The 45,999-nt window shown below is 65.5% G+C and carries 50 protein-coding genes (1 of these 50 cut by a window edge); 27 read left to right on the top strand and 23 right to left on the bottom strand.

The features are described 5' to 3' along the window. Positions 1 to 88 precede the first annotated feature (88 nt). Positions 89 to 493, top strand: coding sequence for a MerR family transcriptional regulator (locus tag ACZY1G_RS16650; RefSeq protein ID WP_463823021.1), 405 nt, complete (start codon positions 89 to 91; stop codon positions 491 to 493). Here ACZY1G_RS16650 and ACZY1G_RS16645 read toward each other — a convergent pair. Continuing rightward, on the bottom strand, positions 477 to 1,124 hold the full coding sequence (locus ACZY1G_RS16645) for a class I SAM-dependent DNA methyltransferase (RefSeq protein ID WP_463822996.1): 648 nt from the start codon (positions 1,122 to 1,124) through the stop codon (positions 477 to 479). The genes ACZY1G_RS16650 and ACZY1G_RS16645 overlap by 17 nt on opposite strands. A 694-nt stretch (positions 1,125 to 1,818) precedes the next feature. Here ACZY1G_RS16645 and ACZY1G_RS16640 point away from each other — a divergent pair. Both ACZY1G_RS16640 and ACZY1G_RS16635 read left to right on the top strand, forming a co-directional pair. Further along, positions 1,819 to 3,117, top strand: a complete 1,299-nt coding sequence (locus ACZY1G_RS16640) for a sensor domain-containing phosphodiesterase (protein ID WP_463822995.1) — start codon at positions 1,819 to 1,821, stop codon at positions 3,115 to 3,117. 132 nt (positions 3,118 to 3,249) lie between these two features. After that, on the top strand, positions 3,250 to 4,410 hold the full coding sequence (locus tag ACZY1G_RS16635) for a sensor domain-containing diguanylate cyclase (protein WP_463822994.1): 1,161 nt from the start codon (positions 3,250 to 3,252) through the stop codon (positions 4,408 to 4,410). Here the strand turns inward: ACZY1G_RS16635 and ACZY1G_RS16630 are convergent. Then, positions 4,399 to 6,099: a phytoene desaturase family protein gene (locus tag ACZY1G_RS16630; RefSeq protein WP_463822993.1), complete on the bottom strand. Its 1,701-nt coding sequence runs from the start codon at positions 6,097 to 6,099 to the stop codon at positions 4,399 to 4,401. The two genes, ACZY1G_RS16635 and ACZY1G_RS16630, sit on opposite strands and share 12 nt — an antisense overlap. Positions 6,100 to 6,225: 126 nt before the next feature. Here ACZY1G_RS16630 and ACZY1G_RS16625 point away from each other — a divergent pair, with 126 nt between their 5' ends. Continuing rightward, on the top strand, positions 6,226 to 6,831 hold the full coding sequence (locus ACZY1G_RS16625) for a TetR/AcrR family transcriptional regulator (RefSeq protein ID WP_463812930.1): 606 nt from the start codon (positions 6,226 to 6,228) through the stop codon (positions 6,829 to 6,831). Between the two features lie 115 nt (positions 6,832 to 6,946). Next, positions 6,947 to 8,230, top strand: coding sequence for a spinster family MFS transporter (locus tag ACZY1G_RS16620; protein ID WP_463812929.1), 1,284 nt, complete (start codon positions 6,947 to 6,949; stop codon positions 8,228 to 8,230). A 54-nt stretch (positions 8,231 to 8,284) separates the two neighbouring features. Here ACZY1G_RS16620 and ACZY1G_RS16615 read toward each other — a convergent pair whose 3' ends face one another. Genes ACZY1G_RS16615 through ACZY1G_RS16605 form a run of 3 tightly spaced genes read right to left on the bottom strand, consistent with a single transcriptional unit; the run spans position 8,285 to position 12,698 of the window. Continuing rightward, positions 8,285 to 9,691, bottom strand: coding sequence for an amidase (locus ACZY1G_RS16615; RefSeq protein WP_463822992.1), 1,407 nt, complete (start codon positions 9,689 to 9,691; stop codon positions 8,285 to 8,287). A 51-nt stretch (positions 9,692 to 9,742) separates the two neighbouring features. Continuing rightward, positions 9,743 to 11,263: a CoA-acylating methylmalonate-semialdehyde dehydrogenase gene (locus ACZY1G_RS16610; protein WP_463822991.1), complete on the bottom strand. Its 1,521-nt coding sequence runs from the start codon at positions 11,261 to 11,263 to the stop codon at positions 9,743 to 9,745. 40 nt (positions 11,264 to 11,303) lie between these two features. Then, complete coding sequence (locus ACZY1G_RS16605; protein ID WP_463822990.1) at positions 11,304 to 12,698, bottom strand: MFS transporter; 1,395 nt, start codon at positions 12,696 to 12,698, stop codon at positions 11,304 to 11,306. Positions 12,699 to 13,034: 336 nt separating this feature from the next. On the opposite strand from ACZY1G_RS16605, the gene ACZY1G_RS16600 reads away from it, so the two are divergent. Both ACZY1G_RS16600 and ACZY1G_RS16595 read left to right on the top strand, forming a co-directional pair. Then, positions 13,035 to 13,919, top strand: a complete 885-nt coding sequence (locus tag ACZY1G_RS16600) for an NAD(P)-dependent oxidoreductase (RefSeq protein WP_463822989.1) — start codon at positions 13,035 to 13,037, stop codon at positions 13,917 to 13,919. A 48-nt stretch (positions 13,920 to 13,967) separates the two neighbouring features. Next, positions 13,968 to 14,264, top strand: coding sequence for a YciI family protein (locus ACZY1G_RS16595; RefSeq protein WP_463822988.1), 297 nt, complete (start codon positions 13,968 to 13,970; stop codon positions 14,262 to 14,264). A gap of 12 nt (positions 14,265 to 14,276) precedes the next feature. Here the strand turns inward: ACZY1G_RS16595 and ACZY1G_RS16590 are convergent, their stop codons facing one another. The 4 genes from ACZY1G_RS16590 to ACZY1G_RS16575 form a co-directional block, all read right to left on the bottom strand. Beyond that, positions 14,277 to 15,188 (bottom strand): LysR family transcriptional regulator, encoded by a 912-nt coding sequence (locus ACZY1G_RS16590; protein ID WP_463812922.1) that lies wholly within the window; start codon positions 15,186 to 15,188, stop codon positions 14,277 to 14,279. A gap of 156 nt (positions 15,189 to 15,344) precedes the next feature. Continuing rightward, positions 15,345 to 15,896, bottom strand: coding sequence for a YaeQ family protein (locus ACZY1G_RS16585; RefSeq protein ID WP_463822987.1), 552 nt, complete (start codon positions 15,894 to 15,896; stop codon positions 15,345 to 15,347). 46 nt (positions 15,897 to 15,942) lie between these two features. Further along, positions 15,943 to 16,782, bottom strand: a complete 840-nt coding sequence (locus tag ACZY1G_RS16580; protein ID WP_463822986.1) for an SDR family NAD(P)-dependent oxidoreductase — start codon at positions 16,780 to 16,782, stop codon at positions 15,943 to 15,945. Beyond that, a complete protein-coding gene (locus ACZY1G_RS16575) occupies positions 16,779 to 17,117 on the bottom strand; it encodes a nuclear transport factor 2 family protein (protein WP_463822985.1) in 339 nt (112 codons plus the stop codon). The genes ACZY1G_RS16580 and ACZY1G_RS16575 overlap by 4 nt, the downstream gene beginning before the upstream one ends. A 138-nt stretch (positions 17,118 to 17,255) precedes the next feature. On the opposite strand from ACZY1G_RS16575, the gene ACZY1G_RS16570 reads away from it, so the two are divergent. Then, positions 17,256 to 18,125 (top strand): TIGR03620 family F420-dependent LLM class oxidoreductase, encoded by an 870-nt coding sequence (locus tag ACZY1G_RS16570; protein ID WP_463822984.1) that lies wholly within the window; start codon positions 17,256 to 17,258, stop codon positions 18,123 to 18,125. A gap of 7 nt (positions 18,126 to 18,132) precedes the next feature. On the opposite strand, the gene ACZY1G_RS16565 is transcribed toward ACZY1G_RS16570, so the two are convergent. Further along, the gene (locus ACZY1G_RS16565; RefSeq protein WP_463822983.1) at positions 18,133 to 18,528 is read right to left on the bottom strand and encodes a MerR family transcriptional regulator; all 396 of its coding nucleotides are present in this window, start codon (positions 18,526 to 18,528) and stop codon (positions 18,133 to 18,135) included. A gap of 73 nt (positions 18,529 to 18,601) precedes the next feature. Here ACZY1G_RS16565 and ACZY1G_RS16560 point away from each other — a divergent pair, with 73 nt between their 5' ends. The 4 genes from ACZY1G_RS16560 (at position 18,602) to ACZY1G_RS16545 (ending at position 22,455) form a co-directional block, all read left to right on the top strand. Beyond that, positions 18,602 to 19,393 carry an alpha/beta fold hydrolase gene (locus ACZY1G_RS16560; protein ID WP_463822982.1) on the top strand — a complete coding sequence of 264 codons (792 nt, stop codon included), beginning with the start codon at positions 18,602 to 18,604 and terminating at the stop codon, positions 19,391 to 19,393. Continuing rightward, positions 19,390 to 20,553, top strand: coding sequence for an MFS transporter (locus ACZY1G_RS16555; RefSeq protein WP_463822981.1), 1,164 nt, complete (start codon positions 19,390 to 19,392; stop codon positions 20,551 to 20,553). Before ACZY1G_RS16560 ends, ACZY1G_RS16555 begins: the two co-directional genes overlap by 4 nt. Before the next feature lie 119 nt (positions 20,554 to 20,672). Next, complete coding sequence (locus tag ACZY1G_RS16550) at positions 20,673 to 21,485, top strand: MerR family transcriptional regulator (RefSeq protein ID WP_463812914.1); 813 nt, start codon at positions 20,673 to 20,675, stop codon at positions 21,483 to 21,485. Positions 21,486 to 21,624: 139 nt separating this feature from the next. Beyond that, positions 21,625 to 22,455 (top strand): acyl-CoA thioesterase domain-containing protein, encoded by an 831-nt coding sequence (locus ACZY1G_RS16545; RefSeq protein WP_463822980.1) that lies wholly within the window; start codon positions 21,625 to 21,627, stop codon positions 22,453 to 22,455. Between the two features lie 13 nt (positions 22,456 to 22,468). Here the strand turns inward: ACZY1G_RS16545 and ACZY1G_RS16540 are convergent, their stop codons facing one another. The 3 genes from ACZY1G_RS16540 to ACZY1G_RS16530 form a co-directional block, all read right to left on the bottom strand. Further along, entirely contained in the window at positions 22,469 to 23,599 is a 1,131-nt protein-coding gene (locus tag ACZY1G_RS16540) for an ElyC/SanA/YdcF family protein (protein ID WP_463822979.1), read from the bottom strand. 100 nt (positions 23,600 to 23,699) lie between these two features. Further along, entirely contained in the window at positions 23,700 to 24,209 is a 510-nt protein-coding gene (locus ACZY1G_RS16535; protein ID WP_463812911.1) for a cupin domain-containing protein, read from the bottom strand. 45 nt (positions 24,210 to 24,254) lie between these two features. Then, positions 24,255 to 24,965 carry an FMN-dependent NADH-azoreductase gene (locus tag ACZY1G_RS16530; RefSeq protein WP_463822978.1) on the bottom strand — a complete coding sequence of 237 codons (711 nt, stop codon included), beginning with the start codon at positions 24,963 to 24,965 and terminating at the stop codon, positions 24,255 to 24,257. Positions 24,966 to 24,984: 19 nt separating this feature from the next. On the opposite strand from ACZY1G_RS16530, the gene ACZY1G_RS16525 reads away from it, so the two are divergent. Further along, on the top strand, positions 24,985 to 25,473 hold the full coding sequence (locus ACZY1G_RS16525; RefSeq protein WP_463812909.1) for a MarR family winged helix-turn-helix transcriptional regulator: 489 nt from the start codon (positions 24,985 to 24,987) through the stop codon (positions 25,471 to 25,473). Positions 25,474 to 25,503: 30 nt separating this feature from the next. On the opposite strand, the gene ACZY1G_RS16520 is transcribed toward ACZY1G_RS16525, so the two are convergent. Next, the gene (locus ACZY1G_RS16520; protein ID WP_463822977.1) at positions 25,504 to 25,788 is read right to left on the bottom strand and encodes a hypothetical protein; all 285 of its coding nucleotides are present in this window, start codon (positions 25,786 to 25,788) and stop codon (positions 25,504 to 25,506) included. A gap of 189 nt (positions 25,789 to 25,977) precedes the next feature. Here ACZY1G_RS16520 and ACZY1G_RS16515 point away from each other — a divergent pair, with 189 nt between their 5' ends. From ACZY1G_RS16515 to hchA, 3 genes are all read left to right on the top strand, one after another. Continuing rightward, positions 25,978 to 26,295: an ArsR/SmtB family transcription factor gene (locus ACZY1G_RS16515; protein WP_463812907.1), complete on the top strand. Its 318-nt coding sequence runs from the start codon at positions 25,978 to 25,980 to the stop codon at positions 26,293 to 26,295. Next, a complete protein-coding gene (locus ACZY1G_RS16510; protein ID WP_463812906.1) occupies positions 26,276 to 26,662 on the top strand; it encodes a VOC family protein in 387 nt (128 codons plus the stop codon). Before ACZY1G_RS16515 ends, ACZY1G_RS16510 begins: the two co-directional genes overlap by 20 nt. Positions 26,663 to 26,733: 71 nt before the next feature. Further along, positions 26,734 to 27,615, top strand: a complete 882-nt coding sequence (gene hchA / locus ACZY1G_RS16505; RefSeq protein WP_463822976.1) for a glyoxalase III HchA — start codon at positions 26,734 to 26,736, stop codon at positions 27,613 to 27,615. Between the two features lie 192 nt (positions 27,616 to 27,807). On the opposite strand, the gene ACZY1G_RS16500 is transcribed toward hchA, so the two are convergent. Continuing rightward, positions 27,808 to 28,749: an AraC family transcriptional regulator gene (locus ACZY1G_RS16500; RefSeq protein WP_463822975.1), complete on the bottom strand. Its 942-nt coding sequence runs from the start codon at positions 28,747 to 28,749 to the stop codon at positions 27,808 to 27,810. Positions 28,750 to 28,831: 82 nt separating this feature from the next. On the opposite strand from ACZY1G_RS16500, the gene ACZY1G_RS16495 reads away from it, so the two are divergent. After that, complete coding sequence (locus tag ACZY1G_RS16495; RefSeq protein ID WP_463822974.1) at positions 28,832 to 29,668, top strand: NAD(P)H-binding protein; 837 nt, start codon at positions 28,832 to 28,834, stop codon at positions 29,666 to 29,668. Further along, the gene (locus tag ACZY1G_RS16490; protein ID WP_463822973.1) at positions 29,665 to 30,081 is read left to right on the top strand and encodes a pyridoxamine 5'-phosphate oxidase family protein; all 417 of its coding nucleotides are present in this window, start codon (positions 29,665 to 29,667) and stop codon (positions 30,079 to 30,081) included. Before ACZY1G_RS16495 ends, ACZY1G_RS16490 begins: the two co-directional genes overlap by 4 nt. A gap of 7 nt (positions 30,082 to 30,088) precedes the next feature. Here ACZY1G_RS16490 and ACZY1G_RS16485 read toward each other — a convergent pair whose 3' ends face one another. From ACZY1G_RS16485 to ACZY1G_RS16475, 3 genes are all read right to left on the bottom strand, one after another. Next, the gene (locus ACZY1G_RS16485; protein ID WP_463812900.1) at positions 30,089 to 31,075 is read right to left on the bottom strand and encodes an NAD(P)H-dependent flavin oxidoreductase; all 987 of its coding nucleotides are present in this window, start codon (positions 31,073 to 31,075) and stop codon (positions 30,089 to 30,091) included. Between the two features lie 7 nt (positions 31,076 to 31,082). After that, a complete protein-coding gene (locus ACZY1G_RS16480; RefSeq protein WP_463812899.1) occupies positions 31,083 to 31,691 on the bottom strand; it encodes a PadR family transcriptional regulator in 609 nt (202 codons plus the stop codon). Between the two features lie 198 nt (positions 31,692 to 31,889). After that, positions 31,890 to 32,507, bottom strand: coding sequence for a TetR/AcrR family transcriptional regulator (locus ACZY1G_RS16475; RefSeq protein ID WP_463822972.1), 618 nt, complete (start codon positions 32,505 to 32,507; stop codon positions 31,890 to 31,892). 63 nt (positions 32,508 to 32,570) lie between these two features. On the opposite strand from ACZY1G_RS16475, the gene ACZY1G_RS16470 reads away from it, so the two are divergent. The 6 genes from ACZY1G_RS16470 (at position 32,571) to ACZY1G_RS16445 (ending at position 39,592) form a co-directional block, all read left to right on the top strand. Then, positions 32,571 to 34,760: a molybdopterin-containing oxidoreductase family protein gene (locus ACZY1G_RS16470; protein ID WP_463822971.1), complete on the top strand. Its 2,190-nt coding sequence runs from the start codon at positions 32,571 to 32,573 to the stop codon at positions 34,758 to 34,760. A 4-nt stretch (positions 34,761 to 34,764) separates the two neighbouring features. Continuing rightward, on the top strand, positions 34,765 to 36,384 hold the full coding sequence (locus ACZY1G_RS16465) for an FAD-dependent oxidoreductase (protein WP_463812896.1): 1,620 nt from the start codon (positions 34,765 to 34,767) through the stop codon (positions 36,382 to 36,384). After that, positions 36,381 to 37,148, top strand: a complete 768-nt coding sequence (locus ACZY1G_RS16460) for an acetoacetate decarboxylase family protein (protein WP_463822970.1) — start codon at positions 36,381 to 36,383, stop codon at positions 37,146 to 37,148. Before ACZY1G_RS16465 ends, ACZY1G_RS16460 begins: the two co-directional genes overlap by 4 nt. Before the next feature lie 50 nt (positions 37,149 to 37,198). After that, positions 37,199 to 37,621 (top strand): NAD(+)--rifampin ADP-ribosyltransferase, encoded by a 423-nt coding sequence (gene arr, locus ACZY1G_RS16455; RefSeq protein WP_463812894.1) that lies wholly within the window; start codon positions 37,199 to 37,201, stop codon positions 37,619 to 37,621. A gap of 46 nt (positions 37,622 to 37,667) precedes the next feature. Beyond that, positions 37,668 to 38,411, top strand: a complete 744-nt coding sequence (locus tag ACZY1G_RS16450) for a hypothetical protein (RefSeq protein WP_463822969.1) — start codon at positions 37,668 to 37,670, stop codon at positions 38,409 to 38,411. An 86-nt stretch (positions 38,412 to 38,497) separates the two neighbouring features. Continuing rightward, positions 38,498 to 39,592, top strand: a complete 1,095-nt coding sequence (locus tag ACZY1G_RS16445; protein ID WP_463823020.1) for a coiled-coil domain-containing protein — start codon at positions 38,498 to 38,500, stop codon at positions 39,590 to 39,592. A gap of 10 nt (positions 39,593 to 39,602) precedes the next feature. Here ACZY1G_RS16445 and ACZY1G_RS16440 read toward each other — a convergent pair whose 3' ends face one another. Next, positions 39,603 to 40,220 (bottom strand): CIA30 family protein, encoded by a 618-nt coding sequence (locus tag ACZY1G_RS16440; RefSeq protein WP_463822968.1) that lies wholly within the window; start codon positions 40,218 to 40,220, stop codon positions 39,603 to 39,605. Between the two features lies 1 nt (position 40,221). Then, entirely contained in the window at positions 40,222 to 40,692 is a 471-nt protein-coding gene (locus ACZY1G_RS16435; protein ID WP_463812891.1) for a DUF4174 domain-containing protein, read from the bottom strand. A 264-nt stretch (positions 40,693 to 40,956) separates the two neighbouring features. Between ACZY1G_RS16435 and ACZY1G_RS16430 the strand changes: the two genes are divergently transcribed. After that, positions 40,957 to 41,394: a MarR family winged helix-turn-helix transcriptional regulator gene (locus ACZY1G_RS16430; RefSeq protein WP_463822967.1), complete on the top strand. Its 438-nt coding sequence runs from the start codon at positions 40,957 to 40,959 to the stop codon at positions 41,392 to 41,394. 106 nt (positions 41,395 to 41,500) lie between these two features. After that, positions 41,501 to 41,845 carry a DoxX family protein gene (locus ACZY1G_RS16425; RefSeq protein ID WP_463814786.1) on the top strand — a complete coding sequence of 115 codons (345 nt, stop codon included), beginning with the start codon at positions 41,501 to 41,503 and terminating at the stop codon, positions 41,843 to 41,845. On the opposite strand, the gene ACZY1G_RS16420 is transcribed toward ACZY1G_RS16425, so the two are convergent. Together ACZY1G_RS16420 and ACZY1G_RS16415 are read right to left on the bottom strand one after the other, a co-directional pair. Further along, the gene (locus tag ACZY1G_RS16420; RefSeq protein WP_463822966.1) at positions 41,820 to 43,994 is read right to left on the bottom strand and encodes a glycoside hydrolase family 3 C-terminal domain-containing protein; all 2,175 of its coding nucleotides are present in this window, start codon (positions 43,992 to 43,994) and stop codon (positions 41,820 to 41,822) included. The genes ACZY1G_RS16425 and ACZY1G_RS16420 overlap by 26 nt on opposite strands. Positions 43,995 to 44,034: 40 nt before the next feature. After that, a complete protein-coding gene (locus ACZY1G_RS16415) occupies positions 44,035 to 44,688 on the bottom strand; it encodes a TetR/AcrR family transcriptional regulator (RefSeq protein ID WP_463822965.1) in 654 nt (217 codons plus the stop codon). A gap of 164 nt (positions 44,689 to 44,852) precedes the next feature. On the opposite strand from ACZY1G_RS16415, the gene ACZY1G_RS16410 reads away from it, so the two are divergent. Next, entirely contained in the window at positions 44,853 to 45,503 is a 651-nt protein-coding gene (locus ACZY1G_RS16410) for a TetR/AcrR family transcriptional regulator (RefSeq protein WP_463822964.1), read from the top strand. Between the two features lie 75 nt (positions 45,504 to 45,578). Here ACZY1G_RS16410 and ACZY1G_RS16405 read toward each other — a convergent pair whose 3' ends face one another. Then, positions 45,579 to 45,999, bottom strand: partial view of a methyltransferase gene (locus ACZY1G_RS16405; RefSeq protein WP_463822963.1) — the final stretch only. The gene runs 671 nt beyond the window's last position; only the last 421 of its 1,092 coding nucleotides appear in the window; its start codon lies beyond the right edge, outside the window; it ends in the stop codon at positions 45,579 to 45,581.

Here is a 45,999-nt window from a genome sequence, read left to right as displayed (position 1 = left end):
TGCTCCACACACCAGTCGCAACCGCGGCCTGAAATTCACACCCCCGCGAGTCAACTGAACCCGGGGCAGTCCCGACGTTTCAGTGAGCATGTATTCGATCGGTGAGGCCGCCGAGGCGCTCGGGCTCAGCGTGCACACCTTGCGGTTCTACGAAAGCGAGGGGTTGCTCCTCGGACCTGTCGACCGTACGGCGGGCGGGCGACGGCGATACAGCTCGGTGGATATCGATTGGCTGCGGATCTGCACCCGTCTGCGCGAGTCGCAGATGCCTCTGGCCGAACTCAAGCGATTTGCCGGTCTGGTTCGATCGGGACCCGGTAACGAGTCAGAGCGGCTTGCTCTGCTGAACGGTCACCGGGCCCGCGTCAACGGCCAGATCGAAACACTGGAACAGGCCCGGGACCTCATCACGTGGAAAGTGACCGTCTACGAGAACAAACTCCGCGCCGGAGACGCCGATGGCCTCTGGGATCACATCATCCCCACGCGATAGGCGACATCTCTCGAGGTGACCGCATTCGCGCAAGCCAGATGGTGCGCTGCCCGCACGAAGGATCTGACGCGACGTGGGCGATGACCTCGAACCCGTTCTCATCGAGCAGCGCGCGATATTCGATTGGGTCGAGACTGGCGTGGTACAAGGGTTCGCCACGATAGCTGCCGATCTGCTCGCCGGCCCCAGGGCCACTGTTGAACAACAACACCGAACCGGCTGCTGCGTGTCGCGAAAAGATCGGGAACATGCGTCGCTGGTGACGCGCAGACAGGTGAAACAGGCTGTCCCAAGCAATGATTCCATCGAAACGACGGTCCATCGCAAGCGTGCGCATGTCGGACACCTCCCACTGGTGCTCCGGAAAGCGCGCCCTACTCTTCGCGATCATTGCGCCCGACCCGTCGATCCCGTAGAGCTGGCATCCCCGTTCGATCAGGTACGCGGCGATGGGCATCGCTGTTCCGCATCCCACATCGAGTACAGCTCGGCCCTGATCAGGCAGGGACGCCACGAACTGATCGAGCCATGCGCGTTCGGTCAGCTGGTCACCGCGATCGCGCACCCAGCTTTCCGCATGACGGTCATACAACGTGATGACGCGATCCGCATCAGGATGCTCGTGAGCCACAGTCCCAGTATCGCTGTGCCACCCACCTGCAGACGGACAACCAACGCGTCAGCGACGGTCAGGTGAATCACACACGGCGCACGCACTTTTGATTACTCCTGGTCACTGTGGATGTGATATCGGGACTAGTCCGACGATGACGCTGTGTGGGCGGTCGGTTCGCCCCAAACGCGCATTGGCCGGTGCGCACGCGATCTCGGAACGCAGCGCAGGATCATGATTCGGAGATCGGCGAGCGTCCACAGCACTGCCGATCGGCATGTAAACGTCTGGACAGCAACGCAATAGACAAGACGTGACTGGCGGAGGCCGTCGCAGGGCCATTCATTCTCGAATCTCGAAATTAGAATATGACAAAATTCTTACTCGTTTGCTGGCGGCCTGACTATTTGACACATCAAATGGCACCGTACTTGTAGGCGGATTTCCGCGGGGGCTCGGGTTGAATCAGCAGCCTCCACCCTGGGGGAGTCGTGGGGGCAGGATTGGGGCGATCCACCGGCAGTCGCGGTTCCCGTCATTGCGCGGACCGCGCCCGCTGGTGGACGGCCCCTCCTCGTGGGGGTCTGGGCACTCCGTTGCCGACATACATGGACGTAGAAGGCACAGCCAGCGTGTGGCCAAGACTTGGGGGCAGCCTCTGTGTGCCCCTCGACAGTTGGTGCACAGTAGACAGCGGTGAGGAGTTGACGACATGCGGCGGCTGATCGAGAGCCTGACAGATTCGCTGGACACGGTGTCACTCGTGCGGCGGGCGGCCGAGCAGATGTGCCTCCACACCCCCGTCGCGTCTGGTGCGTCGATCGTGCTGTGTGATCCGGAGTGCGCCGGCAACCTCGTCTTCGTCGCCGCCCACGGCTCAACGGCCAGCTTGCTCGGTCACAAGCTTGCGCGCGAGGGATCGTTCGTGGACGTGGCGATGCAGTCGCGCGAACCGCTGATCGTCGACGACGTCTCCGCCGACCCCCGGGTGCCGAGGACCAGTCGGGCCCTCGCAGAGGGTCTTGATGTGCGGTCGTGGATCGTGATCCCGCTGCGCCACAACGATCTAGTTGTCGGAGCCATGTCGGTGGTCGCGTCGACACCGTCGGCCTTCGACGACGCTGCGGCGGCCGCGATCATCTCGCTGAGTAGTTTCGTCGCGGCGCTGATGAGTTCGCAAAAGCAGCTCACCGACCTCTTTACGACGCTGCCATTCCGAGAGGAAGCGAAGCTGCCCGCCCCCTCGGCCACCGCAACGTTCGTGGCGAGTCTGCTCTATCCCGACTCGATCGAGGCCGAAGCCACACACCAGGAACTCGACCGGCTCTTCGCCCCCGGTGCGTTGCTGCCGGTCTTCCAGCCGATCGTCGATCTGTGTACTGGTCGTACCGTCGGCTACGAGGGCCTGAGCCGTTTCCCCCATGCGTCAGAACGCAACGTCGAGGAGTGGTTCGGTGTGGCGCAGCGCGCGGGGCGGGGTGTCGAGCTCGAGATCCACGCTGTTGATGAGATCCTCACTGCCAGCGTGCAATTGCCCGCCGATCTGCCCATCGCGGTCAATCTCAGCCCACGCGCCGCGGCAGATCCTCGCGCCCGCGCCCTCCTGCTCTCTGCAGGGCGACCGGTCTGCGTCGAACTCACCGAACACGACCGCTTCCCTGACGACCTGTTGGACGCGCTGACACCGTTGCGTCACCACGGACTCGACATCGCCGTCGACGACGTTGGAGCGGGGTATGCGACGCTGCTGCAGATCCTGCGGCTCAAGCCTGACATCATCAAGATCGACGCCGAGTTCACCGCGGGCGTGCAGACAGATCCGGCGCGACGGGTGCTCACCGCGGCCATCGTCGAGTTGTCTGCGGAGGTCGGCGCTGTCACCGTGGCGGAAGCGATCGAAACCGAGGATCAGCTGCGGGCCCTCCGCGATCTCGGAGTGGCGCGAGGCCAGGGGTACTACCTGGGTCGGCCGCGGCCCGCGGCTCGGCCGCAGTCGTTCGCATCCACCTAGGCGTCACGACAGCCGGGGTTCCGCCGGGGCAACTAGTGCAATGGCTACCGGGGTTGCGATGCGATCATCACACCGCCTTCGGCGGAGATTCCGCCAGACCGAGCCGTCCGCCGCGATAGGATTTGGCCTCGCGTGAAGACGCGCGGTGAGGGCATCGCCGGTGTCGCTCGACAAACATGGGGGGCGAACATGTCGGACAACGGATTTCCGATTCCTGCGAATGAAGACCAGCGCCTACGAGTTCTCGCCGACTACAACATCATGGACTCTCTGCCAGAGCAGGCATATGACGACTTCGCGAAACTCGCTTCGGCAATCTGCGGGACGCCGATCGCGCTCATCACGTTGCTGGATGACCACCGTCAGTGGTTCAAGTCGGATGTGGGCCTCGGTGTCAGTGAAACCCCGCGATCACAAGCGTTCTGTGCGCACGCCATCATGGATCCCGGCGAGGTGATGACGGTCGAGGATGCCACCTTGGATCAACGCTTTGCCGCGAACCCACTGGTGACCGGCGACCCCCGTATCCGCTTTTATGCGGGCGCACCGCTCGTGGCACCGACGGGTGAGGCGTTGGGCACGATCTGCGTGATCGACCGTGAGCCGCGCAGTCTCAGCGAGATCCAGCGGGAGGCGCTCCGAATTCTCTCTCGCGAGATCATCGTGCAGCTCGAGCTCCGCCGAAGCATCGCGACCCTCGAGCAGGCCGTTCTGGACCAAGAGAAGTACGTCGAACTCCTGCAGGAGTATCAACGTGATATCGAAAAGGTGAGGGTGCACCTGGAATCGCAATCGGTCACCGACGTGCTGACGGGCGTGAAGAATCGGCGTTCTTTTGATCTCACACTCGACGAGGAGTTCATCCGTGCGCAATCGAGACGTACGACGTTGTCGTTGCTCATGATCGACGTCGACCAATTCAAGTCCTTCAACGACGAGTTCGGGCATCCTGCTGGCGACGAGGTGCTCCGGTCCGTCGCGCAACTTCTGCAATCAGAAATGCGGGAGAGCGATTCCCTGTTTCGTTACGGCGGCGAAGAATTCGCAGTCATTCTGCCTGAGACCACCTGCAAGGGCGCCTTCGTGCTCGCCGAAAGGTTTCGGCGCGCAGTGCAGAGGGCACCGTGGCCGAGGCGCGGGATCTCGATCAGCGCCGGTGTGGCCGCGATCGACGCGAGCACCGTCTCGCCGCGGGACCTTCTGCAATTCGCCGACCAAGCGCTCTACAGCGCCAAGCAGACCGGCCGCAACCGGGTGACGATGGCCCCGAGTGGGGGGTCGTCAGGCGTGTAGTGCCCGCGTGGTGCTGAACGGGTCGAAGTCGTCCGCCCACGTAGGAAGCGCGGAAGATCCGGCGAGTTGGCCGCCGCTACGGATGAAGGGAACAAGGTCGCGGCCGATGATGCTGCCCGCGGCGTTGACGCCGCTGAGCATGGCTCCGACAGTGCCCGGACCCCATGCAGTGCTGGTACCCACGGTGTACAGGCCCGGGATCGGCGTGACGGCCCTGGGACGCATCGGCCCGGTCTGGGAGAGGCGCAGTTGCAGTCCGAACGGGGCTCCTGCGGTGTTGTTCACGAAACGCGTTTGCGTTGCCGGTGTCCCGAGCTCGCTGAGTCTCACCTTCGAGGATGAGCCAGGAAAAGCCTGCTCCATACGGTCCAGCATGCCGTCGATGATGATCTTCTTGATCTCGAGGTAGCCGTCGTCGCGGCTGTAGTGACCGCCGGCGATGTCATACCCATCGAATCCCCACAGCCGGGGATCTGATGGCGTGACGGTCTGGACCTCGATGGTGGCATGCCCTTCGGGAGCGGCGCGGTGATTGCTCGGGTCCCGTCGCGACGAGGACTGGACGAACATCGGCTGGCGGGCCGCCATGTCGCGCGCCCACTCGGAACCGACGTCGAACCCGTTGCCGTTGAGAGTGTTCTTTCCAAAGGCTGCCATGTGGGCGAAGGACTTCGCGGGTCCCCAGTCAGGGATCGTGAAGTAGTTGCTGTTGGGGCTTTCCGAGAGGTCCATCTCCACGCCGAAGAATCCGTTGATCAAGGGCTGCGACATCTTCCAGCCCGCCACTCGCCGGCGAAACAGCCAGGGGAGCTTGTCCAGGCCGATCAGTTCGGTGTAGGTCTTGATGATGTCGGCGTCAGACACCACGGACGCGGACGACAGCACCTGTCCGTCGGACAGACGGACGCCCTGCACACGTCCGTCGTGGAGCAGGATCTCCGAGACTTCGCTGCTGGTACGGATCGATCCGCCGTAGGCGGTGATCACGGCCGCGAATCCGGCAGCCAGAATCTGTCCACCACCACGGGGGTAGTAGGAGCCGGTGCCGATGTAATCCTGGAAGAACGCGGCCATCGCGGCCGTGGGCAGCACGGTGGGGCTACACGCGACGGCGCCGGATTGCACTGACAGTGCGTACGCCATCCGAGGTGACAGCCCGAGAGCGGCCAAGGTCGCGGCGTAGGGAAGCGCCATGAACGGCGCGCCGCGCCCGGCGCGGGCCGCCCAGCGTGCCATCCCCCCGGCGGTTGCCATGTCGTTGCGATCGTGGGCCTCCCCGATCCGCCGCATGAGGTCATGGAAGCGGCGAACCGCCTTGCGCTCATCGGGAAAGGCATCGAGCAGCTCGGCCTCATAGGCGTCCCACCCCACGGGAGTGGCGAGTTCGAAGCCAGGCGCAATGATGCGGTCGAAGCCACCCTGGTCCATCGGCAGCCACGTGATCCGGTCATCGATGCCGATTCCGTGCATCATCGCGGTGACGATGCCATCGGGTCCGCAGTGGCTGACGTAATGCACGCCGCAGTCGAACTCCCATTGACCGCGTCGGCCGAAGACGTGCGAGGACCCGCCCAGGGTGGTGTAGCGCTCGAGTAGCAGCGTCTTGCGCCCTGCTGCGGCGAGGTACGCGGCCGCGGACAGGCCACCAAGTCCGGAACCCACCACGATCGCATCCCACCGCTCGCCCATCAGTCCCGCTCCTCACCACCGCTCGACAAAGCGGTATACCGATCGATGTAATCAGTGGCGGCCAACGTAGTACATCGATCGGTATACTTGCAAGGCAAGATCAGAATTGCAGGTGGAGGGTGACGCATGAGTGCGCGAGACAAATTGGTGCTGAGCACAATTGACCTCGTCCGCCGTCACGGGGTGGCGGGAACAGGTATCGCGGCGATTCTGGAGCACGGTCATGTCTCCCGCAGGTCGATCTACCTCAACTTCCCCGAGGGCAAGTCAGAGCTCGTCCAGGAAGCAACACGGGTGGCCGGAAGCTTCATCGATCACCAGATCGCAACCGCTCTGGAACTGCCCACCCCCCAGGACTCACTCACAGCGTTCGTCGCGTCGTGGAAAGAAGTCGTGGCGCGAAGCGATTTCGCGGCAGGTTGCCCCATCGCCGCTGCCGGTGTGGCCCGCTCCACGGAACCCGGGATCGCCGATATCGCTGGGCAGACGTTCGACCGTTGGCGAGATGCGATCGCCGCATCGCTCCGTCACCACGGAGTCGACGAGGCCACCGCACCGGCCCTGGCGAACGTCGTCCTGGCTGCCGTCGAGGGAGCCGTGGTCATGGCCGTTGCGCAGCGATCCCTGCGTCCGCTCGACGATGTCCGCGATCAACTGATCGTCCTCGTCGGGCATCATCTCGACGCTTCGGTCGATGAGCCGCGGCGCCGGAAGTCGACGCGTCGCAACTAACCGGAGAGGCGTAGGGGCCAGTGTACGAACAGGGTTGACCACCAGGCGTCATCCCAGACGGCGTGCATCTCAGTGCGTCTGCCAAGCTGCTCGGTAGCGATCACCGAGGAGAACGATGTCGACGCCACAGGATCTCGAGCCGCCCACCGAGGCCGCGCACTCGCCGACACGCGCCTGGACCGCGGTCGTGGTGCTCGCACTCGTCGGCACCCTGAACTACGTCGACCGGTTCTTGCCCGGCGTCCTGGCCGAGCCGATCAAGCAGGACCTCGCGTTGTCCGACACCGCCATCGGTGTCATCAACGGGTTCGGGTTCCTCATCGTCTACGCCGTGGTGGGCATCCTGATCGCGCGTATCGCCGATCGCGGCGCGTTCGGCGTAGTGATCGCGGGTTGCCTGACGTTGTGGGGTTCGATGACCATGCTCGGTGGTGCTGTTCAGTCCGGCTTCCAACTCGCGCTCACCCGTGTCGGCGTGGCCGTCGGCGAGGCGGGCAGCACACCGGCAGCGCATGCCTACGTGGCGCGGAACTTCGGCCCGGACAAGCGGTCGGCACCGCTGGCGGTCACCACGATGGCGATCCCGCTGGCCAGTGCAGCCAGCCTGCTCGGTGGCGGGCTGCTCGCCGAAAGCTTGGGCTGGCGCGCTGCTTTCGTGACCATGGGTGCTATCAGCGTGCTTCTCGCCCCGGTGGTGCTGTGGGTTGTCGGGGTCCGGCAGAGCCTGCCGACTCCGCCACCGCGCCAGGACGATGTGTCGCTGAACTGGTGGGATCTCCTGCGCAAGCGAAGCTTTCTGGCGATGGTGGCCGGTACCGCGCTGGTGTCCGCGGCGGGCTACTCCCTGACCACCTTCGCGCCTGCTTTCCTGATGCGGACCCGGGGGATGTCGCTGGGCGAGGTCGGCGTCGAATACGGCCTCGTCACCGGGCTTCTCGGTATTCTGGGACTGCTCATCGTGGGTCGGATCGCCGATCGGTTGGCGTCCCGCGACCCGCGTTGGTTGCTCTGGATCGTGGTCATCCTGATCGCAGCGCTGTTGCCGGCGTCTGTGCTGGCCTTTGTCGTCGAGAACCGTTCATGGTGCGTCTGGTTCCTGGCACTGTCCTATGTCATCGGTATCGCCTACCTGGCGCCGTCCATCGCGGCGATCCAGCGTCTGGTCCTTCCCGAGCATCGCGCGACGGCCTCAGCCGTGTTTTTGTTCTTCAACGCGACGCTCGGTGCGGTCGGCCCGTTCCTGACCGGTGTTGTCAGCGACTCGCTGGCCGGTGCGTTGGGCGCGCAGTCACTGGGTCGTGCCCTGCTGATCCTGGTCCCGACCCTGCAGCTGGTGGCGATCGGATGTTACGCGGTGGCCGCGCGTCAGTATCGGCGCGACGTCATCGCGGAAGGCTGACGGGCAGTTTCGGTCAGGAGCGTCCATTCTTCCGATGAGGTGGAACGGTTTTCGTCACAGAGCGGGGTGAAGGTCTCGTACAGGACTCACGCCTTCCAGCATCGCGGCGATGTGAAGGACCGTGGATTCCGCGTGCCAGTTGCCGGCGATCTGCACCCCGATGGGGAGACCGTCGCTGCTGGTGCCGAAACGCATCGACAGCGCCGGTAGGCCGGTGATGTTGAACTGGACCGTGAACGTCTGGATGTGTGTGGCCTCGACGGTTTTGCCATCGACGACGAACTCGGTCAGGCCGTGCCGGTGTGCAGGGATGGGGAGCACCGGTAGCAGCAACGCGTCGTAGCGGGTGAAGAATTCGGCGTAGGCGTCGCGGAGCCGCTCCACACCCTGCTCTGCGGCGATGTAGTCCGCGATCGAGGTGTCCGGGGTGCCGAGCATCGACGTGGACATCGTGAACATGTCGTCCTCTCGGCCCCGCGTGGCGTCTGCCATCGCCGGCTTGAGCTCCATCACGTGCTGCAGGTTGAACAGAGCCAGCGGATTGTCGCGTTCGAGGGCGGGTATCGCCACCTCTTCGACGTGAGCGCCAGTATCCGACAGGGCGCGAGCCGCCTCGCGGACGGTTGTCGCGACTTCCGGATCGACCGGTCCGAGACCGGAGTCGACCAGCCAGCCGACCCGCAGCGGGCGGCCGGGATCCTCTCCGAGACCACTGTCGAAGCCCCTGGGCATCGTCGAGAAGCCATCTGCGCCATCGGGTCCGGCGAGCAACGTGTAGGTCAGGGCGACGTCGCGGACCGTTCGAGCCATGGGCCCCACATGCCAGTCCCGGCGTGGAACACGGGGCCAGACACCGGTCATGGGAATCCGCCCGTGGGTGGGTTTGAGTGCGACGATTCCGGTCTGAGCCGCCGGCCCGCGGACGGAGATCGCCAGGTCGGTACCCAAACCGACGGGGCTCATACCGGCCGCGATGGCCGCCGATTCGCCACCGCTGGACCCACCGGGTGTGCGCTCGACATTCCACGGGTTGTTCGTGCGGCCGGTGAGCAGGTTGTTGCTCTCTGTCGAGTAGGAGAACTCCGGCAAGTTGGTCTTGGCCAACAGAATTGCACCAGCATTCTTCATCCGGGCCACACTGGTGGCGTCGGTGGTGGGCATTCGCCCAGCGAATATCGGTGACCCGCGCTGGGTGAGTACGTCTGCAGTGTCGATGGAGTCCTTCACGGTGAAGGGCACCCCGTGCAATGGGCCAATGTCTCTGCCCGCGTTCAGGTCCGCATCGGCTGCGCGGGCGGCGTCGAGGGCGCTGTCGGCGAGCGTCACGATTGCGTTGATCGTCGGGTTCGTGGACTCGATCCTCGCCAGGTGCGCGCTTACCAGTTCGACCGATGACAACGCCCCGGTGCGAATGAGCTCCGCCATTCTTGTTGCGTCGCTGTAGATCAGTTCGTCGTTCATGTCTTCTTCCGCGTTGTTGGTACGTTGTTCAGTGATTTGTAGTACTGCGTGTCACGTCATGGTGGGGATGACGAATTCGGCGCCGTCTTTGATGCCCGAGGGCCAGCGCTCGGTGACGGTTTTGACCTTGGTGTAGAACTGGATCGAGGCGGGGCCGTGCTGGTTGAGGTCGCCGAAGCCGGAGCGCTTCCAGCCGCCGAAGGTGTGGTAGGCCACCGGGACCGGGATGGGCACGTTGACCCCGACCATGCCGACCTGCACGCGGGAGACGAAGTCGCGGGCGGCGTCGCCGTCGCGGGTGAAGATCGCGACACCGTTGCCGTACTCGTGGGTGCTCGGAAGGCTCAGTGCCTCTTCGTAATCGTGGGCGCGCACGATGCACAGCACGGGGCCGAAGATCTCGTCGGTGTAGATGCTCATGTCGGTGGTGACGTGGTCGAACAGCGTGGGGCCGATGAAGTAGCCGCCTTCGAGGCTGTGGTCGTCGAAGGACAGTTCGTCGGTGGCGCGTTCGCGGCCGTCGACCACCAGGTCGGCGCCGGCCTCCACACCCGCGGCGATGTAGCTCTTCACCCGCTCGAGGGCGGCGGCGGTGACCAGCGGGCCGTAGTCGGCTTTCGGGTCGAGGCTGTGCCCGACGCGCAGCTGGTTGACTCTTTCCACGAGCCGGTTTCGCAGCCGGTTCGCGGTCTCTTCGCCGACGGGGACGGCGACGCTGATCGCCATGCACCGCTCCCCGGCGCTGCCGTATCCGGCGCCGATGAGTGCGTCGACGGCCTGGTCGAGATCGGCGTCGGGCATCACGATCATGTGGTTCTTGGCGCCGCCGAAGCACTGGGAACGTTTCCCGGTGGCGGCGGCGGTGGAGTAGATGTACTGCGCGATGTCGGAGGACCCGACGAAGCCGACGGCGGCGATGTCGGGGTGGTGCAGGATCGCGTCGACGGCTTCCTTGTCGCCCTGGACGACCTGGAACACCCCGGCGGGCAGACCGGCCTCGAGGAACAGTTCGGCCAGCCGCAGGGGGACTGAGGGGTCGCGCTCGGAGGGTTTGAGGATGAACGCGTTCCCGCATGCCAGGGCGGGACCGGCTTTCCACAGCGGGATCATCGCGGGGAAGTTGAACGGGGTGATGCCGGCGACGACGCCCAGGGGTTGGCGGATGGAGTAGACGTCGATGCCGCCGCCGGCGCCTTCGGTGAACTCACCTTTGAGTAGATGGGGGATGCCGATGGCGAACTCGATGACCTCGATGCCGCGCTGGATGTCGCCTTTGGAGTCGGCGACGGTCTTGCCGTGCTCGAGGGACAGCAGTTCGGCGAGTTCGTCGGTGTGGGCGTTGACCAGCTCGATGAACTTCATCATCACCCGCGCTCGGCGTTGCGGGTTCCACGCCGCCCATTCCTTCTGCGCTTCGACTGCCGAGGCGACCGCGGTGTCGACATCAGCTGTGGAGGCGAGTAGCACCTGGGCTTGGACCTCGCCGGTGCTGGGATTCATCACATCCGCGGTCCGTGTGGACGCGAGCTCGCTGCGCTTACCGTCGATGAAATGGGGGATACGCGTGATCATGAGAATACCTTCCGTCTGAGTGTGGTTGTGGGACTGACGTTCACGCCGGGGTCCCGGTAGGGGCGACAGGCGCCGGTACGTCCGCAGGTGGGACGTCACCCACGGCTCGGTCGATGTCGAAGTAGTCGACCCCGCGAGTCTCACGAGCGGCGATCAACGCGCAGGCCGTCACCGCCATCACGATGAGGAGATAGACGGTGATGGGCGTCGACGTGCTGTATGCAGCCAGTAGAGACCCGGCGATGATCGGCGCGGCGGCGCCGGCGAAGATCGATGTCACCTGTGCGCTGATCGAGATTCCGGTGTATCGCATCCGCGTGGGGAACATCTCGGTGAAGTACGCCGCTTGCGGCCCGTACATCAGACCCTGCGCCACGAGACCCATGATGAGCGCCCCGAGAATCGTCCGAGTGTCTCCGGTGTCGTACATGGGGAACACGGCGACGGCCCACACGGTAGCGAGCGCGACCCCGGCGCCGATCACGGGTTTACGTCCGAGCCGATCCGACAGGTAGCCGCAGATCGGCACGGTGACGAGGTGGATCACGTGTGCCAACAGCATGACCACCAGGACGTCGGAGGTGTCCACGCCGACTACGACCTTGAGGTAGGTGAGCGTGAACGAGGCCGCCATGTAATAGGTGGTGTTCTCGCCGAGCCGCATCCCCATGGCCGTGAGGAGCTCGCGAGGGCGTTCCCGCAACACATCTCGCAGAGGGGATCGCCGCGTCTCGGCGCGCGTCGCCTTGGCTATCGCCTCCTTGAACACCGGTGCATCATCGATGCTGCGCCGAATGAAGTAGCCGACCAGCACCAGGGCAGCCGACGCGAGGAAGGCGACGCGCCACCCCCACGCCAGAAACTGCTCAGAACTCGTCGTCGCTGCCAGTAGCGCCATCATCGCCGTCGCCAGGATATTGCCGGCGGGAACCGCGGCTTGAGGAAAACTCGCCCACAGACCGCGGCGGTCGGCGCCGCCGTGTTCGCTCACCAGCAGCACCGCACCACCCCATTCGCCGCCGAGCGCGAACCCTTGAATGAACCGGCACAGCACCAACAGGGCTGGCGCCCAGACGCCGACTTGGTCGTATGTCGGCAGCAGACCGATTGTCACCGTGCACAATCCGATGATCAGCAGGCTCCATTGCAACAGTTTCTTGCGACCGATGGTGTCCCCGAAGTGACCGAAGACGACTCCGCCGACGGGGCGGGCGAGAAACCCGACCGCGTATGTGCCGAACGCGGCGATGATGCCGAGGAGTTCGGAGCCGGCGTTGGGGAAGAACACGTGACCGAAGACGAGCGCCGCTGCCGTGCCGTAGATGAAGAAGTCGTACCACTCGATGACGGTGCCGGCCGTCGAGGCAGCAATGACTTTGGCGGCGGGCCTACCCTTCGACTGTCCTATCTCAATGGTGTTGTCTCGGTGGGTCATCGCTACCTCCAGCGGAGTGGTCCGGTGCCGTACGCACAGCACGGCAGAGTCTCGGTGTCAGTTGTGCGACTGGTGACGGTCGCTCACTGGAAGGCAGTCCGCCTCGCGGGCCGTGCCTCGAATCACATTCGATACCCAGACGCACCTGCAAACAAGCAACAACCTGACAACTGGCACGTGCACGAATGCAAAGCGCCGGCCCACCGCGAGTCGGGCAGATCTGCAACACGGTGTTGCGCTGTTGACTGTTGAGTCCGTGCTGTCGGCTGGTGACCATGGACGGGAGAGAGTCGTCGACACCGGAGCGACCGGTGTCCATGTGCAAGGGAGTGGATGATGAGCAGGATCGCGTGGATTGGCCTGGGCCACATGGGTGTTCCGATGTCCAAGAACATGGTCGACGCGGGCCACACCGTCCTTGGTGTCGACATTGCAGAGCGGGCGCGCGATGCAGCGCGCAGGAACGGCGTGACGGTGGTTCCCACCGTCGCCGAAGCGGTGCGTGACGCCGACGCTGTGTTCACGATGGTGCAGAACGGCGCAGTCGTGACCGACGTGATGAGAGGCCCCGAGGGTGCGTTTGCGCATATGTCAGCGGGCTCGGTTGTCGTCGATTGCTCGACAACGGGAATCGAGACAGCGCGGACTCTGGCCACGGAGGCGAGGCAGCACGGCGTCGGGTTCGTGGACGCGCCGGTGTCGGGTGGGGTGGAGGGGGCGGTGGATGGCAGTCTCACGCTGATGCTGGGGGGTGACAGCGAGCACGTCGCACTTGTCGAGCCTCTGCTGAAGTCGTTGGGCACATACATAGTTCACGTCGGCGCCAGTGGCGACGGGCAGGCGATGAAGGTCGTGAACAACGCGATGATGGCGGTGGGAATGGCCGCCGCGTGTGAAGTGTCGGTACTAGCAGAGCGATTGAACCTCGACCCCCGGGTCTACTTCAACGTCGTCAAGGAGTCGTCGGGTGACAGCTGGGTGTTCCGCAACTGGTTCCCGCTGCCGGGTGTGGTCGACACGTCGGCCAGTTCACACCAGTACGAGCCGGGTTTCATGATCGACCTGATCCATAAAGACCTGTACCTCGCGAATGCGACCGCGGCCGAGTTCGGCCTCCGGTTGGAGACCGCGGCCGCAGCCCAGAAGCTGTTCGCCGGCGCGTCCGCAAAGGGGCTGGGTCACAAGGACTGCACAGGTTTGGTTCTGGGCCTTGACGATTAGGCCGCCGTCCGTCATCCAGGCGATCACATCAGCGGAAAGCGATTGCGCATGGCACTGTTCGTAGTCATCTACAGATACGTCGACGACGAGGAGGTCGTGGGCACGCACCGATCCGAGCATCGGCGCTATCTGCGTGGGCTCGTCGATACGGGTGAGCTCGTCGTCGCCGGACCATTCGGGGGCCCGGGAACGCCGGGCGGCTTGCTCGTGCTCGACGTCGATTCACTCGAACGGGCAACCGAGATCGCGGATGCCGACCCATTTCATCGACGAGGCGTGATCGCGGACCGCAGCGTCCGCAGTTGGACGCTCTCCATGAACCCGGTGCATCTCGCGCAGACATGATCTGGGCAACCGTCAGAGGAGTTCATCTGCGCGAACGGAGACCTCGCGGTGCAAGGCGGCGCGCACCGCGGTGAATGCGGGCCGCGAAAGGACTTCACGTCTCGCCGCCAGGGTGAATTGCAGTCGTGTGCGGCTCGCGATATCGGTGATCTCCAACAGGTCTGGCACGCGCAAGGCCATGAACTTCGGGATCAATGCGATGCCGGCGCCGCACGCGGCCGCCTCGAGTTGGGCGAAGATGTTGGTGGTGGTGAACTGTGCGTCGATGCCGGGCGCGTACTGACTCAGGTCCAAGTCGCCCACCTGGAGCAGGGAGTCGACATAGAAGATCAGGGTGTGGTCTCTCAGATCCTCGAGCGCGCTCGGCCGGCCGTGCTCCTGTAGGTAGGCATCGGTGGCGTAGAACGAGAGCCGGTATTCGGCGAGTGTCTCGGTGAACAGCCTTTTGGTCACAGGCACCCCGACCGCGATGGCGAGGTCGAAACCCGACTGGTGCAGATTCAGTTGCCTTGTGGCCGTCACCATCTCGATGTTCAACTCGGGGTGATCACGTCGAAGGGCGGCCATCGCTGGTACGGCAAAGACTGCTGAGAACCCGTCGGGCACCGTCAGCCGGAAGTTGCCCCGGATGACGTCCCCGGGGTCGCCTTCCACGGCACGCGCGACACCTTCGAGGGCGGCCTCGATGGGCCGGGCCTGGCTGGCGATCGTCCGACCGAAGTCGGTCAGCTCCCAGCCGTCCGCGCCGCGCTTGAGCACACTGGACCCCAGGGCCTTCTCCAGCGCTCGTAGCCGCCTCGAGACGGTGCTTGTATCGACGCCGAGCTGGTCCGCAGCCGCCCCGAGACGCCCCAGATTGGCAACCGCCAGGAAGTACCGCAGGTCGTCTGTGCGCAGCTGTCGCAGCTGGCTGGAGCTACTCATGAGGCTGGCATCCCGTCATCGAGTTACAACGCTGACCTGCCTTAGTGCAAACCTGCCGGATGAGTTTGTCAACTTCGTTGCGCTATTGCAACGGGTTACCGGCAACTGGCTGAGGCTCGTCTCGGCTCCTCTCGAACTCGAGCAAGGGAGTCCGTTTCACATCAGAATCTCGGGGGTGAAGGTGACGTCGACTCCGCCGACAGTCATCGTCACCTCGTCCTCGATCACCACCACCTGCGCGGTTACTCGTCGATCGACGGTGTGGGCCAGCTGCTGCACCGGGGGATGCGGTATCTGAGTCACTGACAGGTTCTGCAGCCCAGCCACTTTGGGACCGACCGTTCTCCACCAGGTGGGGACGCCCGAGGCGAACGGGAACAATGCCACCTGGTCGGCCTGGCTGGCCGCTTTGCCCAAGGCGCGTTCGTCGGGCTGGCCCACGCTGATCCACTCCAAGGTTCGCCCCGTGTAGTCGGCGAGCCGTAGGTCCGGTACGCCAGGGGTGGACAGGCCTGCCCCGAACGTCAACTCACCGTCGACGTCGCTGAGCCGGTGTGCCCGCAGCCCGAATGCCAGCAACCGCACCACCATCCGTTCATCGGTTTCACTGGGATGGCGGGCTACGGTCAAGCTGTGATCGGCGTAGTAGCCGTGATCGACATCTGAGATGCCGAGCTCGACTTTGAACACCGTTGCAGAAAGGGCCACGCCACAGTGTCCACCACAGTGTGCCCTCACGGTGCTTCCCGCGTCATCAGTCTGGGAAATCCGCACTGCGCGACAGTGTCTCGTTCGCGCGAATATCGGCCAATGCGCCCTCGAGCGTGTCGACAACTGCGTCGTAGCCGCTGTTGCCGAGGATCAGCCGCCGGGGCGGCGAGTCCAGCGCCATGGCCGCGATGACGGCACGGGCACCGCGGTGGGGGTCGCCGGGCTGGGTGCCGTCCATGTCGATGAAGACTTGGCGGACCTGCTGGAGCATGTCGTGGTACTCCGGGATGGGTTCGTTGACGGGCTCGTCGGAGAATCCGGTGTAGGCGTTGGTGCGGAACGCTCCCGGTTCGACGGCCAGCACGGAGATGCCCTGAGGGGCGACTTCGTCACGCAGAGTTTCGGTGATGGCTTCGATCGCGAACTTCGTGGCGCTGTAGTAGCCGAATCCCGGTGCGGCGACGAGACCGGCCACCGAGGAGACGTTGACGATCCAGCCGTCGCCGCGGGCGCGCATGCCGGGTAGCACTGCGCGCGTCACCGACAGCACCCCGAAGAAATTCAGCTCGAACATCGCCCGCAGTGTCGAATCGTCCATTCCCTCGATCGATCCGTACCAGCCACGGCCGGCGTTGTGGACCAGGATGTCGATCCCGCCGAAGTGTTCCTCGGCCGAGCGCACGGCCTGCTGAACCTGCGCGGGGTCGGTGACGTCCATGGCCACGACGAGCACGCGGTCGCCGAAGGGCTCGGCCCACGCCGCGAGCTCCTGCGGACGGCGTGAGGTGAGCACGACGCGGTCGCCGGCCTCGAGGGCCGTCTCGGCGTAGGCGACGCCGAAGTTTCCGGGGGTTCCGCCGGTGATGAACCATCGCTTGCTCATGGCTCGATCACCACCCGGCTGATCTTCGAGCCCTCAAAGGAGAATCGGTAGTGCAGGTCGGCGACACCGCCGGGGAAGTTGCCCTCGAGATGCTGGGTGACGTCGACGGTCGTGTCGGTGGTGGCCGCGCCGGTGATCTCGGTGGTGTAGGTGTACTCGCCGGCGGCGGTGGCCACCCACGCGCCGATGTCCTGATGGCCCCTGTGGTCGTGGCCCTCGTCGGTGACCACCGCGTCGGCGGTCAGCGTGGCCAGTACCCGATCGACCTCTCGGGTGTCCAGTGCGGTCATGAATGTCGTGACGGTGTCGGGGAGCGCATCCCAATCTGTTTTCATGACCACACCGTCGGGCTTCCCCCAAGGGGAGAGTCAAGCGCTGCCGCGAATCTATTCGAGGTGTTGACCCTTCCCCAGGGGGAGACCGCACGGTGATCGTTGGCCATTCCTTGGCCGATGAGAATGGAGATGACGCGGATGCATGAGAAGTTCGGGACATACGGCGCGTGGCTCAACCCGGCGCTCGGGGACGCCCCGCGAATCGAATACGCCTCTGCGCTCGAGGAGTTGGGCTATCAGACGATCTGGGTGGGCATCGGTGCAGCCCCTGTCGGCGACATGAACTTCTTCGAGCAGATGATTGCTGCGACGAAGAGGGCGATCATCGCGAGCGCGATCATCAACATGTGGCAGGACGAAGCCCGCAGTGTCGCTCGGCACTACCACCGCATCGTCGAGCGACATGGTCCTCGCCTGCTTCTCGGCGTCGGACTCGGGCATCCGGAGACCAGGGACAGCTACGACAAGCCCTACGACCGCATGGCCCGGTACGTCGACGCGCTGCTGGAGGGCGGAGTGCCGCGAGAGGCGATCGTGATCGGCGCACTGGGAACCAGGACGCTCACGCTGGCCGGTGCCAAGACACGTGGTGCGCACCCTTATCTCACTGTGCCCGCACATACGCGATACGCCAGAGAACTAATGGGACGCAGCGCTTTCCTCGCGCCCGAGCACAAGGTTGTTCTGATCGAGGACGATGTCGAGGCGCGCAGGGTTGGCCGCCCCGCCGTGCAGTATCCGTATCTGGGGCTTCGCAACTACACCAACAATCTGATCCAGCACGGTTTCACCGAAGCGGATATCGAAGGATCGGGCAGCGATGCGCTCATCGACGCTCTGGTCGCCCACGGCTCCCCAGACGCGATCTACACCCGCATCGACCAACACCTGAGAGCCGGCGCCGACCACGTCTGCATCCAGGTGTTCACCGAGGATCACGCCGCATCACCAATGCAGGCGTTCCGGCTCCTGGCTGAGCACCGCCCCGCCGGCGCGCGTGCCGAATGACGCCGAGTCACGGCACAGAACGCGGCGCGGTGGAGTGCGTGACATCGCCCTGCGCCGTGGGCAGTTGGTGGTCAGACAGCAGCGCCGTGATCTTGCTGCGCTTGGCATCGAGATCCTGCAGCTGATCATCGATGCCGCGCAGCGTCTCGCGGATCACAGCGGCCAGTTGAGGGCACATGTCCACATCGTCACCGTCGAGGCAGGGCAGGACTTTCCGGATGGTGTCGACGTTGAACCCGGCGTTGATCAGGGTGCGAATCCGCCGTACCGATGCGACGGCCGATTCGGGATAGTCGCGATACCCGTTCGAGTGGCGGTCTGACTGAAGCAGCTGCTGCTCCTCGTAGTACCGCAACGACCTGGTGGATACGGCACAGCGTTGTGCCAACTCGCCGATCCTCACGGACCCTCCTGGTGTGACTGTCGTCGCAAGAGCCTTGACCTTCACACCCACGTGAAGGTTTAGCGTCCAGCGTATGCCAGCACCGCACACCGTCGTACACGCTGACGTCACCCGGATCGGAACCGGTTCACCCCTGGTGCTCGCCCACGGCGCCGGTGGAAGCGTCGGCGCCAACTTCGGACAGGTGATCGACGCCATGTCCGCCACCCGCACCCTCATCGGAATGAACTACCCCGGATCCGGCGCCACTCCGGAAGACCCCGCGGCGCTCCAACTGTCCACTCTCGCCGACTCGCTGGTGGCTGCAGCGGTCGACGCTGGATTCGAGACGTTCCCGATCCTCGGCCTCTCACTGGGTACAGCCGTCGCCGTCACGGCTGCAGTTCGTCATCCGCACCGAGTGACGGGCCTTCTCCTGACCGTCGGATTCGCGCAGACCGACCAGCAACTGCGGTTGGTGGTTGACACATGGACCGCGCTTGCCGAGAGCAGGGATCGAGCGGCGCTCGCTGCGTACCTGGTCAGCCTGTCCTCCCCGGCAGTGCTCGCAGGACTCGACCGGGCAAGCGCCGACGCGGCCGTCGCGCTCACGCGCGAGAGCTATCCCGCCGGCGGCGCGGCACAGGCGCGACTGGCCGCATCGATCGACATCGTTGACGCATGCTGCGAAATAGCCGTGCCGACGGTCGTGTTCGTCGGCGGGCAGGATCGCATCGTGCTTCCGGACTCGACACGGCATCTGGCCGCGGTGACACCGGGAGCGATCCTCATCGAGTACGCCGACGCGGGCCACATCTTCACACCGAATGAAGCATCGGTGTGGATCGACGACATCAGCGACTTCTTGCACGCACACGGACTGTGAAGGCGCCCGCACCCGTTCACACGGCGGTTCTGGCCGGAGCGCTGTTCGTCTACCTCACCGCTGAGATGTTCCCGATCGGAGTGCTCCCCGATCTGGCAGCGGACTTGCACACCACCGAATCCGGAGCCGGCCGACTGCTCACCGTCTACGCCGTGGTTGCGGGGATCGCGATCGTGCCGACGGTGATGGCGACTCGGCGCCTCGACCGTCGTGTCGTGCTCGTCGGAGCACTGATGGTCCTCGCGGTGTCACAGGCAGCCCTCGCTGCTGCACCGAATGCGCCATCAGCCTTGGCGGCCAGGGCCGTGGCCGCAATCCCCCATGGGCTCCTGTGGTCGACCGTCCCGATCGTCGCGGTGTCGTTGGCGGCCGATGACCGACAGGGACGGGCGACGGCGCAGGTCTTCCTCGGGGGCTCGGCAGCGCTGGTGGGTGGCGCTCCGCTGATGACGGGGCTCTCGTCGTGGGTCGGTTGGCGCCCCGCGGCCGTCACGTTGGCCGTGACGGCACTGCTGATCGGCGCGCTACTCTGGGTGATCCTGCCGAGAATCCCACCGGTTGACCCGGCGACGCAGCAGAAGACGTCGATCCCACCGTGGAGTGTCGTGAGTGTCTGTGTCGTCACGGTACTGCTGGTCACCGCCAGTTACGTGCCGTATACGTTCTTCTCGATCCTGGCGCAGCCGTACGGTTTTCGCTCCTGGTTGCTCGGTGGCTTGCAGATCGGTTTCGGCGTGGCAGGCCTGCTCGCCGTCGCGGTGATCGGTGGGCAGATCGACCGCAGTGTCGCGTCCGCGCTCACGGAGACGGTGGCAGGACTGGCAGTGGCATTCGGTGTGATCGCTCTGGAGCCGCCCACCGCGCTCTTCGTTGTCGGCGTCTTCCTCTGGGGGGCTGCGCTGGCGTGCGTGGCCCCGACGATGCAGAGCGCAGCGCTGCGCAGCGCGCCGGGAGACAAGGTGATGGCGTCGGCGCTCTACGTCCTGGCCTTTCAGATCGGTATCAGCGCGGGCTCGCTGCTGGGAGGCGTCGTCCTCGACGGCCCGGGTCCGCGGTGGCTAATGGTGTGCGCGCTGGCGGGGCTGGCGCCTGTCGCGGTGGCACTCGCCCTGCACCGCCTGGGTTTTCGTGTCATGGGCGCGGCGTCATCACGGACCTGATGCGTATGACGCATCCGCGTTGGCCGAGGCGGTCATGAAGAACTGTTGACCTTCCCCTAGCGGGAAGCTGCACAATCGTCGCAACCGGTGAAGGGCGCCGGATCGAGGAGGAGGACCCCATGGGTGCGCAGGTGTCGATCGGAGACTTCTCGTTGATGACGAGTCTGAGCCGGAAAGCGTTGCGGCACTACCACGATCTCGGCATTCTCGAGCCGGCGCACATCGATCCGCACACCGGCTACCGCTTCTATGACACCAGTCAGGTCGATCATGCCCACATCATCCGGCGGTTCCGATCCCTGGGCATGTCCATCCCCGACATCAAGGCGCTGCTGAGCACAGAAGACGCTGCCGCCCGGACGGACATCATCACGACGCATCTGGCACAGATGGAGCAGCAGCTGCAGCAGACGCGTGACACCGTGGGTGCTTTGCGTGAATTGCTCGCTCCCGTCGGGGTTCCCGCAACTGTGGAGGTACGCCAAGAGCGGGCGCTGGCAGTGTGGTCGGTGAGTGCAACCATCGACATCGATGACATCGACACCTGGTTCGTGGGGGCGCTTACGCAGCTCGGCGACGCGCTGGCAACAGCCGGGAGCGATCGCTCCACCGTCGTGCCAGGTGGTCTCTACGACCGTGGGTTGTTCAGCGATTCCCGGGGTGAGGCGACGCTGTTCGTTCCCGCACCACCGTCGACGGCTGCTCCGCAGGGTATTTCTGCCCGCGTCCTCCCCGCGGCCGACTATGCCGTGCTGACCCATTCCGGGAATCACGAGGGCATCGACCGCAGCTACGCGGCTCTGGGGAAGTACGCCAACGAACAGCTGATCAGCGATCAGGGTCCGACGCGCGAGCACTACCTCGGCGGCTCACTGGAGCCGGCGAGATTCACCGCCACCGAAATCTGTTGGCCCATCTTCCGCACCCGATGACCCCTCCGAGAGGTCACGGGCCGTTTCATCGCGGGCGAGGTGACGCAGACCGGAGCCGCTCTTCGAGGGGTGGCAACGGTTCTCCTTCATTCCGGGCTGTCCACGATCATCCTCGCCGCACAGGTTATCGTCAGGAGCGATGAGCATCCGAGCGTTCTTCGCGTTGCAGACCGACGACGCGGGTCGCGAGGTCTTCGTGCCCACCGAGTGGGCGCGCGGTCCGTGGGGCGACACCATCAGCGGCAACTACCTCGGGGGGCTGCTGGGCCTCATCGGCGAGCGTGACCTCGCGGGACAGACGGCCGGTATGCACCCCGCGCGGTTGACTGTCGATCTGATGCGGCCCGCAGCGTTGACGCCGGTATCGGTCAGCACCGAAGTCGTACGAGCCGGGCGACGGCTGCTGCTGGCTGACGTCGTGATGACCCAGGACGGCAAGCCGATCGCCCGAGCCGGCCTCCTCTATCTACGTTCCGGTGAGCAGCCGACTGCGCCACGCTGGTCTGCCGATGTGGTCATGCCTCCGCTGCCGGCGATGCCCAGAACGATCTCCGACGACGCGCCGATGCTGATGTACTCCTATGGGCGGAACGACGCACATCCCGGAGACGGTCTTGCGGCGTGGGCGCACAGCGGGCCCAAGTTCGTGTGGTTCCGCGACATGCTGCCGATCGTCGATGCCTTGGACAAGACACCATTCGGGTCCGCGGCGATGGCGGGTGATGTCGCGAGCTCGATCACGGGCTTCGGCGAGGACGGCCTACCGTTCATCAATGCGGATTACACGGTCTCGCTGAGCCGCTTACCTTCCGGTGCGTTCATCGGGCTCGCCGCTCTGACCCATCACAGCCACGGCGGAATCGCCACGGGTACAGCGCTTCTCGTCGATGAGAAGGGGCCGATCGGAACCGCCTCCGCCACGGCGCTGGTCAATCCCGGCTTCGACCCACCAGATCGGCCACGCTCCTGAGTTTCGCGAGCAACTACTGTCGCAGCAGTGGCGCGCTGCGGTAACTCCACATTCCGATCGAGCTGAAGGCGTCGCGATAGATGGAGAGAAGCTCGTCGGGAGTCGCGGTGGCCAGCTCGGCGAGAGGCTTGTCGGCGCTTCCGCTACCTGCGAAGACGTAGTCCTTACCCAGGGTGTCGGCGGCGGCGAGCTGGAACACTGTCAGCGCGCGGCGGATGTGACTGGCAGAGCTGATGACGAGTGCATGCGTCGCGCGCAGTTTCGCCAACACCTCGACGCCGTAGGACGCGTTCTCGACCGTGGAGCGCGCGAAGTTCTCGTCGTGAATGCGCTCGGCCGCAACGCCGTTGTTCGCCAGCCACTCCTTCATGGACTCGCCCTCGGTGCGCCCGGATTGCTCGACGCCGCCGGTGACGATGATGGGTGCGGTCGGCCAGCGCTGCGCGGCGGCCTTCGTCTGCTGGAGGCGGTCGATCAAGATGTCGTCCATCGATCCGTCGTCGTGCAGCGCGTAGCCGAGGGTGACGATGCCGAGTCCGGGCTCCGGCATCAGTGGCAGGGTATCGGTCAACGGGGTCGCGACCTTCTGATCGATCGTGGCGAACATCGTCTGCAATTGCTCTGCGCGCGCGGGGTCCAGCGCTCGGACCTGATTCATGTAGTTGTCGGCCTCGGCTTGCCGCCCGAGATAGCGTGACCAGCCGGCCAAGTACGACTGCGCGTCAACATCATTGGGAGCTGTGTCGAGCGCCGTCTTGTAGAGCGCGATCGCCGCGTCGACGTCCTTGCGTGCGATCTGCGCGGAGGCCGCGCTGAACAGGAGATCGTTTCGGTAGGGCGCCAGGTCGTGTGCCTGCATCAAGCGCTCGGCGACGATCTGCATGTTGTCGACCGTTTTGTCGGTGTTCCCGGCTGACGACGTCCGTGCGGGCGAGTCGAAGGCGTCCTCCGCCTCGTCCAGCAGCGTTTCGACGCGATCGTGAGTGCTCCCGTTGTCTGCCGACGGCGGCGGCGGCGACGGCGACGGCGACGACGACGACGCTGCAGCCGGTTCGGCGCTGTCGTGGGCGCAGGCTGCACCGCCGAGAGCGAGGGCGATGGCGACCGGGATGCTCAGCGCCCTGCGCGCGTATGAGTGTTTCATCTGATTCCCCCGTGATCGGCTGTGGTCACCAACCTACTTGCCGTCGGAGTCGGTGAACATGCCCGATCACGGCGGGCATGTTCGGCGTCCGCCCGGTCCGTCAGAGGAAGTAGCTGTCGTGGCGATGGTTCCACTCGATGCGTTCCTCGTCGGTCAGGCCGGCCAGGTGTGACAGGCCCTCGAAGTACGTCTCGCGCGGGGCCCCGGGGGCGAAAAGAACCAGTACCTCAGCCGGCTCGTCGGCCTCGTTGCGAAAACCGTGGATACCGCCGGGCGGAACGTAGAGGAAGTCACCTTTCGTTGCGTCGACCCACTTTTCGCCGTCGTAGAGACGCATTCCGCCGGAGAGGACGTAGAACGCCTCGGAGATGGCCCTGTGGTAGTGCGCGCCGGGCCCGCCCGCGTGGGGACCCATCTCGATGCGGTAGAGGCCGTAGTCTCCCGCAGACTTCTGCTGGTCGACCAGGTAATGGAATTTCAACGGTCCGCCGCGGTAGTCCTCGGCCTCATCGCTGCGCCGCAGCACGGCGCTGTTCTCGGGTTCGCCGCCGAAGCGGTTCTTCGGGTACGGCGGGACGTCCATGATGTTGCTCGGGTTCCAGAGCGACATGACGTTTTCTCTTTCTGTCTCAGTTGTCGTTCGGACCGACTATGCCTAGGCGACGTTCTCGTCGCCGACGGACCACAAGGCATCGATCTCGGCGTTGGCGCGCGCGAGGCTGTCGTCGGCGAGGGGCTTCACATGGGCCATCCGGTCGTCCATGTCAGCCATGGTCAGCTCGGCGACGATCAGGCGCGGTGTGAGACCGGCCATGGAAACACCGTGAGCCAGCCAGGATTCCGCGTGATCCCAGCCGTGACGAGGCGTGCCTGGGCTGTAACCGCCGCCGCGGCTTTCCAGCACGATGAACTCGGTGTCGCCGAGCAGGCTCGTGCCATCGGGGGTGAACGACAAGCCACCGCAGATGATGTGATCGACCCAGGACTTGACCAGGCTCGGCGCGGCGAAGTTGTACAGCGGCATACCGAGGATCACAGTGTCGGCGGCCTTGATCTCGTCGATCAGCATGGTGGCCAATGCGTACGTGCGGGCCTGAGCTGGGGTGTGCTGGTCGGGTGGGGTCATCAACGCCAACCCGGTCTCGGCATCCAGATGGGGCACAGGATCGGCGGCCAGATCTCGATAGGTAACCGTCCCAAGCGGATTCGCTTCAAGCCAGCGACCAGCGGCGCGCGCAGTCAAGGCACGGCTGACCGATGCCTGGCCGCGGACCGAAGAATCGATATGGAGAAGATGACTCATGATCTTCCTTTCAAGATAGTTAGCAAGACGCAAACTATCACTAGATTGCGAATAGTCAACCAATTCCCGTAGAGTGCTGTAGGTGGACGATCCAGCCGACCCGGACGATCTGAATGAGCCGGAGAACATGGTGGGCGCGATGATGGACTACCTGGTTCGACGCATGCGGGTGGAGGCTGACGAGGATCTCCGCAACTACGGGTTGAAGACACGGCACGCGATAGCGCTGACACTGCTACGGGACTTCGGTGAGCGGGCGCAATCCGAGCTGCCCTCGGCGCTCGGGATCGACGCCACCGGGGTCGTCGCTCTGCTCAACGACCTGGAGTCCGAGGGCTTCATCGAGCGGCGACGCTCGCCACAGGACCGTCGCCGGCACAACGTCGTGATCACCGCGGCGGGGCGCCGTCGCCTTGCCACGATCGAACAGGTCACCTCCCGTCTGGAGAAACGCATCCTCGGGTTGAACACCAAGGACCGTGCGGCACTGCACAAACTGCTGAGCAAGGCCATGGCGCACGCTGCCGGCGAGAGTGACGGCACCGAACAGAAGCGACCAGCGGCCCAGTAGCCCGGGGAGCCCTCGAGCGAGACGGCCTGGTCAGTTCAACGCCAACCAGTCCTCGAGTCGCGTGGTGCCCAGCTCGGCATCGTCGCCCGTGACGAGCGTCGTGTGGTCGATCGCCAGCCCGCTGTACGTGGCTGACGGATCGTCAACCGCGTCGAGTGTTCGTCCCTGGTGACGAAGAACGGTGCGAGCCATGTCGGCGAAGGTCATCTTCTCCGGGCCGCCGACGTCGTGAATGGAGTTCAGCGGCTGACCGACGGCGATGCGGGCCAGTATCGCGGCCACCTCAGCGGCGTCGAGGGTCTGGATGAGCGCCACCGGTGCGCGCACCGCGTCGCCGGCCGATCAGTCCGGTCGCGCCAACGACGGCGATCTTCTTCGAGGTCTCGGTTTCGCGCACATCTCTACGCTGCCAGTGAGATCGGTGCACGGCCCGCTGGAGAACCCGTGGTCCTCCTCTGGGCTCACCATTGACATGCAAGTGGTTACTTGCCTATCGTGAACGAGGTGGGCGATGTCTTCAAGGCGTTGGCGGATCCCACTCGACGGGCGATTCTCGACGAACTGACCGATCGGAACGGTCAGACGTTGTTCGAGATCTGTGCACGACTCGCGTCAAAACACGGCCTCGGCTCGTCACGGCAGGCGATCTCGCAGCACCTCGACGTTCTCGAGGCCGCGGGCTTGGTCACCACGCGACGTGAAGGTCGGTTCAAATTCCACGACATCGACACCGCGCCACTGGAACCCATCGTCCAGCGATGGCTTACGACGACGGGAAAGACACCGACAGAGAGGAATCGGCGTGAAGATCACCCTGACTAGCGTGTTCGTCGACGAGCAGGACAAGGCGCTGAGGTTCTACACCGACGTGCTCGGCTTCCAGACGAAACACGACATCCCGATGGGCGAGCACCGGTGGATCACTGTGGTCTCTCCGGAGGACCCCGACGGCACCGAAGTCGTGCTCGAGCCGGACGGACATCCCGCGGTGAAGCCGTTCAAGGAAGCGCTCGTCGCCGACGGCATCCCGTTCACTGCTTTCGCTGTCGACGACGTCCACGCCGAGTACGAGCGGCTCCGCGAGCACGGCGTCTACTTCACGCAGGAACCGGCGACCATGGGGCCGGTGACCACGGCGGTACTCGACGACACGTGCGGCAACCTCATCCAGATCCAGCAGATGAACTGAGTGTCGCCAGGGGCATTGCGATCGACGGGCGCTTCCCGAACAGTTGGAGTATCGACGAGAAAGGATGACTGATGACCGCCAACGATGACGCCGTGAGCCGCGAGCCCCGTCCCGACGAGGCTGAGGCCAACGCGTTCTTCCCCTCGCCGTACTCGCTGACGCAGTACGTCCCACCCCGGACCGATTTCGACGGTGTCGAGCACGAGGGTGCCTATACCGAGGGTCGGTGGAAGATCTTGGCGATTGCCGCCGAGGAACGCTATGTGCTGTGCAAGAACGGGAAACTGTTCTCCACCGGTAATCACCCCGTGGAAACGCTGCTGCCGCTTCACCACCTGATGGAGGCTGGTTTCGACGTGGACGTCGCAACGGTGACCGGTTACCCGGCCAAGCTGGAGTGGTGGGCGATGCCGGGTGAGGACGAGACCGTTCCCGAGGCCTACGAGAGACTCAAGCCCAAAATGCAGCAGCCGAAAAAGCTGGCCGATGTCGTCGCACATGAGCTCGGCGAGGACTCCGACTATCTGGCGGTGTTCATTCCCGGTGGTCACGGAGCGCTCGTCGGGTTCCCGGACGCAGAGTCGGTGGCACAGACGCTGGATTGGGCCTTGGCGCGTGACAGATACATCATCACGTTGTGTCACGGGCCGGCTGCGTTGCTGTCGGTCGGTCGTGACGGTCGTGAGTCACCGTTCAGGGGTTACTCGATGTGTGTGTTCCCGGATGCGCTCGATGAGGGCGCCAACGTCGACATGGGCTACATCCCCGGGCATCTACAGTGGTTGTTGGCAGAGTCGCTGGAGGCACAGGGAATCACGGTGCTCAATGACGACATGACCGGCCGGGTGCATCAAGATCGCACGTTGCTCAGCGGAGACAGCCCACTGGCAGCGAACAATCTCGGCCTGCTCGCGGCCGACGTTCTGGTGAAGGCGGTGAACGGCACGAGCTAGCGTTGATAGGACGGCACCTGGACATAGATCGCTAAGCCCCCGGCGGCCACTGTCCGAGCACCGTCGATGTCGTCGGTCACGGCCACGTTGACCAACCGAACACCCGGGGCGCCTGCCGGCCGGCACCGGGGTGGCGCTCGGGTGAAACAGGTCCGCTGATAACAGCTTTCGCAGCATCTGCCAGGAGCCACGTCACCGTGGGGACACCGAGCGCGCGGCGCGACGGAAGTCACGAGGATTGACACCCCGCACTCGCTTGAACGCCGCACTGAACGCGAACGGATCCGTATAACCGACGGCGCGTCCCACCTGGGCGATGGGAAGATCCGGTTCGTCGGTCAACCGATCCATCGCCAGAGCCATCCGCCATCGTGTGAGGTAGGTGAGCGGCGCCTCGCCCATCAGCTCACTGAAGCGTCTCGCGAGCGTCGACCGAGACACCCCGATGCGTTCAGCCAGCATCGCCACTGTCCACGGCGCGGCGGGATCGTCGTGCAGCAGGCGCAGCGCGTCGCCGACCACCGGATCGCGCTGCGCGACCCACCAGGTCGGCGGTTCACCGCCGGGTCGGTCGAACCACCCGCGGATGGTGCACACCAGCATCCAGTCCAAGAGCCGATCGAGCACCACCTGCTGTCCCGGCACATCAGCGGCGACCTCCTCGGCGAGATGATCGAGGACAGCGTCACCGGTCCCGCCTGCGCCGACGTGCACGACGACCGGCAAGGCCTCCAGCAGTCGCCGGCTGATCTCGCCGCGCAGAGGATAGGCGCCCACGATCAATGTGCTTGCACCGGAATTCTTTCCAGAATCAACCCAACCGAGGCGGTGTCGGGTGCCACCCTGCTCGGGTGTCGCGCAGAATTCACCGCAGGCCACCGGTTCGGCTGTCGTGTCGAGAGCATCGACGAATGTGAAGGTGTCGGGGCCGCGAACAATGACCGTCTCATAGGAGTCGAGGCGTTGCGGCGGGCCGTTCTCGGGGACGATCCATCCGCCGCCGCCGAGGACCGTGCACAGCGTCAGCGGTGCGCCATCGACGAAGTGCAGCGACCACGGCGGCGTCAGAAGAGAACTTCCGAACAACGAGCCGTGCGCTCGTACGCCGCGGAACAGATCACCGAACGCATCCATATCGTCGAGGCTAGACGATTGAACAGGTATTTCGGACTCCAACCCATGTACTCGTCCAACGCCGCGGGGTTGACTCGACAACATGACTACTTCGACCACTCTGGTTCTCGGCGCGAGCGGCAAGTCTGGACGTCGGGTCGCGGCCCGACTCCGGCTCAGAGGTGTGCCGGTCCGCGCCGCGTCGCGACGCAGCGCCATTCCGTTCGACTGGGCCGCGCCGAGCGGCTGGAACGCGGTGCTGCACGGCGTGACCGCCGTCTACGTCGTCGCGCCGTCGGTACCCGGCCCGGTCCACGACTTCGTCTCGCAGGCTGCGGACGCGGGCGTGCGGCACCTCGTCCTCTTGTCGGGGCGCGGCGCCGATGACTGGGGTGACTCGACGTTCGGTCGTGACATGCGCGACGCCGAGGACGCGGTGCGCGCCGCGGACCTCTCGTGGACCATCCTGCGGCCCAACAACTTCGCGCAGAACTTCGACGAAGAGCTCTGGCACGCGCCACTTCTCGACGGGGAATTGGCGCTGCCGGCAGGCGATGTCGGTGAACCGTTCATCGACCTCGATGACGTCGCCGATGTCGCCGTTACCGTGCTCACCGACCCCGGCCGGCACCGCGGCCGCGTCTACGAGTTGAGCGGGCCTCGCTCGATCACCTTCGCCGACGCTGTCGCAGCCATCTCGCGCGCCGCGGACCGGCCGATGTCCTATCGAAGAATCACCCCTGAGGAGTACGTCGATACGCTGCTCGCCCAGGGCCTCGATCGAGGCGACGCCGAACACGTCGCCGAGATGTTCGAGCTGATGGGGCGAGGTCTGATCTCGGAGCCCACGGACGACGTCGCTGCTGTTCTGGGGCGCCCGGCCCGGACGTTCGAGGACTATGTCCTGCGCGTCGCGGTGACGGGGGCCTGGACGCGATGAACCAGCTGACGGAGAACGACCTGCAGTTGCTGCGCCGCCCGCTCTACGGATTCTTGTCCACGGCAGATGGTCCGCTGCCACCGCAGCCGCGACCGGTGTGGTTCGAGGTCACAGACGCCGACGAGATCCAGCTGTTCAGCGCACCCGACACCGTGCGGGTTCGCAGATTGCGACGGGACCCGCGCGTCTCGCTCGTCGTGACCGCCCCGGTGGGTGAACGCGAACGGTGGGTGTCGGTGACGGGAACGGCGACGGTTGCCGACGACGGCGCTGAGGCCCTGCTCGAGCGACTCGCCGCACGTTACTGGAAAATCGACGACCCCACTCGCGCAAACGATCTCGCCGAGATGCTGCACGAACAATGGGTCCGGATCGTCATCCACCCTGTGACAGTCCATCGCTATGCGATGTGACCCCGCATCAGACGCCGGCTGAGGCGAGCTCCTCGGCGAACAACTGGGCGCGAGCGGCTGCGTACTCCTCGCTCAACCGCGCCACCAGCTCGGCCGTGGAGACCACCTCCCGGATGGGTCCGATGCCCTGTCCGGCACCCCAGATGTCCTTCCACGCTTTGGCATCGGTGTTCCCGCCGGACCCGAAATCCATTGTCGACGGATCGGATTCGGGCAGGTTCTCGGGATCCAGCCCCGCTGCCTCGATGGAGCCGCGCAGATAATTGCCGTGCACACCGGTGAAGAGGTTCGAGTACACGATGTCGCTGGCACCGCTGGTGGTGACCATCTGCTTGTAGGCGTCCTCGGTGCGAGCTTCGGTCGTGGCCAGGAAGGCCGATCCGATGTAGGCGAGATCGGCACCGGCGGCCTGGGCGGCCAGGATGGACCGACCGTGCCCGATGGCGCCGGACAGCAGCAGCGGCCCGTCGAACCACGCACGGATCTCCTGCACGAGCGCGAACGGCGAGATGGTGCCGGCGTGCCCGCCCGCCCCCGCAGCCACGGCGATCAGACCGTCAGCGCCCTTCTCGATGGCTTTGCGCGCGAACCTGTCGTTGATGACGTCGTGCAGCACGATGCCGCCGTAGGAATGGATGGCGTCGTTGACGTCGGCACGGGCACCCAGCGAAGTGATCACGACGGGGACCTTGAAGTCGATGCACGCCTGCACGTCCTCCTCGAGTCGCTCATTGGACTTGTGCACGATCTGGTTCACCGCGAACGGAGCCGTCACCGCGTCGGGATGCTCACGGCGCCGGCCGTCCAACGCGGTGGTGATCTGTTCCAGCCACTCGCGCACCACGGAGGCCGGGCGGGCGTTGAGTGCTGGGAAGGATCCCACGACGCCGGCGCTGCACTGCGCGATCACCAACTCCGGTCCGGAGCAGAGGAACAGTGGGGCCGCGACGGCGGGCAGGGCGAGATTGTCACGCAGGATGTCGGGAAGGGCCATGGGGCAATCACTTTCGGTCGTGTTTGTCGGTCTGGTTGGATGGCGATTCGGCATGTTCTGGACGTGGGGGAGCCAGTTCGTCTGCGGTTTCTGCGATTTCCCGCCAGAACGCGATGGATGCCCTTTCGATCATCTGGCCCGCCCTCAATGTCGCCAACGGGTAACCGATGCCGGGACGATCCTGATAGCGGTGCTGCAGATCGGTGAAGCGGGCCAATCGGGCCTTGCGTTCCACGATCTGGTTCTCGGCCAGCTCCCGCATGCTCGCTGGATCGGCAAGCTCACCGAAATGGAGTTTGAGCAGCGCCTCGTCGTGGAGCTCGGAGGGTTGTGCGGTCCCAGCGTCGCGTAGCCAATTCCTCAGGCAGTCAAGGCCTTCGGGGGTGATGGAGAAGAACTGTCGTCGCCGGCCGCCGTCTTCGGTCTCGGACTGCAACAGCCCGCAGTCCTCCAGCCGGCGTGGTTCGCGGTAGAGGGTGGCGTGCTGGAGAGGCCACAGGTACGCGATGGACTCGGCCACGTACTGCTTGAGTTGATACGAGGTGGTGGGGCCGCGCACTGCGATGACACCGAGCACCACGTAGGAGAGGTGGCTGAGTCGAGAGCCCTCGGACATGAAACCGACCGTATCATTGATACGGTCCACGTGGCAGCATCAATGTGTCGTTATTCTTGCGCGGTGCCTCACACCGGCGCCGGCTACAGGGACGGGACACACGCGCTCATGCAAGCACCGTCGAAGTCGCGGGGCCAGCCGTCGTAGGTGAGCTGTTCGTACCCCTTTAGGGGTATGCCTTGTGCAGCAGAGGTTGCGTCACCTCTGGCTGATGGCCAGCCACAGCATGTGGCCCAGTGTTGCGGAGAAGGTCTCGTCGCTGGCCGGGTCTCCGTGGGCCAGTTGATCGAGGATGCATGCGCGGGTGGTGACCAAGACCAGGCGGCCCAACTGCGGTGGATCGGCGAGCCGAGAGACTCGCTGCGCCTTCTGCTCCCGGACGAGGCGTTCAGCCATCTGTGCCACGTAGTCGCGCACCAGGGCCTCGACACCCTCCGCGGCCTCGGGATCGCGGTCAGCGATGTCGAAGACCGCGAGCCATTCGAGGCGGTGCTCGCGGCCCTGCGCCATCAGCGTGCGGACGACGTCGATCATGTCCTTCGAGCTTCCCCAGGCAGGCTCGCGCCACCAGCGATCGGCGGCCTCTCGCGCAGCGGTCATCGCCGGCGCGGCGAGCCGGAACGCCAGCTCGGTTTTCCCCGAGAAGTGTTGATAGAAAGTCGATCTCGAGACATTTGCGGCTTCGAGAATGTCGCCGACCGCGATGTCCGGGAGTCTTTGTCCAGTGCGCAGGAGGGATCGGGTGGCGTCGAGGATCTGCTGCTCGCTGGTCGTGCGACGCTGCCGGGGCGCAGCTGCACGTCGGGTCGGCGCCATGAGTCGAAACTCTAGGCCACCTGCGCTTGCGCGCTTAATCGAACATAGTGTACGAATAATACTATGGCGACGAAGCCTCTCAGTCCCGCGCACGGTTCGGTGGTGCAGAAGAAGACCTTCTGCGGCATCTGCGAAGCGTCATGCGGTTTGGTGGCAACGGTCCACGAGGGCCGACTCGTCGAGCTGCTGCCCGATCCTGATCACCCGGCGTCGCGCGGTTTCGCCTGCGCGAAGGGCGTCCAATTCGGCAGAGTGGTCGACGACCCCGATCGGGTGACCGTACCGATGCGACGCACGCCCGGCGGCGACTTCCAAGAGGCCACCTGGGACGAGGCGCTCGACGACATCGGCGCGCGACTGCATGCCGTACGCGACAACCACGGCACGGAATCGATCGGTGTGGTGTGGGGAAACCCGATTGCGTGGAATTACGCGGCGACGGTGACCATGAATGGTTTGGCGGCTGCGCTGAAGACCAAGCACCACTACACATCTGCCTCGATCGACGTGAACAACTACTGGGTCGCCGCGGACATGATGTACGGCAACTCGACTGTCAACCCGCTGCCGGATTTCGCCGCGACGCATTTCGCGCTCATCGTCGGTGCCAACCCGGTGGTGTCGCACGGCAGCCTGGTCACCACCGGCCGCATCCGTGACGTACTGCTCGACATCCCGCGCCGCGGTGGCCGCGTCGTCGTCGTCGATCCACGCCGGACGGAGACCGCCCGTCTCTTCGAGCACGTGCCGATCACGCCAGGCGCCGACGCGTGGCTGCTGCTGGCAATGATTCGTGTGATCGTCGACGAGGATCTCGATGACGAGGCAGCGCTCGCTCGCCAAACCGTGGGAATCCAAGCGCTGCGCAGGCTGGCACAACGAGTCGATGTCGCTCGCGCCGCCGCGGAGACCGGAATCGGCGTCGAGACGATCTTCGAGTTGGCGCGCGGGCTGGCAGCGGCGCCGGCCGCCAGCGTGTACGGGCGCTGCGGGGCGTCACTAGGTCCGTATTCCACGCTCACCAAGTACCTGCTCGACGCGTTGGCCATCATCACCGGGAACTTCGACCGGCGCGGCGGCATGGTGCTCGGGGACCCGATGGTGGACTTCGAAGCCCTGGGTGCCCGTTTCGGCATCGCCGGCCGGGGCCGATGGACCACGAGGGTGGACGGCATGCCCGAGGTGATGGGCACTGCGCCGCTGGCCTGCCTGCCGCGAGAGATCACCACACCCGGGCGCGGCCAGCTGCGTGCCCTGATCGCCATGTCGAGCAACATGGTCACGAGCGCACCCGACAACGCGAAAACAGCCGCGGCGCTGCAGGACCTGGACTTGATGGTCTCGCTGGATCCCTACGTCACCGAGACGTCCCGGCTCGCTCACTGGATTCTGCCGCCGACCTTGTGGCTGGAACGTGAGCAGCTGCCGGTGTTCACGCAGGCGCAGTCGACGGTGCCCAACGCCCAGTGGGTCTCGCCCGTCCTCCCGCCCCGCGGGCAGGCTCGCGACGACTGGTGGATTCTCGACCAGATCGCGCGGCGCATCGGCATCGTCGCGTCCGTCGCTCCGGCGGCACGCTTCCTGGGCCGGTGGGGTTTTCGTCCCTCGCCGTCGACACTCACCGACTGGATCCTGCGTACCGGCCGCCACGGTGACTGGTTCGGCTTGAGACGCTCCGGCCTCAACAGGGCCAAGCTCCTCGCCCACCAGGGCGCGGTGAAACTGGCCGACGCCTGCCCTGTGGGCGTGCTCGACAGGAAGCTGCACACGGCGGACCGCCGCATCCACCTCGATATCCCGGAATTGGCAGCCGAAGTGGAGCGCATGCTCGCGGCCGACGACGATGATCCACAGTTTCCCCTGCGTCTGTTCAGCATTCGTGAACTACGCTCGCACAACTCGTGGCTGCACAACGTGCCTGCACTGCTGGTCGGGGCCCGTCACTGTCACGCGATCCTGCATTCCGACGACGCCCGCGCGCTGGGGATCCACGACCACGACGACATCGTGGTGACGTCTCCATGGGGTCGAGTGCGCACGCGCGCACGGGTCTGCGACGACGTCGCGGTCGGCGCTGTCGGGATGACGCACGGCTGGGGACATGGCGGTCGGTGGCGCGCCGCCGTGGCCGCAGGCGGCAGCAGTTACAACATGTTGACCCCCAACACCGCCGATCATATCGACCGGCCCTCGGGGAACGCCTTCTTCAACGGTGTGCCGGTGTCGGTGGCCCTCGCCGAGACGGATCGGTGAACCGATGCCGTTCGTGATCACCCGGGCATGCTGCAGTGATGCGCTGTGCGCGTCGGTGTGCCCGGTCGACTGCATTCACCCCACGCCGGGTGACGCCGATTTCGGCAGCACCGAAATGCTGTACATCGATCCGAGACGGTGCATCGACTGTGGCGCGTGCGCCGACGTGTGTCCCGTCGATGCGATCCACGCCGACGACGAACTGCCGGATGCCGAGTCCGGATATGCGGCCCTCAATGCCGACTACTTCGCGGTCCGACCGCAACCGGTCACGACGCCCCCACCGGCGCGACCTGTGCCCACTGCGGAACCGCTCAGAGTCGCCATCGTGGGCGCGGGACCCAGTGGCTTCTACGCCGCCGCCGAACTGCTGGAGTCGGGTCCGCATGTGACCGTCGCGCTGATCGACCGCCTGCCCACCCCGTACGGGCTGGTGCGCGCGGGGGTGGCGCCGGATCACCCCGACACCAAGAAGATCACCGATCACTTCGCCGCTGTCCTCGCGCATCCACGGTTGACGGCGTACTTCGACATCGAGGTCGGCACCGATGTCCACCATCGTGACCTCGCCGCCCACCACCACGCCGTCATCTACGCCACCGGTGCTGCAGTCGGTCGCCGGCTGGGTGTCTCGGGTGAGCACCTGCCGGGCAGCCTGACCGCGGCAGAGTTCGTGGCCTGGTACAACGGGCATCCCGATCACGTTGATGGCGTGATCCTCCCGGACCACCCCACGGCTGTCCTGGTCGGCAACGGCAACGTCGCTCTCGATGTCGCGCGCGTCCTACTGCTCGGCGGGCAGATGAGGCACACCGACATCGCCGATCACGCACTTCACGCGCTGGCGGACAACAAGATTCGAGATGTCGTCATTCTCGGCCGGCGTGGCCCCGAACACGCTGCCTTCAGCCTGAGTCAGCTGCTGGCCCTGACCGCCCTCGATGGCATCGACGTCGTCGTCGAGTCCGACGACCTGGCCGATGCCGCGGTGCCCGTCGACAGGATGCCCGGGGCAGCGTTCGTTGCCAATGCGAAACTAGCTCTACTCAAGGAACTTTCGATGCAGAAGCCGCTTGAGGAGCGGAGAATCCATCTCCGGTTCACGACGTCGGTGCGCGCCGTCACCGGGGTCGACGGGGTCGATGGGGTCGACATCACTTCCGCCATCCAGGGCGAGAGCCATGTCCCGGCCGGTCTGGTCGTGTCTTGTATCGGATTCGACGGGCGAGCCGTGACCGACATTCCGTTCGACCCCGCCACCACGCGCATTCCGAACGACGGTGGCCGAATACACGATGCTGCGGGGCAGCTCGTGCGCGGCAGCTACGTGACGGGATGGATCAAGCGCGGCCCGAGCGGTGTCATCGGCAGCAACAAGGTCTGCGCCAGCGAGACAGTCGCCGCGCTGCTCGACGATCACCGACGCGGGTTGCTCGGCCCGCCGGCGCGACCGTCGTCGGTGTTCGCCGACGCACTGCCGCACGATCCGATCGACCGCCGTGGGTGGTTGCGGATCGACGACTACGAACGCAACCGGGGCCGCCAGTCCGGGCGACCGCGGCGCAAATCAGTCCATCGACCCGAGATGGTCGACATCGCCAACCCCCTGAGGAGACCACAGTGACCCGTCGAGGATTGCTCACCAAGGACCGCTTCGCGCCTGTCGCCCCGGTGCACGCGCCGGCGTATCACATCTCGCCCACCATCGACTTCGGCGGCGTCGACATGCTGACCTTCACTTATCTCACCGATGCCGACAGCGCCGCACAGATCGTCCCGGACGCACTGGAGCTCGATGACCACCCGGTGGTCACTCTGTCGTTCCTGGACTACGGGATCAGCGGGGCGGGGTCTTACCGGGAGGTGGTGCAGAGCATCGCCTGTCGCCACCGTGAGCAGGCTGTGGGATATGTACCGCACATCTACGTCACCAATGAACCCGCGATGATCGCCGGGCGCGAATGGTTGGGCTGGCCGAAGATGATGGCCGACATCACGTTCTCCGCCCGGACCTCCACCCTCGACGGCCTGATCACCGCGCGGCTGGAGCGCCCCGCCGGGCTCACGTTGGCCGTGGCGCAGTTCGTGCCCACCCAACGTCTGGACAGCCAGATCCTCACCGCTGCCGGCGACAACGTGACCATGAACCTGCGAGTGATCCCCTCGCCGGTGCCTGGTCAAGGACCTTCGGTGACCGAGCTGGTGCCCTCGACCATGAGGGCGCTGTCGGGCGAGGTCTGGGCCGGCCAGGGCAGCGTTCACCTGACCGGCGTCTCACAATTCACGCCGCTGCAGCGGTTCCCGGTGGTCACGATGTTGGGCGCCATGTTGATCCGCAACGCCGACATGCAGTTGATCGCACCCACCGAGACCTTCGCGCTCTGCTGAGGCAGGACCGCGCATTGCACAGTGGCCCTTCGGCGCGAAAGATTGGCCCCGTGTCTCGGTCGCTTGACGACGGCCCGTTCTTTCACGGCACGATCGCCGCTGTGGGCGTCGGTGACTTGCTCACCGCAGGCAGGCCGTCGAATTACCGCCCCGAGGTCGTGATGAACCACATCTACTTCACGGCCCTCGTCGACGGAGCCGGACTGGCTGCGGAGATCGCCGCCGAACTTCATGGCGGCACGGCCGCGCCTCGGGTCTACCAGGTCGAACCCACGCGCGACTTCGAGAACGACCCGAACGTGACCGACAAGAAGTTCCCTGGCAACCCGACCCGCTCGTATCGCAGCACCGCCCCTTTGCGGGTGGTGGCTGAGGTCACCGAGTGGCGGCGGTTGACGCCGCAGCAGCTGCAGATGTGGAGGGAGCGGCTGTCCGCCCTGCTCTCCGATGACGCCGCGGAGATCATCAATTGAGTACCTTCGGTCCAAACGTCAGCGATACAGGGGCGGAGATGACGGCGTGGGCTTCTACGACACGACATGCCTGATCACTGGAACCAGCTTGTCCTACATCGAGGCCACCGCAGTGCTGTTGCGGCGCACTGCGTCTGGCGGCTACCACCCCGTCTCTCTGGGGATTCAGGGTGCCTATGACGGATACGGATGCCTCGAGTTCGTCGAGACAGATCACGGCATCGCAGCCCTTACCACGTTTTTCTCGCACGCCCTCGAGGCAGGCCGTTTCCGCGGCCAGGACGCGACCCGCATCGGAGAGCCGCGGTGGACCGAGGCCGACATCGAGACCCTGCTGTACCTGGTCGAGCGAACGACGACGGGCTCCGAGCTCTACGGCGGTCTCTGGCAGCCGAGCACTATGCTCGACGGCGACCCGGTGGTGATGGCGATGATCGCCCAACCGGTGTGGGACGCCATCGCTGCCGAGCACCCCGGCACCAGCGATCTGGTTGTCGAAGCATTCGGCCCCGGACACGACCTGGCCATGGACATCTACGGAGCCGATCTACACGGCCGTCTTCGTGAGCCGCTTCGCGAGCTCGCTGCGATGTCGACCTTCATCGCAGCTCACCCACCTCTCCGGTGGGCGCCGCCCGGTGAACGCGAGCAGCGCTTCTTTCGTGACGTCGGCCATCAGTTCAGCGACGAGGACCGCCGGGACTTCCTGGCCGTCGCGCGGAATGAGTATCGCGAGAACCACCGGCTTCAACGCGCTCTGAATGCAGTCGCTGCCGCGACGCTCGACTAGACATCGCCGGACGCAGTTCGTAGCCTTGCCCGGGGCATCGATCGCGTGGGGGGCCACACCATCGACGAAGGATCGTGACAATCCGCATGACCGAGATGCGCCGCTCGCTTCGGGTGAGGTGCACCGGCATCGCAGGTGCCCTGCTGACGATGGCCGCAGCGATGACCGCCGCGCATGCCGACCCCGCCGGTGACGCGCTGGCCACGCTCAACGAGCTCTCCCAGCAAGCGGTGGACAGCCGCGAGGCCGTCACCGCTGCTCAGCGTGACGCCGACGCCAAGCAGGCTGAGCTGACCGCGGCCGACGATCGCCACCGCGCTGACCAGGCTGCGCTCGACGCCGCGAACAGCCAGCTCGCGCCGCTGCAGAACGCGGTCGACCGCCTCGCTGCGATGACCTACATGAGCGGCGGTGACAGCGAGATGGCAACGGTGCTCACCGCGTCGTCGCCCCAGCGACTCATCGACCGACTCTCCGTACAGCACGTGGTGGACGCGACGACGGCTGCCAACCTGCAGTCGTATCGGCAGACACGCGAGCGCGCCGAGACCGCCGCCCGGGATTCCGAGCGCTCAGCCGCCGACGCCCGCTCCGCAGCGGAGAGGGCCGCTGCGATCCGGACCGAATTGCGGGCTAAGTGGCAGGACCTGCTGCGCAGGATCGCCGCCGCGGAGGCTCAGTACGCGGCGTTGACGCCGCAGCAGCAAGCGGTGATCGATGCCGCAGTTCCGCCGCCGCTACCGGCTGCGCCTCCAGTGCCGCAGGACCCCGCCGTCGTCGCGATGCCCGCTCTGCCGCCCGGCGACCTGGCGCCTCCGCAGGTTCCCGACGCCCTGCCCGCGGGAGTTGCCAACGAGGCTGGCCTGCAACCCAATACGATCCTCGTCGCACGAGCCGTCAGCGCCCAGTTCCCGCAGATCTCCACGATCGACGGCGTGCGGCCCGACTCGAAACCGTGGCATCCGCGGGGTCTCGCCATCGACATCATGATCCCCAACCCCGACAGCCCCGAGGGCATCGCGCTCGGTGACCAGATCCGCGCGTTCGCGCTGGCCAACGCGGGCCGGTTCGGCTTGCAGGACGTGATCTGGCGCGGCACCTACTCCACACCGGCCGGGCCGCAGGCATCCGGATACGGGCATTACGACCACGTGCACATCACCACCACGCCTCGCGGCTGAGTGCTCGCCGTCAGGAGTTCGCATCGACTCCGGTGATCGTGATGGCGAAGGGGCCCTGCTGCTTGTCGAGGATGTAGACGGCCACCTCGTCGACGGTCGACGGATCGAGGAGCCGCGGAGCCTCGGGTGCGGGATCCAGACGCATGCCGACGGGCTCGAAACCCGCGATGGGCAGGGCATAGCTGCGTGCCACACCGGCATCGGTCCGGAAGCGCTGGATGTAGGACCACGACTGGCCGGCGACGCCGAGCTTCAGCACGTACGTCTTGCCGTCGCCGGTCGCCTGCACGCTCAACGCCGTGGCGCCCACGGCTCTCTGTCCGATACCGGCGTCTTGTGGGCTGCGAGCAGAAGCGAAACCGCCATTGTTCTCCAGCGACAGGGTGCCGGAGAACTCGAGGCCGCGCCCGCCGGACGCCACGCGCGAGGTGGACTTGCCGCCCATGACCGGGTCGTTGACCGTGGTCCAGCCGGCCACCGCGCCGGGACTGCCGAGGTCGACCAGGCTCACGACCCGTCCGCCCGGTGCGGTCGTCGTCTCGTCGGCGCTGGCCGGCCGACCGCAGACGACCACCAGCGCCGAGACCGCGAGGGCGATGCCGACCAGCCACTGCCGATTCCGGGCCACGTCAGCATCCTCCGGCGCCGGTGCTCGTCTCACGGCTCCGCATGGGCATACCGTCGATCACCGAGTACACGACCTTGAGGTCCGGAACCTCGTCGGTGCGCCACTTCTCGCCGCCGTCCTTACCGATCAACACCACGGTGAACGCGTCCGGGGCGACGCGGTAGCGCTGCCTCATGCGGTCCGATTCACCCGGGTCCATCGCCGCACCGTCGAGCGTGCTGCTGCCGCCGGTGACCGCCACTGCGAGCACCATGTCCCGGTCGGCGAATGCACACTGGCTGTCGTCGATCCTGCGAAGGGTCTCGGTCAGCCTGGGGTCGTTCCCTGCGGGCGAGAACACCACGAGGGGGCGACGCTCCCAGAGGTAGTCGCCGAGTCCGCTGGCCGAGGCGGTGGCCGAGCCGAGCGCGGCGCACACCACCACCACGGTGGCGACGAACGCTGACCGCACCACACTGCGCTGTCGAGCCATAGTGCTTCCCGATCGTACCGATGCGTCGGCGCGCCGAGCCGGTTGCGAGTACTGCCGATACTGCGGCGCTTGGTACTGGGGTCGGGCGTACGCGGCACGGGGAGCGGAGTATGCCGGCTCGGGAACCGCCGCGACGTGGTAGTCGACGAGTCCATGGATGGCCTGCAGGAGCTGTGGATTGTGTGAGCGGTGCGCCGGCGCGCGGGGTCGGCATCACCCCAAACCTATTGTGCACAATTGAGATGTGTGCGATAAAGTTTGACCGTGCCCGGTCCCCGTCTCGATGAGCAGCTGTGTTTCGCGCTGTACTCGGCGTCGCGTGCGGTGACAGCTGCCTACCGGCCGCTTCTGGAGGAACTCGAGCTGACCTACCCGCAGTACCTGGTGCTCATGGTTCTGTGGGAAGAAGAGCCGTGCACGGTCGGCCATCTGGGCGACCGCCTGCATCTCGACTCCGGCACGCTGTCGCCGCTACTGAAGCGTCTGGAGTCGGCGGGCCTGGTGCGCCGTCAACGTAGTGCGACCGATGAACGGCGAGTCGAGATCTCGTTGACCAGTCGCGGGCGTGCTCTCGAAGAGCGTGCGGCATGCATTCCGGATCGGCTGCTGGGCTCCGACGTCTCGGCCGCAGCGGATCTCGTGGCCTTACGTGATGTTCTGCATCTGATCACCGCCGACCTCTATGCGCGCACGCCTGACTGAAAGCAGCGCCGTGACAACGACGAAAGGGTCGCCCGTGTCCGATCTGCCTGCACCGCCGCCCACCACCCGTGCGCGGACCATCGCCCGCCTCGTGCTCGCCGGGGCGATGATCTTCGCGGGGCTCAGCCATTTGTTCTGGGCCCGTGAGGAATTCCAGGCACAGGTGCCGAAGTGGGTACCGATGGACGCCGACGGCGTCGTGATGGCCTCCGGAGGTGTCGAGATCACACTGGGCGTGGGTCTCGCGCTGCTGAGGCGGGATCGCGTTCTGGTCGGCCGGCTGCTGGCAGCGTTCTTCCTGCTCGTCTTCCCGGGCAACATCGCCCAGTTCGTCAACCAGGCAGACGGGTTCGGCCTCAACACAGACACCAGCCGATTCGTCCGACTGCTCTTCCAACCCGTGCTGATCGCCTGGGCGCTGTGGGCTACGAGGATCCCGCGGCGTCGCTGAGCATCTGCTCCACGGCGGCCACGGCCTCTCCTGCCCCGAACGCTTTCAGCCGACTCAGCGGCATCGAGGAGATCATCTTCAACATGTCGGTTCCGAGGCCGTCCCCGGGGGTCATGGATCCGAACTGTTCTGCCAGCCGAGGGCCGACGGCAGGATCGGAGAGCAGCTCACCCAGCGTGGAGTCCGTCGTGAGTGGTAGACGCGTCGCATCCCCATCCACCTCAATATCGCTGCTGCACAGTATGTTCCGGCTGGACCGTCCGACGTGCACGGTACATCTGCCACCCTCCACCACCCACGTCGCGATCCGGTCGTCCCAATGGGCGATGTCGGCGCGCGGGATGTGCATCGTGACCGTGACGCCGGCTCCACGCCCCACCTCGACGACGTCGAACGCCTTCAGCTCGCGGGGTGGCCGGCGCAGGGTCGACTCCGGAAACGACAAATACACCTGAACCACGTCCCGGCCGTCGCGGTCCCCGACGTTGGTCACCGTGACCGAGACGGTGATTCCATGGTCGTCCGCAGTCGCGGCAAGATCGCCGTAGCGGAAGTCGGTGTAGGACAGTCCGTGCCCGAACGGGAAGGTCACCTCGATGTCGCGGGCGTCGTACCCGCGATAGCCGACGAAGATGCCCTCGCCGTAACGCACCTGTGAGTGCTCACCGGGGAAGGTGAGGAACGAGGGCGCATCCTGCAGGCGAGCGGGAACGGTCTCGGCGAGCCTGCCCGAGGGATCGGCGACCCCGAAAAGAACGTCCGCGATCGCCGCGCCACCGCCCTGCCCGAGGAGGGCACCGTCCAGAATGGCTGCGGCGCAACGGTTGACCTCCGACAGACGAACGACACCGCCGTGCGAGAGCACCGCGATCGTGCGGGGCTGCACCGCGCAGACGGACTTCAGCAGGCGGATTTGATCGTCGGGGAGGTCGATGTGGGTGCGGTCGTAGCCCTCCGACTCCTCCTGGTCGGTGAGCCCGAGGAACACGACGGCCACGTCGGCGGAACGCGCGGCAGAGAGCGCGGCGTCGCCATCCTCGGCGTAGGTGACCTCTCCGCGGGCACGGGTCCGGATCTCGTCGAGGGGGATGTCGAGTTCAGCCGCGTTGATGTGTGAGCTGCCACCTCCCTGATAGCGCGGCTCGACGGCGAAATGACCGATGATGGCGATGGTTTCGTCAACTCCGAGCGGAAGGGCAGCGTCGTCGTTCTTGAGCAGCACGATGCTGCGTGTCGCCGCCTCGCGCGCGAGGAGGTGATGGGCACGTCGATCGAGAGGCGCCGCCGGTTCCGCGGCTACTGCGCGCCGCAACAGGCGCACGACGCGAGTGGCGGATTCGTCGACCAGGTCTTCGTCGAGACGGCCCTCCTGTACGGCAGCGACGACATCGTCGTCCAACGCCGAGTCACCGCCGGGCATGGCGAGGTCGAGGCCGGCCGTCAGCGCCGCGACCCGGTCGGCGACCGCACCCCAATCGCTGACCACGAGACCGTCGAATCCCCATTCTCCGCGCAGGACGTCGGTCAGCAGCCAACGGTTCTCCGAGGCGTAGACACCGTTGACCTTGTTGTAGGCGCACATGACGGTCCAGGGCCGCGCTTCGGTGACGACCTTCTCGAAGCTCTTCAGGTAGATCTCGCGCAGCGCCCGCGCGTCCACCTGCGAATCAGAGCGCATCCTGTCGGTCTCGGTGTTGTTCGCCGCGAAGTGTTTGACCGAGGCGCCGACACCGCGTTCCTGTAGACCCATGACCCACGTCGCGCCGAGGCTGCCGCTGAGCAGCGGGTCTTCCGAGAAGTACTCGAAGTTGCGCCCGCAGCGCGGATCACGCTTGATGTTCACCCCGGGACCGAGGACGACGCTCACCCCGAGTGAGCGCGCCTCGTCGGCGATCGCGGCGGCTACCCGGTGGACGAGTTCGCGATCCCAGCTCTGTGCCAGACCCGCCGCGGGAGGAAAGCACGTCGCGGGCGAGCTGGCGCCCAGACCCAGGTGGTCTGCCGCAGCGTGCTGAACACGAACGCCGTGCGGGCCGTCGGTGAGGGTGATCGCAGGGAGTCCGTCGACGGACTCGGTCTGCCAGAACGATGCGCCGCTGCAGAGCGCGGCCTTCACAGAGAGGGGCAGATCCGCGGCGCGCGTGTCCATGGTGACGACGGTACGCATGGACCCCGTTCGCGCCGAGGGGTCACTCTCCAGCTGAAGGCGGGGCTTTCGTGCTCGCGAGCGGCGCGAGACTGTGACGAACGAATACCTGTGCATTCGCTACTGCGGACTCCAGCGAGTTGCGACGGGGATCCCACCACTCCACAGCCCAGTTGAGGGCACCGAGGATGAGTGCCTGCGCCATCGGCGCATCGAGGTCATCGCGAATCTGTGCCTCGGCTGATGCATCTCTAATCAATCCGCGCCAGATCCGTTCATAGGTAGCTCCTTCCTTCTTCTGCCGCGTCCGCAATCGCATAGGCACCTGGCCTGAATTGCGGATCGACGCTCGCGCGTAGTCAGACATCTCGAGTTGGTGTCGTAGGTGAAACTCGACGGCGGCCATGATCCGATCCATGGCGGAAGTGTCCTGCGGAAGGGCCTTGAGGACCTGCTGCAGGCATCGACGCTGATCACTAATACCACGGAACATGACCTCTTCGATCAGGTCTTCTCGGGATGGAAAGTAGTAGTAGATCGCGGGGGCTTGTAGTTCCGCGTGCTCAGCAACGTCGGTCAGCCGGGTGCCTGCGTATCCCTTGATAGTCAGCACGGTTGCCGCAGCGTCGAGGATGCGAACGCGGGTGCGTTGTGACTTCGAGTCACCTCCGGTGGCGGTGGGCGTCTTCCTCGGCATCGACCGATAATAGGAGCGTGATTGCCGGGGAGCGCAACACTCGGCTCGCAGGCGGCGCCCTTTCATCAGTCTCCAATGTTGTCAGCTGAGTGCACAGGTCCTGAACGCGGGCGATCGTCGGGCGTTTCGGATTTTATGACACGTCGCTCGCGTAACATCGTTTGATGGCCAGGCACAGAACGCCTTTGGCGTCGACCGCAAATCGGCAAGGTGAGGAATCGACGTCGAAGTCCGCATCGACAAGATCCCGCATTCTCGACGCAGCCGCGCGTGTGCTTTCGAAGAACGGATACGCTGGCCTGCGTCTCACCGACGTCGCCGCCGTTGCCGAGCTGCAGGCGCCGGCGATCTATTACTACTTCCCGTCTCGTGAGGATCTCATCGAAGAAGTGATGTGGTCCGGTGCCGCCGACCTACGGGCGCACGTGATGTCCGCCCTCGACGACGTCCCCGTCGACACCAGTGGTCTCGATCGTCTGCTCATCGCCGCCGAAGCCCACCTACGTCACGAGCTCGAGGTCTCTGACTACACGACGGCCGCAATCCGCAACGCTGGACAGATTCCGCAGTCCATCAGAACACGGCAGATCCTCGAGGAGGAACGCTACGGGGAGATCTGGCGCCGGATCGTCAACGATGTCGCCAAGGAAGGGCGGCTTCGGCCGGAACTCGACGTCGATATCGCCCAGATGCTGATTCTCGGCGCGCTCTACTCTGCGGTGGAGTGGTGGAGCCCCCGGCGCGGTTCCGTGGCCGAGGTAGTTGCCAACGCGCAATCGATCATCCGCCATGGACTGGTCTCAGGCCCGTCCTGACCGCGCCGACGACCGCAAACCCGCGAGCATCTGGGACGTGTACGTCTGCTCGAACGAAAACGCCTGCCGCGGAGATCATTCCGCGATCTTCACGGCCTCGATGAGATCGTGCGGAACGACCGAGAAGGTCCGTCCGGTGGGCCGCAGCCCCGCGCCGACGAGCAGCTCCTCGAACTCTTCTCTGGAGCGCAGCCGTCCGCCGTCGCGCTGGGTGAGGGTGTGCAGATCGAGTAGAGGCGAGAACGGATTCGGACGGTTGGGCGGCTGGAGATATTCCACCACAACGAGTTTGGCGCCGACAGGCATACTCGCTGCCACCGTTGCGAAGATCTTCGAGCAGCGCTCGTCGTCCCAGTCGTGGAGTACGTCTTTGAGCAGGTACACATCGGCGGTCGCGTCGATGGACCGGAAGATGTCTCCCTCGACACGATCGATGCGATTCTCGACTCCTCGTTCGGCGAGGAAGCGGTCTGCTTCGGCGATCATGCCCGCGCTG

The organism is Mycobacterium sp. IDUB_5 (assembly GCF_055419565.1).
The sequence above is the reverse complement of the archived record's forward strand: the minus strand, read 5'-3'. Positions and strand labels throughout refer to the sequence as shown.

Coding starts and splice junctions, on each gene's coding strand:
- ACZY1G_RS16650 (WP_463823021.1), top strand. CDS start 89: ATGTATTCGATCGGTGAGGCCGCCGAGGCGCTCGGGCTCAGCGTGCAC.
- ACZY1G_RS16640 (WP_463822995.1), top strand. CDS start 1,819: ATGCGGCGGCTGATCGAGAGCCTGACAGATTCGCTGGACACGGTGTCA.
- ACZY1G_RS16630 (WP_463822993.1), bottom strand. CDS start 6,099: ATGGGCGAGCGGTGGGATGCGATCGTGGTGGGTTCCGGACTTGGTGGC.
- ACZY1G_RS16625 (WP_463812930.1), top strand. CDS start 6,226: ATGAGTGCGCGAGACAAATTGGTGCTGAGCACAATTGACCTCGTCCGC.
- ACZY1G_RS16620 (WP_463812929.1), top strand. CDS start 6,947: ATGTCGACGCCACAGGATCTCGAGCCGCCCACCGAGGCCGCGCACTCG.
- ACZY1G_RS16615 (WP_463822992.1), bottom strand. CDS start 9,691: ATGAACGACGAACTGATCTACAGCGACGCAACAAGAATGGCGGAGCTC.
- ACZY1G_RS16610 (WP_463822991.1), bottom strand. CDS start 11,263: ATGATCACGCGTATCCCCCATTTCATCGACGGTAAGCGCAGCGAGCTC.
- ACZY1G_RS16605 (WP_463822990.1), bottom strand. CDS start 12,698: ATGACCCACCGAGACAACACCATTGAGATAGGACAGTCGAAGGGTAGG.
- ACZY1G_RS16600 (WP_463822989.1), top strand. CDS start 13,035: ATGAGCAGGATCGCGTGGATTGGCCTGGGCCACATGGGTGTTCCGATG.
- ACZY1G_RS16595 (WP_463822988.1), top strand. CDS start 13,968: ATGGCACTGTTCGTAGTCATCTACAGATACGTCGACGACGAGGAGGTC.
- ACZY1G_RS16590 (WP_463812922.1), bottom strand. CDS start 15,188: ATGAGTAGCTCCAGCCAGCTGCGACAGCTGCGCACAGACGACCTGCGG.
- ACZY1G_RS16580 (WP_463822986.1), bottom strand. CDS start 16,782: ATGAGCAAGCGATGGTTCATCACCGGCGGAACCCCCGGAAACTTCGGC.
- ACZY1G_RS16575 (WP_463822985.1), bottom strand. CDS start 17,117: ATGAAAACAGATTGGGATGCGCTCCCCGACACCGTCACGACATTCATG.
- ACZY1G_RS16570 (WP_463822984.1), top strand. CDS start 17,256: ATGCATGAGAAGTTCGGGACATACGGCGCGTGGCTCAACCCGGCGCTC.
- ACZY1G_RS16560 (WP_463822982.1), top strand. CDS start 18,602: ATGCCAGCACCGCACACCGTCGTACACGCTGACGTCACCCGGATCGGA.
- ACZY1G_RS16550 (WP_463812914.1), top strand. CDS start 20,673: ATGGGTGCGCAGGTGTCGATCGGAGACTTCTCGTTGATGACGAGTCTG.
- ACZY1G_RS16545 (WP_463822980.1), top strand. CDS start 21,625: ATGAGCATCCGAGCGTTCTTCGCGTTGCAGACCGACGACGCGGGTCGC.
- ACZY1G_RS16540 (WP_463822979.1), bottom strand. CDS start 23,599: ATGAAACACTCATACGCGCGCAGGGCGCTGAGCATCCCGGTCGCCATC.
- ACZY1G_RS16535 (WP_463812911.1), bottom strand. CDS start 24,209: ATGTCGCTCTGGAACCCGAGCAACATCATGGACGTCCCGCCGTACCCG.
- hchA (WP_463822976.1), top strand. CDS start 26,734: ATGACCGCCAACGATGACGCCGTGAGCCGCGAGCCCCGTCCCGACGAG.
- ACZY1G_RS16500 (WP_463822975.1), bottom strand. CDS start 28,749: ATGGATGCGTTCGGTGATCTGTTCCGCGGCGTACGAGCGCACGGCTCG.
- ACZY1G_RS16495 (WP_463822974.1), top strand. CDS start 28,832: ATGACTACTTCGACCACTCTGGTTCTCGGCGCGAGCGGCAAGTCTGGA.
- ACZY1G_RS16490 (WP_463822973.1), top strand. CDS start 29,665: ATGAACCAGCTGACGGAGAACGACCTGCAGTTGCTGCGCCGCCCGCTC.
- ACZY1G_RS16485 (WP_463812900.1), bottom strand. CDS start 31,075: ATGGCCCTTCCCGACATCCTGCGTGACAATCTCGCCCTGCCCGCCGTC.
- ACZY1G_RS16480 (WP_463812899.1), bottom strand. CDS start 31,691: ATGTCCGAGGGCTCTCGACTCAGCCACCTCTCCTACGTGGTGCTCGGT.
- ACZY1G_RS16475 (WP_463822972.1), bottom strand. CDS start 32,507: ATGGCGCCGACCCGACGTGCAGCTGCGCCCCGGCAGCGTCGCACGACC.
- ACZY1G_RS16470 (WP_463822971.1), top strand. CDS start 32,571: ATGGCGACGAAGCCTCTCAGTCCCGCGCACGGTTCGGTGGTGCAGAAG.
- ACZY1G_RS16465 (WP_463812896.1), top strand. CDS start 34,765: ATGCCGTTCGTGATCACCCGGGCATGCTGCAGTGATGCGCTGTGCGCG.
- ACZY1G_RS16445 (WP_463823020.1), top strand. CDS start 38,498: ATGACCGAGATGCGCCGCTCGCTTCGGGTGAGGTGCACCGGCATCGCA.
- ACZY1G_RS16435 (WP_463812891.1), bottom strand. CDS start 40,692: ATGGCTCGACAGCGCAGTGTGGTGCGGTCAGCGTTCGTCGCCACCGTG.
- ACZY1G_RS16425 (WP_463814786.1), top strand. CDS start 41,501: ATGATCTTCGCGGGGCTCAGCCATTTGTTCTGGGCCCGTGAGGAATTC.
- ACZY1G_RS16420 (WP_463822966.1), bottom strand. CDS start 43,994: ATGGACACGCGCGCCGCGGATCTGCCCCTCTCTGTGAAGGCCGCGCTC.
- ACZY1G_RS16415 (WP_463822965.1), bottom strand. CDS start 44,688: ATGCCGAGGAAGACGCCCACCGCCACCGGAGGTGACTCGAAGTCACAA.
- ACZY1G_RS16410 (WP_463822964.1), top strand. CDS start 44,853: ATGGCCAGGCACAGAACGCCTTTGGCGTCGACCGCAAATCGGCAAGGT.